General features: G+C 74.9%; 51 protein-coding genes, 2 tRNA genes and 1 pseudogene (1 of these 54 running past the window's edge). 17 read left to right on the forward strand and 37 right to left on the reverse strand.

The features are described from left to right. Positions 1–429 precede the first annotated feature (429 nt). Positions 430–633 carry a hypothetical protein gene (locus tag CLV92_RS20985; RefSeq protein ID WP_146099505.1) on the forward strand — a complete coding sequence of 68 codons (204 nt, stop codon included), beginning with the start codon at positions 430–432 and terminating at the stop codon, positions 631–633. Between the two features lie 125 nt (positions 634–758). Here CLV92_RS20985 and CLV92_RS11955 read toward each other — a convergent pair whose 3' ends face one another. From CLV92_RS11955 to dnaG, 7 genes are all read right to left on the reverse strand, one after another. Continuing rightward, positions 759–1,268 (reverse strand): DUF2199 domain-containing protein, encoded by a 510-nt coding sequence (locus CLV92_RS11955; RefSeq protein ID WP_158257219.1) that lies wholly within the window; start codon positions 1,266–1,268, stop codon positions 759–761. Positions 1,269–1,441: 173 nt separating this feature from the next. Continuing rightward, positions 1,442–1,515: transfer RNA gene (locus CLV92_RS11960), tRNA-Ile, on the reverse strand. A gap of 106 nt (positions 1,516–1,621) precedes the next feature. Then, positions 1,622–1,825: a hypothetical protein gene (locus CLV92_RS11965; RefSeq protein ID WP_104433076.1), complete on the reverse strand. Its 204-nt coding sequence runs from the start codon at positions 1,823–1,825 to the stop codon at positions 1,622–1,624. Continuing rightward, on the reverse strand, positions 1,822–3,087 hold the full coding sequence (locus CLV92_RS11970; RefSeq protein WP_104433077.1) for a glycerophosphodiester phosphodiesterase: 1,266 nt from the start codon (positions 3,085–3,087) through the stop codon (positions 1,822–1,824). Before CLV92_RS11970 ends, CLV92_RS11965 begins: the two co-directional genes overlap by 4 nt. A 128-nt stretch (positions 3,088–3,215) precedes the next feature. Then, complete coding sequence (locus CLV92_RS11975) at positions 3,216–3,920, reverse strand: HNH endonuclease family protein (RefSeq protein WP_245886746.1); 705 nt, start codon at positions 3,918–3,920, stop codon at positions 3,216–3,218. Positions 3,921–4,001: 81 nt separating this feature from the next. Further along, positions 4,002–4,074 (reverse strand) — tRNA-Asn (locus CLV92_RS11980). A 146-nt stretch (positions 4,075–4,220) separates the two neighbouring features. After that, positions 4,221–6,113 (reverse strand): DNA primase, encoded by a 1,893-nt coding sequence (gene dnaG / locus CLV92_RS11985; protein WP_104433079.1) that lies wholly within the window; start codon positions 6,111–6,113, stop codon positions 4,221–4,223. A 225-nt stretch (positions 6,114–6,338) separates the two neighbouring features. On the opposite strand from dnaG, the gene CLV92_RS22880 reads away from it, so the two are divergent. Further along, positions 6,339–6,473 carry a hypothetical protein gene (locus CLV92_RS22880; protein ID WP_281256925.1) on the forward strand — a complete coding sequence of 45 codons (135 nt, stop codon included), beginning with the start codon at positions 6,339–6,341 and terminating at the stop codon, positions 6,471–6,473. 136 nt (positions 6,474–6,609) lie between these two features. After that, the gene (locus CLV92_RS20990; RefSeq protein WP_146099506.1) at positions 6,610–7,362 is read left to right on the forward strand and encodes a DUF4190 domain-containing protein; all 753 of its coding nucleotides are present in this window, start codon (positions 6,610–6,612) and stop codon (positions 7,360–7,362) included. A 30-nt stretch (positions 7,363–7,392) separates the two neighbouring features. Here the strand turns inward: CLV92_RS20990 and CLV92_RS11995 are convergent, their stop codons facing one another. The 4 genes from CLV92_RS11995 to CLV92_RS12010 all read right to left on the reverse strand — a co-directional run bounded on the left by CLV92_RS11995 (position 7,393) and on the right by CLV92_RS12010 (position 12,705). After that, positions 7,393–8,679, reverse strand: coding sequence for a deoxyguanosinetriphosphate triphosphohydrolase (locus tag CLV92_RS11995; protein WP_104433220.1), 1,287 nt, complete (start codon positions 8,677–8,679; stop codon positions 7,393–7,395). A gap of 22 nt (positions 8,680–8,701) precedes the next feature. Continuing rightward, entirely contained in the window at positions 8,702–9,883 is a 1,182-nt protein-coding gene (dusB, locus tag CLV92_RS12000) for a tRNA dihydrouridine synthase DusB (protein ID WP_104433080.1), read from the reverse strand. 196 nt (positions 9,884–10,079) lie between these two features. Next, positions 10,080–11,204 (reverse strand): acyl-CoA dehydrogenase family protein, encoded by a 1,125-nt coding sequence (locus CLV92_RS12005; RefSeq protein ID WP_104433221.1) that lies wholly within the window; start codon positions 11,202–11,204, stop codon positions 10,080–10,082. A 100-nt stretch (positions 11,205–11,304) separates the two neighbouring features. Then, positions 11,305–12,705 carry a glycine--tRNA ligase gene (locus CLV92_RS12010; RefSeq protein ID WP_245886751.1) on the reverse strand — a complete coding sequence of 467 codons (1,401 nt, stop codon included), beginning with the start codon at positions 12,703–12,705 and terminating at the stop codon, positions 11,305–11,307. Between the two features lie 224 nt (positions 12,706–12,929). Here CLV92_RS12010 and CLV92_RS12015 point away from each other — a divergent pair, with 224 nt between their 5' ends. The 3 genes from CLV92_RS12015 (at position 12,930) to CLV92_RS12025 (ending at position 17,358) form a co-directional block, all read left to right on the forward strand. Then, positions 12,930–13,352 carry a Fur family transcriptional regulator gene (locus tag CLV92_RS12015; protein ID WP_104433082.1) on the forward strand — a complete coding sequence of 141 codons (423 nt, stop codon included), beginning with the start codon at positions 12,930–12,932 and terminating at the stop codon, positions 13,350–13,352. Positions 13,353–13,535: 183 nt separating this feature from the next. Further along, positions 13,536–16,367, forward strand: coding sequence for a phosphoenolpyruvate carboxylase (gene ppc / locus CLV92_RS12020; RefSeq protein WP_104433083.1), 2,832 nt, complete (start codon positions 13,536–13,538; stop codon positions 16,365–16,367). Between the two features lie 163 nt (positions 16,368–16,530). Further along, positions 16,531–17,358, forward strand: coding sequence for an SRPBCC family protein (locus CLV92_RS12025; protein WP_104433084.1), 828 nt, complete (start codon positions 16,531–16,533; stop codon positions 17,356–17,358). A 107-nt stretch (positions 17,359–17,465) separates the two neighbouring features. On the opposite strand, the gene CLV92_RS12030 is transcribed toward CLV92_RS12025, so the two are convergent. The 5 genes from CLV92_RS12030 to CLV92_RS12050 form a co-directional block, all read right to left on the reverse strand. Beyond that, the gene (locus CLV92_RS12030) at positions 17,466–18,320 is read right to left on the reverse strand and encodes an isoprenyl transferase (protein ID WP_170112755.1); all 855 of its coding nucleotides are present in this window, start codon (positions 18,318–18,320) and stop codon (positions 17,466–17,468) included. Positions 18,321–18,399: 79 nt separating this feature from the next. After that, positions 18,400–19,131: a DNA repair protein RecO gene (recO, locus tag CLV92_RS12035; protein WP_104433086.1), complete on the reverse strand. Its 732-nt coding sequence runs from the start codon at positions 19,129–19,131 to the stop codon at positions 18,400–18,402. Further along, positions 19,128–20,693 carry a GGDEF domain-containing protein gene (locus CLV92_RS12040; protein WP_146099507.1) on the reverse strand — a complete coding sequence of 522 codons (1,566 nt, stop codon included), beginning with the start codon at positions 20,691–20,693 and terminating at the stop codon, positions 19,128–19,130. The genes recO and CLV92_RS12040 overlap by 4 nt, the downstream gene beginning before the upstream one ends. Before the next feature lie 144 nt (positions 20,694–20,837). After that, a complete protein-coding gene (gene leuA / locus CLV92_RS12045; RefSeq protein WP_104433088.1) occupies positions 20,838–22,562 on the reverse strand; it encodes a 2-isopropylmalate synthase in 1,725 nt (574 codons plus the stop codon). 358 nt (positions 22,563–22,920) lie between these two features. Beyond that, positions 22,921–23,868, reverse strand: a complete 948-nt coding sequence (locus CLV92_RS12050) for a DUF3995 domain-containing protein (protein ID WP_146099508.1) — start codon at positions 23,866–23,868, stop codon at positions 22,921–22,923. A gap of 99 nt (positions 23,869–23,967) precedes the next feature. On the opposite strand from CLV92_RS12050, the gene CLV92_RS12055 reads away from it, so the two are divergent. Continuing rightward, positions 23,968–24,528 (forward strand): TetR/AcrR family transcriptional regulator, encoded by a 561-nt coding sequence (locus CLV92_RS12055; RefSeq protein WP_158257220.1) that lies wholly within the window; start codon positions 23,968–23,970, stop codon positions 24,526–24,528. A gap of 18 nt (positions 24,529–24,546) precedes the next feature. Here the strand turns inward: CLV92_RS12055 and era are convergent, their stop codons facing one another. From era to CLV92_RS12075, 4 genes and pseudogenes are all read right to left on the reverse strand, one after another. Further along, positions 24,547–25,497 carry a GTPase Era gene (gene era / locus CLV92_RS12060; RefSeq protein WP_104433090.1) on the reverse strand — a complete coding sequence of 317 codons (951 nt, stop codon included), beginning with the start codon at positions 25,495–25,497 and terminating at the stop codon, positions 24,547–24,549. A 214-nt stretch (positions 25,498–25,711) separates the two neighbouring features. Then, a pseudogene (locus CLV92_RS12065) lies at positions 25,712–27,040 on the reverse strand (hemolysin family protein); the annotation flags it as partial. A 40-nt stretch (positions 27,041–27,080) separates the two neighbouring features. Further along, a complete protein-coding gene (ybeY, locus tag CLV92_RS12070) occupies positions 27,081–27,614 on the reverse strand; it encodes an rRNA maturation RNase YbeY (RefSeq protein ID WP_104433091.1) in 534 nt (177 codons plus the stop codon). Then, positions 27,611–28,726, reverse strand: a complete 1,116-nt coding sequence (locus CLV92_RS12075; RefSeq protein ID WP_104433092.1) for a PhoH family protein — start codon at positions 28,724–28,726, stop codon at positions 27,611–27,613. Before CLV92_RS12075 ends, ybeY begins: the two co-directional genes overlap by 4 nt. Before the next feature lie 111 nt (positions 28,727–28,837). Between CLV92_RS12075 and CLV92_RS12080 the strand changes: the two genes are divergently transcribed. Next, the gene (locus CLV92_RS12080) at positions 28,838–29,755 is read left to right on the forward strand and encodes an aminotransferase class IV (RefSeq protein WP_211291082.1); all 918 of its coding nucleotides are present in this window, start codon (positions 28,838–28,840) and stop codon (positions 29,753–29,755) included. 47 nt (positions 29,756–29,802) lie between these two features. On the opposite strand, the gene pabB is transcribed toward CLV92_RS12080, so the two are convergent. Together pabB and CLV92_RS12090 are read right to left on the reverse strand one after the other, a co-directional pair. Continuing rightward, the gene (pabB, locus tag CLV92_RS12085) at positions 29,803–31,884 is read right to left on the reverse strand and encodes an aminodeoxychorismate synthase component I (RefSeq protein WP_104433093.1); all 2,082 of its coding nucleotides are present in this window, start codon (positions 31,882–31,884) and stop codon (positions 29,803–29,805) included. A 70-nt stretch (positions 31,885–31,954) separates the two neighbouring features. Further along, positions 31,955–32,302: a VOC family protein gene (locus CLV92_RS12090; protein WP_104433094.1), complete on the reverse strand. Its 348-nt coding sequence runs from the start codon at positions 32,300–32,302 to the stop codon at positions 31,955–31,957. A 138-nt stretch (positions 32,303–32,440) separates the two neighbouring features. Here CLV92_RS12090 and CLV92_RS12095 point away from each other — a divergent pair, with 138 nt between their 5' ends. Then, a complete protein-coding gene (locus tag CLV92_RS12095; RefSeq protein ID WP_104433095.1) occupies positions 32,441–32,926 on the forward strand; it encodes a hypothetical protein in 486 nt (161 codons plus the stop codon). A 31-nt stretch (positions 32,927–32,957) separates the two neighbouring features. Here CLV92_RS12095 and CLV92_RS12100 read toward each other — a convergent pair whose 3' ends face one another. The 5 genes from CLV92_RS12100 to CLV92_RS12120 all read right to left on the reverse strand — a co-directional run bounded on the left by CLV92_RS12100 (position 32,958) and on the right by CLV92_RS12120 (position 39,432). Next, complete coding sequence (locus tag CLV92_RS12100) at positions 32,958–33,494, reverse strand: hypothetical protein (RefSeq protein ID WP_158257221.1); 537 nt, start codon at positions 33,492–33,494, stop codon at positions 32,958–32,960. A gap of 527 nt (positions 33,495–34,021) precedes the next feature. Further along, entirely contained in the window at positions 34,022–35,257 is a 1,236-nt protein-coding gene (locus tag CLV92_RS12105; RefSeq protein WP_245886752.1) for an osmoprotectant NAGGN system M42 family peptidase, read from the reverse strand. A 132-nt stretch (positions 35,258–35,389) separates the two neighbouring features. Beyond that, positions 35,390–37,168: an N-acetylglutaminylglutamine synthetase gene (ngg, locus tag CLV92_RS12110; RefSeq protein ID WP_104433097.1), complete on the reverse strand. Its 1,779-nt coding sequence runs from the start codon at positions 37,166–37,168 to the stop codon at positions 35,390–35,392. A 30-nt stretch (positions 37,169–37,198) separates the two neighbouring features. Then, a complete protein-coding gene (locus CLV92_RS12115) occupies positions 37,199–38,983 on the reverse strand; it encodes an N-acetylglutaminylglutamine amidotransferase (protein ID WP_104433098.1) in 1,785 nt (594 codons plus the stop codon). Positions 38,984–39,078: 95 nt separating this feature from the next. Continuing rightward, positions 39,079–39,432, reverse strand: a complete 354-nt coding sequence (locus CLV92_RS12120; RefSeq protein WP_104433099.1) for an HIT domain-containing protein — start codon at positions 39,430–39,432, stop codon at positions 39,079–39,081. Between the two features lie 290 nt (positions 39,433–39,722). Here CLV92_RS12120 and CLV92_RS23065 point away from each other — a divergent pair, with 290 nt between their 5' ends. Together CLV92_RS23065 and CLV92_RS12135 are read left to right on the forward strand one after the other, a co-directional pair. Continuing rightward, positions 39,723–40,310: a SigE family RNA polymerase sigma factor gene (locus CLV92_RS23065; RefSeq protein WP_104433100.1), complete on the forward strand. Its 588-nt coding sequence runs from the start codon at positions 39,723–39,725 to the stop codon at positions 40,308–40,310. Further along, positions 40,307–41,521: a Gmad2 immunoglobulin-like domain-containing protein gene (locus tag CLV92_RS12135; protein ID WP_104433101.1), complete on the forward strand. Its 1,215-nt coding sequence runs from the start codon at positions 40,307–40,309 to the stop codon at positions 41,519–41,521. The genes CLV92_RS23065 and CLV92_RS12135 overlap by 4 nt, the downstream gene beginning before the upstream one ends. A gap of 122 nt (positions 41,522–41,643) precedes the next feature. Here the strand turns inward: CLV92_RS12135 and dnaJ are convergent, their stop codons facing one another. Together dnaJ and hrcA are read right to left on the reverse strand one after the other, a co-directional pair. Continuing rightward, positions 41,644–42,762 (reverse strand): molecular chaperone DnaJ, encoded by a 1,119-nt coding sequence (gene dnaJ, locus CLV92_RS12140; protein WP_104433102.1) that lies wholly within the window; start codon positions 42,760–42,762, stop codon positions 41,644–41,646. A 97-nt stretch (positions 42,763–42,859) separates the two neighbouring features. Continuing rightward, on the reverse strand, positions 42,860–43,900 hold the full coding sequence (gene hrcA / locus CLV92_RS12145; protein ID WP_104433103.1) for a heat-inducible transcriptional repressor HrcA: 1,041 nt from the start codon (positions 43,898–43,900) through the stop codon (positions 42,860–42,862). A 157-nt stretch (positions 43,901–44,057) separates the two neighbouring features. Here hrcA and CLV92_RS12150 point away from each other — a divergent pair, with 157 nt between their 5' ends. Further along, positions 44,058–44,906 (forward strand): DUF3097 domain-containing protein, encoded by an 849-nt coding sequence (locus CLV92_RS12150; RefSeq protein ID WP_245886755.1) that lies wholly within the window; start codon positions 44,058–44,060, stop codon positions 44,904–44,906. A gap of 182 nt (positions 44,907–45,088) precedes the next feature. Then, positions 45,089–45,652, forward strand: a complete 564-nt coding sequence (locus tag CLV92_RS22885) for a DUF4870 domain-containing protein (RefSeq protein ID WP_104433105.1) — start codon at positions 45,089–45,091, stop codon at positions 45,650–45,652. 40 nt (positions 45,653–45,692) lie between these two features. Here the strand turns inward: CLV92_RS22885 and hemW are convergent, their stop codons facing one another. Next, positions 45,693–46,919 carry a radical SAM family heme chaperone HemW gene (gene hemW / locus CLV92_RS12160; RefSeq protein WP_104433106.1) on the reverse strand — a complete coding sequence of 409 codons (1,227 nt, stop codon included), beginning with the start codon at positions 46,917–46,919 and terminating at the stop codon, positions 45,693–45,695. Positions 46,920–47,051: 132 nt separating this feature from the next. Here hemW and CLV92_RS12165 point away from each other — a divergent pair, with 132 nt between their 5' ends. Beyond that, on the forward strand, positions 47,052–47,861 hold the full coding sequence (locus tag CLV92_RS12165; RefSeq protein ID WP_104433107.1) for a DUF1206 domain-containing protein: 810 nt from the start codon (positions 47,052–47,054) through the stop codon (positions 47,859–47,861). Between the two features lie 81 nt (positions 47,862–47,942). Here CLV92_RS12165 and CLV92_RS12170 read toward each other — a convergent pair whose 3' ends face one another. The 3 genes from CLV92_RS12170 to CLV92_RS12180 all read right to left on the reverse strand — a co-directional run bounded on the left by CLV92_RS12170 (position 47,943) and on the right by CLV92_RS12180 (position 50,097). Next, the gene (locus CLV92_RS12170) at positions 47,943–49,169 is read right to left on the reverse strand and encodes an O-succinylhomoserine sulfhydrylase (RefSeq protein WP_104433225.1); all 1,227 of its coding nucleotides are present in this window, start codon (positions 49,167–49,169) and stop codon (positions 47,943–47,945) included. Then, a complete protein-coding gene (locus tag CLV92_RS12175) occupies positions 49,154–49,570 on the reverse strand; it encodes a rhodanese-like domain-containing protein (RefSeq protein WP_104433108.1) in 417 nt (138 codons plus the stop codon). Before CLV92_RS12175 ends, CLV92_RS12170 begins: the two co-directional genes overlap by 16 nt. 236 nt (positions 49,571–49,806) lie before the next feature. Further along, a complete protein-coding gene (locus CLV92_RS12180) occupies positions 49,807–50,097 on the reverse strand; it encodes a hypothetical protein (RefSeq protein WP_146099510.1) in 291 nt (96 codons plus the stop codon). Between the two features lie 166 nt (positions 50,098–50,263). Between CLV92_RS12180 and CLV92_RS12185 the strand changes: the two genes are divergently transcribed. Further along, positions 50,264–51,097: an alpha/beta fold hydrolase gene (locus tag CLV92_RS12185; RefSeq protein WP_158257222.1), complete on the forward strand. Its 834-nt coding sequence runs from the start codon at positions 50,264–50,266 to the stop codon at positions 51,095–51,097. Positions 51,098–51,115: 18 nt separating this feature from the next. On the opposite strand, the gene lepA is transcribed toward CLV92_RS12185, so the two are convergent. Then, positions 51,116–52,963 (reverse strand): translation elongation factor 4, encoded by a 1,848-nt coding sequence (gene lepA, locus CLV92_RS12190; protein WP_104433226.1) that lies wholly within the window; start codon positions 52,961–52,963, stop codon positions 51,116–51,118. A gap of 332 nt (positions 52,964–53,295) precedes the next feature. Between lepA and CLV92_RS12195 the strand changes: the two genes are divergently transcribed. Continuing rightward, positions 53,296–53,568, forward strand: coding sequence for a hypothetical protein (locus CLV92_RS12195; protein ID WP_104433111.1), 273 nt, complete (start codon positions 53,296–53,298; stop codon positions 53,566–53,568). A 165-nt stretch (positions 53,569–53,733) separates the two neighbouring features. Then, on the forward strand, positions 53,734–53,994 hold the full coding sequence (rpsT, locus tag CLV92_RS12200) for a 30S ribosomal protein S20 (RefSeq protein ID WP_104433112.1): 261 nt from the start codon (positions 53,734–53,736) through the stop codon (positions 53,992–53,994). 114 nt (positions 53,995–54,108) lie between these two features. Here the strand turns inward: rpsT and holA are convergent, their stop codons facing one another. From holA to CLV92_RS12220, 3 genes are all read right to left on the reverse strand, one after another. Then, entirely contained in the window at positions 54,109–55,134 is a 1,026-nt protein-coding gene (gene holA, locus CLV92_RS12205; RefSeq protein WP_211291084.1) for a DNA polymerase III subunit delta, read from the reverse strand. A 106-nt stretch (positions 55,135–55,240) separates the two neighbouring features. Beyond that, a complete protein-coding gene (locus CLV92_RS12210) occupies positions 55,241–56,908 on the reverse strand; it encodes a ComEC/Rec2 family competence protein (RefSeq protein ID WP_146099511.1) in 1,668 nt (555 codons plus the stop codon). After that, a protein-coding gene (locus CLV92_RS12220; protein WP_211291085.1) for a ComEA family DNA-binding protein crosses the window boundary here: on the reverse strand, positions 56,905–57,308 show its 3' end. 589 nt of this gene lie beyond the right edge of the window; only the last 404 of its 993 coding nucleotides appear in the window; the start codon falls outside the window, past its right edge; the stop codon is at positions 56,905–56,907. The genes CLV92_RS12210 and CLV92_RS12220 overlap by 4 nt, the downstream gene beginning before the upstream one ends.

Genomic DNA, 57,308 nt, shown 5'->3' on the forward strand with positions numbered 1-57,308 from the left:
GAGGTCCTTCGAAGCATCACGCGGTGGCCGCCTTCTCATGCGTCAGCCACGCCCGTCAGCCGGGCCGGTCGTACACCACTCTCATGGACGCCACTTTCGGGCGATCCGTTCACCTGAGGCGATGCCCCTCCCCCGCCTCTGAACCTGGACGATGGCGAGCGGGCACCCGCCGTTGGACGCAGCGCTCTCGCGGGGTCTCGTGCCGCATCCGCGCCACACCGGCGCCGGACGCGGTGGTCGTTGCTCGGCAGCTGTCAGGCTGGACGAGTGAGCAGCTCCGAGGAGGCGGACGAGTCGCCGGGCCCGTCAACGGAGGATGAGGCCGAGGTGCTCACGAGACAGTTGGGTGGAGCCATGAGGGACTGGCTGACGGCACGTCAGGCTCCCGAGGTCCGCCTACGGCTGGAAGGCCCGTTTCCAGCGGCCCCCATGGACCCCAGCTGGTTCCTGCGGATCGAGGCACCGTTCCGGGAGGCTGACCTGCTGGTCTTCTCCGACGGTCGACTGGACCTCTCGTGGTACGACCCGCGGGACCTGGATGCCGGCATGCGCAACGAAGGACACGGTCACCTGTCCCCCACGAGCCTCGTAGCCCTGCTGGAGCGCCTCGTGCGCCCGGAGGGCGCCGTGTAGTCCCGAGCGACGCGGAGTGGTGTCGCTCGGTCGTACCAGTGCGGTTGGCGGGTCGTCGAGCCGTCGCGGGTGTCGTGGAGCGGTGGGGTTGTTGCTGCACTTGGACCCTGTACCCGCCGGGTCGCTCAGGCGTGCAGGGCGGCGGGCGAGGTCTGGGTGATCATCCGGTTGAGCAGCGGGTGGGTGCTGGCGTGCAGGTAGGGCGTGTGATCCTCGTCGCGCACCAGCGCTGACGCTTCGGCTCCCAGGACCCCGCCCGGAGCGATGTCGTTGGCGAGGTGGCCCTCCAGGCGCAGGTCCACGTACGCCGGCTCGAGCCAGACGGTGAACGCCCGCCGCATCTCGTCCGAGCGCACGGCCAGCCAGGTTCCATAGGTCACCGACGTGCCGTCATCCAGCCGGAGCGGCAGCAGGACCCGGACGAAGGAGCCCGGGCCCGGAGCCTCCATCATCACCGAGCTCGTGGCGGTGTCGTGGCTGAGCCAGACGTTCTCGGTGCGCTCCTGCTCCGACAGGCTCAGCACGGGATCGGGCCAGGTGAAGCGGACGTGCCGGTCGCTCGGCTCGGCGGGGCTGCCGCAGGTGGCGCAGGTGGCGCAGCACTCTGGGCTGTCGTGGTCGTGAGCGTCGTGCACCTGGACATGATGACCGCTGCAGCGGCGTGCTGAGCGAGAGCGCACTCTGATGCCGTAGTCGCCGGCACGCCTGGGCCGCACGGACGCGCCTCGGCAGCCATGACGCTGGACGTCTACGCCGGTCCGTCCGGGGGCGACCTGGACGCTGTGGCCGATCGCTGCGGAAGCGCAGGTAGGGCGGGTGGGGCTCGAACCCACGACCGACGGATTATGAGTCCGCTGCTCTGACCGGCTGAGCTACCGCCCCCCGTGGACGCATCCCCGCAGACCGGAACCTGCGGAACGGCCCACGGCCCGAGCCTACCGCTCGGCTCCGGAAGCTCGCCCACCGCCGATCCGCCGACACCGCGCGGTCACGGCCGCGGACCGCGCGCCCGCTGGTCGGCCTCGGCGGACTCGACGGCCTGCGCCCGGCTGGGGTGCGGCTCGGACCTGCCCCCGTCCGCACGCCGGATCCACACGTAGCCCTCCGCGACCTCGGTGACGGAATAGCCGTCGGGATCGGCCGGCCCGTGGCCGGGGAGTTCGCGTCCGGAGACTTCGCGCGCGTCGCTCACGTGAACACCACCTCCTGGAACCGGACGGCGCCACCTCGGCGACCGATGTGCAGGAACCCGAGTTCGGGACCGGCCGCCGCGGGAGCGGACGCCGCTCCCGGAGCGTCGGTCCGGGCGAGCGACACGCCCGCCGCCGCCACGGTCACCCTCAGCGGAACCCAGTCCCCGGCGACGACGGCGGTGCTACCCGCCTCCGCGACGGGCGCCCCCACCCCGTCACCGAAGCGGCGGATCACCAGCCGTCCGTCGCGGTGCAGCAGGAACTCGTAGCCCTCGCCCCCGGAGACGGACCCGTCGAACGGCAGGTCCGTGGTGGACAGGACCAGCGAACCGGCAGCGTCCTCCCCGAGGCCGTCGACGCACATCGCGACGTCCAGGGTGAAAGCGGACGGATCAGCCGGACCGAGCGAGCCCAGCAGCACCCACGCCGCCGAACCCTCCGCGTCGAAGCCGAAGGAACCGTCGGAGTGGAAGCGGCCGCGGACGCCACCGTCCGGCTGCATGCCCGGCATCCAGTCCCCACCGGCGAACGCGTCACGCCGGTGCCTCCGCGCTCCGTCGCGCAGGTAGACGGGGTCGTCGGAGAAGCAGGCGTCGACCCCGCAGGGCTTGAGGTTCCGCCACCGCCACAGCCGGTTCACGGTGTAGCAGGCGACCTTGACGCCGAGCGTGTGCGCCGACCGGCACAGGGACGACGTCACCGCCTGCGCCTCTACCCCGATCCAGCTGATGCCGTCGGCCGCCGCGGCGGCGGGGTCGGTCGACCCGAGCCACAGCGTCTGCCAGCCGCGCTCGACGGCGACCCGGCACTCCGGCCGGGAGAAGGACTGCACCAGCACCGTCTCCCGGTCGACGCCGGAGGACTCCAGGGCGTCGAGCATCGGCGCCATCGTCCCCGGGGACTTCGCCTCGGGGCACAGCAGCGCGCGGCCCCCGAACTCCGCCAGGACCTCCTCGAACAGCGGAGGGCGCAGGTCGTCACCCCAGTTGCCGCCCAGGTACGTGCCCGCGTCGATCCTCAGCCGCTTCCAGGACGCCGCCGTGTGGTCGCAGACGTTGCCGGTGGAGGTCGTCGTGCGGTCCACGGTGCCGTCGTGCATGACGCCCAGCGCCCCGTCGGCCAGCACCTGCACGTCCTGCTCGAGGACCTGCAACCCCTGGCGCAGCGCCCAGCGGTAGGCCTCGAGGGTGTTCTCCGGGGCCTGCAGCGCACCACCGCGGTGCGCGATGAGGAACCCGGCCGGCAGGTCGGCGAAGCGCACGCGGCCACGCTAGCGGACACCCCGCAGGTGACACGGCGGGACGGCGTCGCCCCGTCGCGTCACCGAACCGTGCGCGGCAACCTCTGGAGTCCGCCGCCGGCGCAGGACGCGTGAGCAGTTTTCCGCCCCTACCGCGGCAGGGGCTGGTCCGGGCACTGCGAGAGCACGTCGACCATCGCGTCGCGCTCGGCGGGGGTCACCCACAACCCGTAGCGCACCTTCACCGCGACCTGGCGGGCGATGTACGGGCAGCGGTTGCGCGGCGGCAGCCACGTCGCGGCATCCCCGGCGCCCTTCTGCTGGTTCAGCGCGCCGTCGACGGCGACCAGCTCCAGCGGGTCGTTGGCGAACTGCTCGCGCTGCTCGTCGCTCCACTGCTGGGCGCCCTTCTGCCAGGCGTCGGCCAGGGCCACGACGTGGTCGATCTGCACGTCGTCGCTGGTGCCCCGCCCCCGCTGGAAGGGGATCTCCCGCCCGCTGTAGGGATCGCGCAGCACGCCGGCCTGCACGATGCAGCGGTCGTCGCTCCGGGCGCGGACGTCCTCCAGGTCGCGGCGGAGGATGTCGTTGCGGGTGTCGCAGCCGTTGCCGTCGGGATCCAGCCAGCCGCCGCCGAACTCGTCGCGGGAGTACCCGGTGCGCGGGGCCCGGCCCTTGACCTCGAGCTGCTCCACCGCCGCCAGCGCCGTGCCCGGAGCCGCATCGACCGGCGCCCCGTCGGGCAGCCCGACCAGGACGACGGCCGCGAGCGCCAGGAGCAGGGGCAGGAGGACGGCGGCCAGGACGCCGCGCAGGCCCATGCCGGTGCGGCGCCGGGACCGGCCTCGAGCCACCACACCTCCCCTGCCGCGCACCGCAGCGCGCCCGGACACGACGGGAGGCGCACGACGATGTCGTGCGCCTCCCGGGCGAAGCTCCCGCCATTGGACTCGAACCAATAACCTGCCGGTTAACAGCCGGCTGCTCTGCCAATTGAGCTAGGCGGGATCACTCTGTGCATTTCCTGCGTACTGCACTGCACTCTCCACATCGGGCGATGCCCGCCGCGGCTGCAGCACGTTCACCCTACCAGCCCAGCGCAGGGCCGGTGCAGCCACGGTGCGTCACGCGCCGCGCCCCGACCTCGCCCGCGATCACCCGCCGAGAGCGCGGTCGCGCCAGGCGCGGCGGTCGGCCTCCAGCCGCAGCAGCTCCGCGAACGCCCGCTGGTACTCCTCCACGTCGGCGGCCGGATCCAGCCGTCCCAGCCGCCGCCTCAGCTCCGCGACCGCCCGGGTGGCGGCCTCCGCCGCCAGTGCCGCGACCACGGACCCGGCCCAGCGCTCCAGCTCGGACTCGTCGCTGACGGGCAGGTCGGCCACTGCCAGCTCGTTGACCAGCGGGGCCACCCCCTCCCCCGAGTAGGACAGCACCCGCGCCACCCACTCCGGCCCCGGCAGGGCCTCCGCGGGACCACCCGCCGCCGCGATCGCGTCGTGCACCGCGCGGTGCACCGGCACCACGAAGGCGCCCTCGGGCAGCGCGTCGAAGTCCTCGGCGACCAGCTGCGGGTGCTGCAGGGCGCACGCCAGCACCCGCTGCTCCAGCTGCACCACCGGGTCCCGCGGGTCCGGCCGCGACACGGCGGGGGCCGGGGCCTGAGCCGCAGCGGGGGTCGGGGTGGTCGCCTCCGGACCGCGGCCACGCCCACGCGCCGCCTGGGCCACCCGCTGGAGCACGAAGCGCTCGTCCATGAACCCCAGCCAGCGGTCGAGCTGCACGGCGTAGCGCTGTCGCAGCCCGGAGTCCCGCAGCTGCGCCACCACCGGGGCCGCCGCGTCGAGCGCCGCCAGCCGGCCGGCCTCGGAGTCCAGGTCGTAGCGGCGCAGCGTCGAGCGCACCGCGAACTCGAACAGCGGCACGCGCCCGGCGACGAGCGCCACCACGGCCGCGTCACCCGCCGCCAGCCGCAGGTCGCACGGGTCCATGCCGCTCTGCTCCACGGCCACGTACGTCTCGGTGGTGAAGCGGGAGTCGAGCTCGAAGGCCCGCAGCGCCGCCTTCTGCCCGGCCTCGTCACCGTCGAAGGTGAAGATCACCTCTGCCCCGGCCTGGTCGCCCAGCAGACGCCGGGCGACACGCACGTGCTCCTCCCCGAACGCGGTGCCGCAGGTGGCGACGGCCGTGGGGACCCCCGCGAGATGGCAGGCCATCACGTCCGTGTAGCCCTCCACGACGACGAGCTGGTTGCGCTTGGCGATCTCGCGCTTGGCCAGGTCGATGCCGTAGAGGGCCTGGGACTTCTTGTAGACGGGCGTCTCGGGGCTGTTGACGTACTTGGCCTCGATGCGGTCGTCGTCGAAGAGCCGCCGCGCGCCGAACGCGATCACCGCGCCGGTCACGTCGCGGATCGGCCACACGAGCCGGCCGCGGAAGCGGTCGTAGAGGCTGCCGCGCTGGGAGCGCCCCGTCAGGCCGGCGGTCACCAGCTCGTCCTCGGTGAAGCCCCGCCCCCGCAGGTGCCGCAGCAGCGCGTCGCCGTCGCGGGGGGCGAAGCCGACCCCGAAACGGGCCGCCTCCTCCCGGCTGAACCCCCGCTCGGCGAGGAAGCGGCGCGCGGCGTCCGGGTCGCCCGGGGCCTGCAGCCGCTCGGCGAAGTGCTCCGCCGCGACCCGGTGCGCCTCCAGCAGCCGCTGCCGCTGCCCGCCGGGCACCTGGGGGCGCGCGGGACGGCCGCCGTCGTCGATGTAGCGCAGCTGCACGCCGGCCCGGCCCGCCAGTCGCTCGACGGCCTCCACGAACGACAGCGACTCGATGCGCTGCAGGAAGGAGATCGCGTCACCGCCCTCGCCGCAGCCGAAGCAGTGCCAGTAGCCCACCTGGGGCCGGACGTTGAAGCTCGGGCTGCGTTCGTCGTGGAAGGGGCACAGGCCCTTCATCGAGCCCACGCCCGCCGGCTTCAGGGCGACGTGCTCACCGACGACCTCGTCGATCCGCACGGCGTTCTTCACCGCCGCGAGATCGTCGGGGTTGATGCGGCCGGCCACCGGGCGATCCTAAGCGGGCGCACCGACGGCCGTCCGGGGGCGCGGCGGTACCGGTGGAGCGCGTGCGCGCCTATGCTCGAGGTCTGCCGTGCGAGGAGCTCCGCGCCTCGTCCCTGCGCCCCGGGCTCCGATGGAGGTCTCCCTCCCGGGCGGATGGCGTGCGGCCCGTGCACCACATCAGCCGCCCCGACAGCGTGAGCTGCGGGCGCCGGCAAGGAGCAGACCATGGACAAGTCCCCGCGACAGAGCTCCGCCAAGAAGTCCGGCAAGTCCCTGAAGGAGAAGCGGGCCGACAAGAAGGGCAAGGCGGCGGCAGCCTCCACGGCCAGCGCGACGGCCGACGCCGTCCGCAAGCACTGACCGCACTCCTGGACGGCGCGCGCTGACCGCCCGCCCGGACCGCCCCGCAGACCGCGGGGAGGGTCCGGGCGCGGGCACCGCCGGATCCCGGCGAACGCCCCACGCGCGGGACGCCGGCGCCCTACGCTCGTCCCCCGTGCATCCCGCCCCGCAGTCCGCCCCGCCCGTTCCACCCGCTCCCGCCGCTGCGCCGCGCAGCACCGACGGCATGTCCGTCGCGGCCCTCGTCACCGGCCTGCTCGGGACGGGCCTCGTCGCGGTCGTGCTGGGCATCGTGGGCCTGGGCCGGACCCGGCGCAACGGCACCGCCGGGCGGGGCATGGCCATCGCGGGCATCGTGCTCGGCGCGATCGCGACCGTCACCACCGCCGTCGCGCTCGTCGCGCTCCTCCTCAGCGGCACCCTCGCCGTCCTGCTCGCCGGCGACACGGCGACCTCCGGCGAGGAGCTGTCCGCCCCGCCCGCCGCACCCGCGCCGGTGGAGCCGGTGGAGCCGGAGGCGGCGGTCGACGACGCGCCCGCCCCCGATGCGGTCGAGGACCACCTGCTCTTCGACGCCTTCATCGGCGCCTGCTACGCCCACGACCCCCAGGCGAACCCTCCCGCCACCACCGCCACCCCGTGCTACGAGCCGCACAACGGCCAGATCCTCACCTCCTTCCACGCCGACGCCGGCCCCTTCCCCGGGGACGAGGCCCTGCACCAGCTCGCCGAGGAGCGCTGCATCGCGCAGGTCGGGGAGGAGTTCGGCGGCGAGATCCCGCTGGAGCAGTTCAGCGCGGACTGGTTCATCCCCACCCAGGAGAGCTGGGAGGCGGACGACCACCGCGAGGTCTATTGCGCCGTGCTCGGTGACGCGGAGTCGAGCACCTCGCTGCTCATCCCCTGACCCGTCCACCCGCCCGGCCGAGGGCCGGCCTCAGGCCAGGCGGGCGTGCAGGGTGACCGCCGAGGAGTCCGTCAGCGACGCCACCTGGTCCACCACGACCCGCAACCGCTGCGCGTCGTCGTCCGCCGCGGCGTAGTCCTCGGCGAACGGCGGCTCCAGCGCGTCCGGTGCCCGCCGCAGCAGCGCGGCGACCAGCTCCAGGAGCAGCTCCCGCTGCCGCGCGTAGAGCGGCTGCCGCTCCAGGGCCACCATCACGAAGACCGCGGCCACCCCCTTCAGGGCCGCCACCTCCACGGCCGTCTCGTGCGGCACGACGACGTCGGCGCCGAAGCGGGTCAGGCGTCCCGGCCCGTGCACCGCCCGCGTCGCCACCTCCGCGGCACCCGCGAAGCGGCCGATGAGCTGGCTCGTCATGTCCTTCAGCGCCGCGAGGTGGCGCCTGCCGCCGAAAGGCTCCCCGTCCGGCTCCGCAGCCCAGTAGGGCAGCGCCGCCAGCCGCAGCAGCGCCGCGTCGACCTCCTCGTCCCCGACCGCCGGCAGGTACCACTGGCGCACGAGGGCGGCCACCGTGGCCCGCGTCTCCGGCGACTGCAGCCAGCGCAGACGCACGTGCCCGGCGACGACGGCGTCCTCGACGTCGTGGACGGAGTAGGCGACGTCGTCGGCGAAGTCCATCACCTGCGCCTCGACGCAGCGCCTCCCCGGCGGCGCGCCCTCGCGCAACCACCCGAACACCGCCGCGTCGTCGTCGTAGGCGCCGAACTTGCGGGTCGGGCCACCGGGCGCCCCGCCACGCCGCCACGGGTACTTCGTCGAGGCGTCCAGGCTGGCGCGAGTGAGGTTCAGGCCGGCGCAGCGGCCGCCGGGACCCACGACCTTCGGCTCCAGCCTCGTCAGCAGCCGCAGCGTCTGGGCGTTGCCCTCGAAGCCGCCGATGTCGCGGGCCACCTCGTCGAGGGCCTGCTCGCCGTTGTGGCCGAAGGGCGGGTGCCCCAGGTCGTGGGCCAGGCAGGCGGTGTCCACGACGTCGGGGTCGCAGCCCAGCGCGGCGCCCAGCTCCCGCCCCACCTGGGCGACCTCCAGGGAGTGCGTGAGCCGGTTGCGGACGAAGTCGTCGCTGCCCGGTCCCACCACCTGCGTCTTCGCCGCCAGCCGGCGCAGCGCCGCGGAGTGCAGCAGCCGGGCGCGGTCGCGGGCGAACGGGCTCCGGGCGTGGGTCTTCGGGGGCTCGGGGACCCAGCGCTGCACGTCGGCCGGGCCGTAGCCCTCCGCCAGCGCGCGCTCCCCCGCCCCGGCGGGCGTCGGGCCCCCGTCCACCAGGTCCCCGGCCACCTGAGCCTCACCCACCCGACACCGACAGCTCCGCCTGGCGCACCACGGCCAGCGCGGGCCCCGAAAGCTCCTGGTCGTCCAGCCAGCCCTCCGGCAGCGCCACCCGCTGCGGCGAGCCCGCCCGCCCGCGCGGCCCCTCCGCGGTCTCCCCCGGGTGCGGCTGGTCGAGGTCGAGAGTGGCGAGCAGCTCGTCGAGGGCGGCGAGGGTGTCGACGAGGCCGAGGCGGGCGCGCAGGTCCCCGCCCACGACGTAGCCCTTGAAGTACCAGGCGATGTGCTTGCGGATGTCGCGGCAGCCCTTCAGCTCGTCGCCGTAGTGCTCCACGAGGAGCTCCGCGTGGCGGCGCACCGTGGCGGCGACCTGCCCCAGACCCGGGCGCACCCGCTCCGCGCGCCCCGCGAAGCCGGCCTCGAGGTCGGCGAACAGCCACGGCCGGCCCAGGCAGCCGCGGCCGACGACGACCCCGTCACAGCCGGTGCGGCGCACCATCTCCAGCGCGTCCTCGGCACTCCAGATGTCGCCGTTGCCGAGCACGGGGACGGTCGTGACAGCCTCCTTCAGCCGGGCGATGGCGTCCCAGTCGGCCTGGCCGGAGTAGTGCTGCTCCGCCGTGCGCCCGTGCAACGCGACCGCCGCCACCCCCTCCGCCTCCGCGGCACGCCCCGCCGCCAGGTACGTCAGGTGGTCCTCGTCGACGCCCTTGCGCATCTTCACGGTCACGGGGACGCCCTCGCGGGAGGCCTCCGTGACGGCGGCCCGCACGATCTGCGTGAACAGCTCGTGCTTCCACGGCAGGGCCGCACCGCCGCCCTTGCGGGTCACCTTGGGCACCGGGCAGCCGAAGTTGAGGTCGATGTGGTCCGCGAGGCCCTCGCCGACGACCATCCGCACCGCCGCCCCCACCGTGGCGGGGTCCACGCCGTAGAGCTGGACGCTGCGGGGGTGCTCGTCGGGGTCGAAGGTCACCAGCCGCATCGACTCCGGCGTCCGCTCCACCAGGGCGCGGGAGGTGGTCATCTCGCTGACGTAGAAGCCCCGCCCGTGCTCGCGGCACAGCCGCCGGAACGCCGCGTTGGTGATGCCGGCCATGGGGGCCAGCACCACGGGGGTCGGCGACTCGTGGGGGCCGATCCGCAGGGGGGCCACGGCGGGGGCGGGCGCGTCGGGGGCGGTGCTCACGCTCCCCATGATGACTGCTGCCCCCGACGCACCGGGGCGCGGTGCGGGCCCTCCCCCTCAGCCGCGGTGCGCGGAGAGGCCGACGTGCCAGCCGGCGAGCAGGCGGCGAGCGGGCAGGGGGATGACGCGAGCCACCTCCTCGTCGCCGGACGGTGCGGCGACCCCGGGCACTTCCGGGAGTGCTCCGGTCGACGCGTCGCCCGGCTCAGGAGAAGGCCCGGAGCCCCGTCACCGCGTGACCCACGACGAGGGTGTGCACCTCGTCGGTCCCCTCGTAGGTCCGCACCGACTCCAGGTTCGCCATGTGCCGCATCACGGGGTAGTCGCTGGTCACCCCGTCGCCGCCGAGGATCGTGCGGGCGGTGCGGGCGATCTCCAGCGCCTCGCGCACGTTGTTGAGCTTGCCGACGCTGACCTGGGCCGGGGTCAGCGTCCCCGCCTCCTTCAACCGCCCCAGGTGCAGGGCCAGGAGCAGGGCCTTCTGGTGCTCCACCACCATGTCGGCGACCTTCGCCTGGGTCAGCTGCAGCTCCGCCAGCGCCTTGCCGAACACCTGCCGCCGCCGCGCGTGCCGCACCGCGGCCGCGATGCACTCCCGCGCCGGGCCCAGCACCCCCCACACGATCCCGTAGCGGGCCTCCCCCAGGCAGGAGAACGGCGCGCGCAGGCCGACCGCCCCCGGCAGGGCCGCCTCCGCCGGCAGCCGCACGGAGTCCAGGTGCAGCTCGCACTGCACCGAGGCCCGCAGGGAGAGCTTGTTGTCGATGTCGTGCGCGGAGAAGCCGGGCGCCGACGTCGGCACGAGGAAGCCGCGCACGCCGTCCTCCGCCCGCGCCCACAGCACCACGACGTCGGCGACCGACCCCAGGCCGATCCAGCGCTTGCGCCCGTCGAGGACCCAGTCGCCGCCGTCGCGGCGGGCGGTGGTGGTCATCGCGGCCGGGTCGCTGCCGGCGCCGGGCTCGGTGAGGCCGAAGCAGCCGATCGCCCGGCCCGCGGCCATCGCCGGCAGCCACTGCTCCTGCTGCTCCGCGGTGCCGAACCGCGCGATCGCGGACATCGCCAGCGAACCCTGCACCGAGACGAACGTCCGCCAGGCGGAGTCACCGGCCTCCAGCTCCATGCACGCCAGGCCGTAGCTGACCGCACCGGCCCCGGCGCACCCGTGGCCGCGCAGGTGCATTCCCAGGACGCCGAGTTCCCCCAGCTCCCGCACCAGCTCCCGCCGGAAGTGCCGGTCCTCGAAGTCGGCGTCCACGACCGGCGCGATGCGCGCGGCCACGAACTCCCGGACCCGGCGCTGCCAGCCGAGCTCCTCCTCCGTGAGCAGGGCCGAGGCCCCGAGGAGGTCCGCGTCGACCTCCCCGGTGCCCGCACCCCGCGCGGTCCCGTCGTGCTGGGCCCCGTCGCCCGCCACGCGAACCGCCCTCTCAGCAGCCGATGAGGCGGGCGCCCAGCCAGGCCGTGACCTGGTCGAGGGCGACGCGCTCCTGCTGCATCGTGTCGCGCGAGCGGATCGTCACCGCCTGGTCCTGCAGGGTGTCGAAGTCGACGGTGATGCAGAACGGCGTGCCGATCTCGTCCTGGCGGCGGTAGCGGCGGCCGATGGCCTGCGCGTCGTCGAACTCCACGTTCCAGTTGCGGCGCAGCTCCGCGGCGAGGTCGCGGGCCTTCGGCGACAGCTCCTCGTTGCGCGACAGCGGGAGCACCGCGGCCTTGACGGGAGAGAGTCGGTGGTCGAGGCGCAGCACCGTGCGCTTGTCCACGCCGCCCTTGGTGTTGGGCGCCTCGTCCTCGGCGTAGGCGTCGACGAGGAACGTCATGAGGGAGCGGGTCAGGCCCGCTGCCGGCTCGATGACGTAGGGGGTGTAGCGCTCGTTCGTCGCCGGGTCCAGGTACGTCAGGTTCGCCCCGGAGTGCTTGGAGTGCGTGGACAGGTCGAAGTCCGTGCGGTTGGCGATGCCCTCCAGCTCACCCCACTCCGAGCCGGTGAACCCGAACCGGTACTCGATGTCCACCGTGCGCTTGGAGTAGTGCGACAGCTTCTCCTGCGGGTGCTCGTAGAGCCGCAGGTTCTCCCGCTCCACCCCGAGGTCCACGTACCACTGCAGGCGGGTGTCGATCCAGTACTGGTGCCACTCCTCGTCCGTGCCCGGCTGGACGAAGAACTCCATCTCCATCTGCTCGAACTCGCGGGTCCGGAAGATGAAGTTGCCCGGCGTGATCTCGTTGCGGAAGCTCTTGCCGATCTGGCCGATGCCGAAGGGCACCTTCCGCCGGGCGGTGTCCTTGACGTTGAGGAAGTTCACGAAGATGCCCTGCGCGGTCTCCGGGCGCAGGTACGCCAGGCCCGACTCGTCCTCGGTGACGCCGAGGTAGGTCTTGAGGAGGCCGTTGAACTGCTTCGGCTCCGTCCACGAGCGGTTGCCGCAGTTCGGGCAGGGCACCTCGGCCAGCTGCACGGCGTCGGGGTCGGGGCGGCCCTTGCGCTCGGCGAACTCCTCCTGCAGGTGGTCCTCGCGGTAGCGGCGGTGGCAGGACTGGCACTCCACCAGCGGGTCCACGAACGCCTCGATGTGACCGGACGCCTGCCACACCTGCCGCGGCAGGATGATGGAGGAGTCGAGGCCGACGACGTCCTCGCGCGACTGCACGACGGAGCGCCACCACTGCTTCTTGATGTTCTCCTTGAGCTCGACCCCGAGGGGGCCGTAGTCCCAGGCGGAGCGGGTGCCGCCGTAGATCTCCCCGCAGGGGAAGACGAAGCCCCGGCGCTTGGCGAGGCTGATGACGGCGTCGAGACGGCTCTCGGACGAGGACTGCTTGGCCACTTCGGGCTCCATCCGGCTGGGTGTCGGCGGGCGTTCGCTCCGGCGGCGCACCGGGCGGCGCCGGACCACCGCCCGCGAGGGCGCGCGGTGGCGAGGACCGAGGCTACGCCTTGCCGCCCTCGGGCGGCGGCACGGGCGTCCCCGGGGCGGGTTATCGTCTGGCTGGCACCGCGGCCGCCGCCGCGCGGCCGCACCCGACCGCCCCTGGAAGGACCCCGGATCCCATGGCCGTCCCGCAGCGCAGGTCGACCCGGCAGCGCTCGGCGGTCTCGGCGGTCCTCGACGAGGCCGACGGCTTCCTCTCCGCCCAGGACCTGCACGCGCGCCTGCGCGCGCGCGGTGACGCGGTGGGCCTGGCGACGGTGTACCGGACGCTGCAGGCGCTGGCGGAGGACGGCGACGTCGACGTGCTGCGCACGGACGAGGGCGAGGCCGTCTACCGCCGCTGCTCCAGCGGGCACCACCACCACCTGGTCTGCCGCCGCTGCGGGCGCACGGTCGAGATCGAGGGCCCCGCCGTGGAGACGTGGGCGCGGCGGGTGGCCACCGAGCACGGCTTCGTCGACGTCCAGCACGTCGTGGAGGTGTTCGGCGTCTGCGGCCCCTGCGCCGGGGCCGACGAGGCCGCGGTCGGCGCCGGGGCCTGACCGGCAGGCCCCGGAGAGCCCTACCAGCCCACCGGCGCAGCGACGCGACTTTGACGTGGGCGTGAGGCACGACACACTAAGCGCGCGGCCAGCCCCCGGCCGCGCGGACGAGAGGTCCGCTGAGACGACGGCACAGCGGTATCAGCGCCGATACCCGCCCAGCAGCGAGGACGGTGCGATCGCATGACCACGCCCACGCCCACCGGCACCCCCCTTCCCCCCCGGCAGGGCGGCACGCCGCACGACGTCCTCTCCCAGGCCGGCGTGCTCTCCGACGAGACCCACGCGGCCCTGCGCGCCTCGGTGCGCCGTCTCGGCGAGCTCCTCGGCGAGGCCCTCACCCGCCACGAGGGCGCCCACCTGCTCCAGCTCGTCGAGGACGTCCGCGGCCTCGCCCGCCGCCCCGACGGCGGCGAGGAGCTTGGCAGGCTGCTGTCCGAGGTGGACGACCAGACCGCGATCGTGCTGGCGCGGGCCTTCACCGTCTACTTCCAGCTCGCCAACATCTCCGAGCAGCTGCACCGCGGCCAGGAGCTGACGCTGCACCCGCGCGGCACCCTGACCGAGACCGTGGACCGCATCGGCGCGGCCATCGCGGCGGGCGAGCTGGACCCGCACCTGGCGCAGCAGGTCGTCGACCGCGTGCAGCTGCGGCCGGTCCTGACGGCCCACCCGACCGAGTCCAGCCGCCGCTCCGTGCTCGAGCTGCTGCTGCGCATCGCGGGGATCATCGAGAGCTCCGAGGACCCCCGGCAGCGCCCCGCCGACGCCGAGCGCGGGCAGCGCCGCCTCACCGAGCTCGTGGACCTGCTGTGGCAGACCGACGAGCTGCGCGTGGAGCGCCCGCAGCCCACCGACGAGGCCCGCTCGGCGCACTACTACCTCACGACGCTGGCCTCCGACGTGCTGCCGGACCTGCTGGAGGACCTCGAGCACGAGATCGCCCGCGCCGGCCTGGAGCTGCGCCCGGACGCCCGGCCCCTGCGCTTCGGCAGCTGGGTCGGCGGCGACCGCGACGGCAACCCGAACATCACCCCGCGGGTGACGCTGGAGGTGCTGCGCATGCAGCACGCGGCGGCCCTGGGGGTGCTGGAGGGGGCGGTCGACGACCTCATCCAGCAGCTCGCCCCGTCCGTGAAGATCGTGGACGTCAGCGAGGAGCTGCGCGAGAGCCTGGAGCGCGACCGGGAGCTGCTGCCCTCCGTCTACGCCGCCCGGGTGCGGCTCAACGCCCAGGAGCCGTACCGGCTGAAGCTGTCGTACGTGCGGGCGCGCCTCGGCGCCACCCGGGCCCGGCTGGCGTCCGGCTCGACGCACGTCCCGGGCCGCGACTACGCCGGCGTGGCGCAGCTGCTGGCGGAACTGGAGCTCGTGCAGGCGTCCCTGCGCGCCCACGACGGCGACCTGATCGCCGAGGGCCCGGTGGCGCGCGTGATCCGCACCGCCCGCGCCATCGGCCTCAGCCTGGCGACGCTGGACATCCGCGAGCACGCCGGGCGCCACCACGCCGCCCTCGCCGCGGCCTACGACCGCCTCGGCGAGCTGGACCGTCCCTACGCCGAGCTCGACCGCCCCGCCCGCCTCCAGCTGCTGTCGCGGGAGCTGTCCGGCAACCGGCCCCTCGTCGGCGCCGCCGCGCAGTGGCTGACGGGCACCGCGGCGGAGGTGTGGGAGCTCTTCTCCACCGTCCGGCACGTCCTCGACGTCTACGGCCCCGAGGCGGTGGAGAGCTACATCGTCTCCATGACCCAGGGCATCGACGACCTCCTCGCGGTCGTGGTGCTGGCGCGGGAGGTGGGGCTGGTCGACTTCGCCCCCGACCCCGCGCAGGACACCGCCTCGATCGGGTTCGTGCCGCTGTTCGAGACGGTCGCGGAGCTGGAGGCTGCGGAGTCGCTGCTGGAGGGGCTGCTGCGCGACCCCTCCTACCGCCGGGTGGTGGCCGCCCGCGGGAACGTGCAGGAGATCATGCTGGGGTACTCCGACTCCAGCAAGGACGCCGGCATCGCCGCCTCCCGCTGGCAGATCCACCGCGCCCAGCGCGCCCTGCGCGACGTCGCCCGCCGCCACGGCATCGTGCTGCGCCTCTTCCACGGCCGCGGCGGCTCCGTCGGGCGCGGCGGCGGCCCTACCGGCGAGGCGATCCTCGCCCAGCCGTACGGCAGCCTCGACGGGCCCATCAAGGTCACGGAGCAGGGCGAGGTCATCTCCGACAAGTACGTGCTGCCGCGGCTGGCCCGGCACAACCTGGAGGTGGCGCTGTCGGCGGTGCTGGAGGCCTCCACCCTGCACCGGCGCCAGCAGCTGCCCCGGGACGTCCTCGACGGCTGGGACCGCACGATGGACCTGGTCGCCGCCCGCGGGCAGGAGGCCTACCGGGCCCTCGTCGGCAGCGAGGACCTCATGCCGTTCTTCCTCTCGGCCACCCCGGTGGAGGAGCTGGGCCACCTCAACATCGGTTCCCGGCCGTCGCGCCGCCCCGGCGGCAGCGGCGGGCTGGGCGACCTGCGCGCCATCCCGTGGGTGTTCGGCTGGACGCAGAGCCGCATCAACGTCCCCGGCTGGTTCGGGGTGGGCAGCGGGCTCGCCGCCGCCCGCGAGGCCGGGGAGAGCGAGACCCTGGCGCGGATGTTCGCCGAGTGGCGCTTCTTCCGCAGCTTCATCTCCAACGTGCAGATGACGCTGGCGAAGACGGACCTGACGATCGCCGCCCGCTACGTCGACGCCCTCGTCGACCCGGCCGCGCGCGGCGTCTTCGACGTCATCCGCGCCGAGCACGAGCGCACGGTGACCGAGGTCCTGCACATCACGGGGCAGTCGGAACTGCTGGAGTCCGCCCCGCTGCTGCGCCGCACGCTGGAACTGCGCGACGCCTACCTCGCGCCGCTGCACGCGCTGCAGGTGTCGCTGCTGGCCCGGGCGCGCGCGGCCGGCGACTCCCCCGAGCCGGACCTGCGCCGGGCGCTGCTGCTCACCATCAACGGCATCGCGGCGGGCATGCGCAACACCGGCTGACCGCCCCCGAGCGCCGCGACGGGCCGTTCCCCCCTGTGGGGGAACGGCCCGTCGCCGTCCGGAATCTCGACGCGCGGGATCAATCGGTCGTGCCCATACTCGATCGAGGAAGCGGCGAGGTCGTAGCCCGGCCTCGTCACCGCACTCGAACGAGGGAGAGGCCATGACGAGGGTCGAGAAGTCCATCCTGGTGAACGTTCCCGTGAGCGTCGCATACAACCAGTGGACGCAGTTCGAGGAGTTCCCCAACTTCATGGGGGGCGTCCAGAGCGTCACCCAGCTCACCGAGGACCGGCTGCAGTGGGTCGCCGAGATCGGCGGCGTGAAGCGGCAGTGGGAGGCGCGCATCCTCGAGCAGGTCCCGGACCGCAAGGTCGCCTGGGCCGCCACCGAGGGCGCCACGAACGCCGGCGAGGTGTCCTTCCAGGACATGGGCGCCGGGCAGACCTCCGTGCGCCTCGTGCTGGAGTACGAGCCCGAGGGCCTCATCGAGAAGGTCGGCGACAAGCTGAACTTCATCGAGCGCCAGGTCACCTCCGACCTGGAGAAGTTCAAGTTCTTCATCGAGTCCGAGGGCTACGCCACCGGCGCCTGGCGCGGCTCGGTCAACGAGGGCGCGCAGGCCGGCGCCCCGACCGTCGAGCACGCCGCCGCCTCCCGCGGTGACTCCGGCAAGGCCGGGATCTCCGGCAAGGCCGTCGCCGCCGGTCTCGGTGTGGCCGCCGCCGTCGCCGCCGCCGCGACCAGCGCGTCGAAGCGCTCCGACGAGTCCCAGACCGAGACCACGGCGGAGACCACGACCTTCCGCGAGGTGGGCCGGACCGCTCCCGCGGCGACGACCACCACCGCCAGCACCACGGAGACCACGGTGGAGCCCGCTCCCCTGGCCGACGCCCCCACGGCGAGCATGGACGACGTGCCCGCGGTGGACCTGACCGGCGTCGAGGACCGCGCCTCCACCGGTCCCCGCAAGGACGACCGCACCATCTGAGCGGTCCCCTGAACGATGGATCCCGGAGGCGGGGTCCGGCTCACCGGCCGGGCCCCGCCTCCGGGCGTTCGTGCAGGGGTGCGTGCGGGGGCTCGTGCGGGCAGGCGCTAGGCGCGGGGCCCGGATCCCGCCTCGTCCGCACCGGCCTCGTCCTCGACGTCCTGCCCGGCCTCGTCGCCCGCCGGGGCGGGCGTGTCCATCGCCCCGCCGTAGCGTCGGTCGCGCTGTGCGTAGACGGTGATGGCGTCCCACAGCGCGCGGCGGTCCACGTCCGGCCAGAGGATGTCGGAGAACACCAGCTCGGCGTAGGCCGACTGCCACAGCAGGAAGTTCGACGTCCGCTGCTCCCCGGAGGAGCGCCAGAACATGTCCACGTCCGGCATGTCGGGCTCGTCCAGGTACCTGGCGATGGTGCGCTCGTCGATGCGCGAGGGGTCGAGCCGTCCCGCAGCGGCCTCCGCCGCGATCGCCCGGGTCGCGTCGACCAGTTCCGCCCGGCCGCCGTAGTTCACGCACATCGTCAACGTGATCACGTCGTTGTCGCGGGTCAGCTCCTCCGCGGCCTCCAGCTCGGAGATCACGCTGCGCCACAGGCGGGGACGGCGGCCGGCCCACCTCATCCGCACCCCCCACGAGTGCATGAGGTCGCGGCGGCGGCGGATCACGTCGCGGTTGAAGCCCATGAGGAAGCGGACCTCCTCCGGGCTGCGGCGCCAGTTCTCCGTGGAGAACGCGTACGCCGAGACGTGCTTCACGCCGACCTCGATGCAGCCCGCCACCACGTCGATGAGGGACGCCTCGCCCTGCTTGTGGCCCTCGTTGCGCGGCAGGCCCCGGGCGTTGGCCCAGCGGCCGTTGCCGTCCATGACGACGCCGACGTGGTTCGGGACCAGCTCCGGCGGCAGCTGCGGCGGGCGGGCACCGGAGGGGTGCGGCGGCGGGGGCTGCACCTCCCGGCGCACGGCCTGGGGGGCGCGGCGCCGGCCGAAGAGGGTGCGTCCACCGCGCTGCTCGGGAGCGTTCTGCGTCACGGGGACAGCCTCACACGCGCTCCACGTGCCGCAGCGACCGGATGCCCCGCTCCAGGTGCCACTGCAGGTAGGCCGCCACCAGGCCGCTGCCCTCCCGCCGGCAGCGCGGGTCGCTGGTGTCCGCGGCTCCCCAGTCCCCCGACAGCAGCGCCGCGAGCAGCTGCATCGTCTGCGGGTCCGGCGCCGCCGAACCCGGCGGGCGGCAGGACGGGCACACTGCCCCGCCGTGGGCGACCGCGAACGCCCGGTGCGGGCCGGCCGCCCCGCACCGGGCGCAGTCGACGAAGCTCGCCGCGTACCCGGCCACGGCCAGGGAGCGCAGCAGGAACGCGTCGAGCACCAGCGCGGGGTCGTGCCCGCCCGCGGCGAGCGTGCGCAGCGCCCCCACCAGCAGCAGGTACTGCTGGGTGGCCGCCTCGCCCTCCGCCTCGGTGAAGCGCTCCGCGGTCTCCAGCATGGCGCTGCCCGCGGTGTAGAGGCCGTAGTCGGCCACCAGCACCTGTCCGTACGGGGCGAGCACCTCCACCTGCGTGACGATGTCCAGGTTGCGCCCGCGGTGCAGCTGGGCGTCGACCACCGTGAACGGCTCCACGCGCGCACCGAAGCGGGAGGAGGTGCGGCGCACGCCCTTCGCCACCGCCCGCACCCGCCCGTGGTGCCGCGTCAGCAGCGTGATGATGCGGTCGGCCTCGCCCAGCTTCTGCGCGCGCAGCACGACGGCCTCGTCGCGGTAGTAGCTCACGGCGCCCCCTCGGCCGCGGGAGCGCCGGCCACCCGGTCGCGGCCGCCCCGCTTCGCCGCCGCGCAGGCCGCGTCCGCCTGGGACAGGGCCTCCGCTGCCGGCGCCCTGCGGGCCACCCCGAGGGAGACCGTCACGCGCAGGCCCGGAGCCAGCGCCTCCCAGTCCTCCGCCCGAACCCCCGCCAGGACCCGCTCGGCGACGGAGCGCGCGTCGGCGTCCTCCCCGGCCAGCAGCAGCACGAACTCGTCCCCGCCGTAGCGGATCACGACGTCCTCGTCCCGGCAGCGCGAGCGCAGCACCTCGGCGACGCGGCGCAGCACCGCGTCGCCGACCTCGTGGGAGAAGTCGTCGTTGACGAACTTGAAGGAGTCGACGTCGACGAAGATCGCGCCGAAGAGGCGGTCGGCCCGCTCCAGCACCTGCTGCAGCAGCCGCCGGTTGCCCAGCCGCGTCAGCGGGTCTTCCAGCGCCGCCCGCCCCATCCGGTCCGTCTGCTCGGCCATCTCGCGCACGCGCATGCGGTCCTGCAGGGCCTCGAAGCGCCCCTCCCGGTCGGCCCAGAGCCGGCTCAGCGAGGACCGGACCAGGGCGGACAGCGGGGCCGCCACCGGGTGGTCGCCGTGCTCCTCGACCGCGACCCGCGCGATGGCCGACAGCGCCGCGGAGGCCCACACGTCGACGTGGCTGCGCCGGATCGTGCGGGTGACCTCCTCCAGGAGCGCGCGGGCCTCGGTGTGCAGTCCGCGCTCGCTCAGCGCCAGGGCCAGGCCGATGCGCGCGATGTGCGTCTCCGCCAGGACCTCCCGCTGGCGGAAGCCGGCCATCGCCTGCCGCAGCCGCGCCTCCGCCAGACCCCCCGCACCGGTGCGCTGCAGGACGAAGCCCTCGATGGCCTCCCCCCGGGCCAGCATCTCCGGGTAGCCGACCTCCCACGCCAGCTGCTGCATCCACAGCGCCCGCGCGTGCGCCTCCCCGTAGTGCTCCCGGGCGTCGCCGGGACGACCCACCAGCTCCAGCATCGCCCCCCAGGAGGCGCGCAGCACCGCGGCCTCCTGGACGACGGTCAGCTGCAGCCGGCGGCTGTAGCGGGTGACGGACGAGATCGACACGAGCAGCTCGTCGGCGGGCTCGAAGAGCACCAGGGCGCGCAGCGCCAGCGCCACCGACATCGTCGCCGCGAGGCGGTTGTAGCCACCGCCCTTGGCGGCGGCGACGAGCATCCGCCCCTCCGCGAGGTGGTCCATCGCCAGGGTGGTCATGCCCAGGTCCACCCGCGCCTCGGCCAGCAGGGCCAGCGCCTTCGCCCGCCACAGCGGGTCGCCGCTGCTCTCCAGCCGCCGCAGCAGGTGCCCGGCCTCCACGCTCGCCTCGGAGTGGCGACCCAGCTGGTGCAGGGCCACGCCGCAGATGAACTGCAGGAAGCGGGCCGTGCGCTCGTCCCCCGCCGCCTCGCAGAAGGCCAGCCCCTCACGGGCGGCCTGCACGGCCGACTCGCTGAAGCCGTCGAGGTAGAAGCCGTGCGCGCGCTCGGCCAGGACGTCGAAGGGACCGAAGGAGCTCACCGGTTCCAGCGCACCGGGTGCGTCGGCCAAGGCGCTCCGCCCCCTCTCCTCCGGCCGGGCCCGCGGCCGGTCGATGCCTGCGATCGTAACCGCCGACCCCGACACCCCGGCCCGTCGTACGGACCGGGGTGTCGGGTGGGCGCGTCAGCGCAGGGCGCGGTTGACGGCCGAGACGATCGCCTTCAGGGAGGCTGTGGTGATGTTCGGGTCGATACCCACGCCCCATAGCACCCGGCCCTCGACCGCGCACTCCACGTACGCCGCCGCACGGGCGTCGCCACCGGCGCTCATGGCGTGCTCGGCGTAGTCGAGGACTCGCACGTCCACGCCGTGCTCGCCCAGCGCCGCGCAGAACGCCGCGATGGGGCCGTTGCCGCGCGCCTGCAGCGTCACCGGTGCGCCGGCGTCGAGGAGGTCCACCTCCAGCGAGTCGCCGCCCTCACCGCTGCTGGTGCGGATGCCGGCCAGCGCCAGCCGCCCCCAGGACGTGCCGGCACCGTCGGTGGGCAGGTACTCGTCGCAGAAGGCCTCGTGGATCTGCCCCGGGCTGACCTCGCCACCACCGGCGTCGGTGCGCTCCTGCACGACCCGGCTGAACTCGATCTGCAGCCGACGCGGCAGGTCCAGCTGGTACTCCGACTTCATCAGGTACGCCACGCCGCCCTTGCCGGACTGGCTGTTCACCCGGATCACGGCCTCGTAGCTGCGGCCGACGTCCTTCGGGTCGATGGGCAGGTACGGCACCGCCCACTCGTGTTCGTCGACGTGGTGGCCCGCGGCCGCCGCGTCGCGCTCCATCGCCTCGAAGCCCTTCTTGATGGCGTCCTGGTGGGAGCCGGAGAAGGCCGTGTAGACGAGGTCCCCGCCGTAGGGGTGGCGCTCCGGGACGGCGAGCTGGTTGCAGTGCTCCACCGTGCGGCGGATCTCGTCGATGTCCGAGAAGTCGATCTGCGGGTCGATGCCCTGGCTGAACAGGTTCAGTCCCAGGGTGACCAGGCAGACGTTGCCGGTCCGCTCCCCGTTTCCGAACAGGCAGCCCTCGATGCGGTCGGCGCCCGCCATGTAGCCGAGCTCCGCGGCGGCCACGGCCGTGCCGCGGTCGTTGTGCGGGTGCAGCGACAGCAGCACGTCCTGCCGGTGCGCCAGGTTCCGCGACATCCACTCGATGGAGTCCGCGTACACGTTCGGGGTGGCCATCTCCACCGTCGCCGGCAGGTTGACGATGACCTTGCGGTCCGGGGCCGGCTCGAAGACGCCGAGGACCTCGTTGGAGATCCGCGCCGCGAACTCCAGCTCCGTGCCCGTGTAGGACTCCGGGGAGTACTCGTAGTAGATCGCGGTCCCCGGCACGGACTCCTCGAACTTCCGGCACAGCCGCGCCCCCTGCAGCGCGATGTCCACGATGCCGTCCTCGTCGGCGCCGAAGACCACCCGCCGCTGCAGCACCGAGGTCGAGTTGTACAGGTGGACGATCGCCTGCTTCGCCCCTCGCAGCGACTCGTACGTGCGCTCGATGAGGTGCTCCCGCGCCTGGGTCAGCACCTGGATCGTCACGTCGTCGGGGATCAGGTCCTGCTCGATCAGCAGGCGGACGAAGTCGAAGTCGGTCTGGCTGGCCGAGGGGAAGCCGACCTCGATCTCCTTGTAGCCCATGCGCACGAGCAGCTGGAACATCCGCAGCTTGCGCTCGGCGTTCATGGGGTCGATCAGCGCCTGGTTGCCGTCGCGCAGGTCCACCGCGCACCAGCGCGGCGCCTCCACGATGCGCTTGTCCGGCCAGGTGCGGTCGGGCAGATCGACCCTGATCTGCTCGTGGAACGGCCGGTAGCGGTGGACCGGCATCGGCGAGGACTGCTGGGTGTTGCGCACTTCGACTCCTCCTGGGACCACCCGCCCGGTCAGGGTGGGCGCTGGTGCGGGCACGGCCGGCGCACGTCGAGGTCCCGCGACGGGGAGACCGACCTAGCTGGCCCCGCCGCGGCAGCGAAGGAGGAGGAGCGCCCGGCCGACCACACCGCCACAGTACGCGGGGCTGTCGCGGGCGTCCACGTGGGGGTGGGCCGGGTCACACCGCCCCGGCCGGGCGCGGAGCCACCCCTCACCACCCCGGAAAAGACCCTTTCCGGGGTGGTGAGGGCGCCTCCAGCCCCGGAAAGGGTCCTTTCCGGGGAGCGAGGTTCCGGGGCCCGGGGCCCGGGGAGTGAGGTTCCGGGGCGCCGCGGCGGGGTCAGTGCGGACGGCGCGCGCCGCGGGCCACGGCGGCGAAGGTGCCGGCGGCGATCGCCAGGCAGAGCGGGGAGTACAGCGCCACGTCCAGGCGCCGGTAGGGCGAGTCCAGGCCGCGGGCCAGGGAGTCGACCGGTCCGGCCGCACCGCGCGCCGCGAACGCTGCGGCCACCAGCCGGCCCGCGAGCCGCGCCGGGCGCCCGCCCCGGCCGCTCGCCGCCGAGGCCACGGCGCCGGCCGCCGCCGTCAGCCCCGCGGCGACCGTCCAGCACGCGGCGGCGGAGGGCGGGGGCACGTCCGCGCCGATGACGCGGTCGGCCCAGCTGCGGTCGTCGGTGCCGGGCCAGCGCCAGCCGAGGGCCCAGCCGGCGTGCACGCCCGCCAGCGCGAGGAGCACCGCGGGCGCCCCGACGGCGCCCGCACGCCCGAGCCCCTCGCCGTGGCCGTCCACGCCGCCGCCGAGGAGCAGCTCGGCGCCGGTGAGCGCGCGCAGCCAGGCGGGGGCCCGACGCGGACGGGCCACCGAACCGGTCGCCGCGCGCTCGGCGTTGTCGAGCAGGTCCTCCACGACGGCGTGGTGGACGACGCGCACCAGCGGCGCGATGGGGCGCAGACGGGGCGCCACCTCCACGGCCATGGGGACGCTGACGGTGCTCGGGCCCCCGGGCGGACCGTCCACGGCGACGGAGAAGGTGCCGTGCAGGCCGTTGCCGGGCTCGGAGGCGAAGTCGAGGCGACGCCCCGGCTCGTAGCCCGTGACGGAGTACGTGAGACCGCCGTGGGAGCCGCGGCTGCCGGGGCGCAGGGGCCGCTGGAGGCTCATGATCGCCTTCGGCCACTGCCGCACGGGCCAGAGCCGGTCCCCCGGGGCGCCGAGGCCGTCGAGGAGGGGGGCGAGCCGCTCCGGCGGAGCGTCCACGACCCGGCTGTTCAGCACGTCGATCCTCACGGTGGCCTCCTGGCCTCGAAGTGGCGAGGACCCAGACCATACAGAGGTGTACGGGCTCCGTACATGTGTGTTGGGTCACCGTGCAGTACCGTCGGGTGCGTGGTCCGCACCCCGCCCCGCCCCACCCTGACGCCTCGGGACTGGATCGACGCCGCACTCGCGGCCATGGCCGCGGCCGGGCCCGACGCCGTGGCCGTCGACCGCCTGGCCAAGCAGCTGGGCGCCTCCCGCGGCAGCTTCTACTGGCACTTCACCGACCGCGCCGACCTGCTGCGGGCCGCGCTGGAGCAGTGGGAGCGGCGCGACACCGAGGACGTCATCGCGCACCTGCGGGACCTGCCCGACGCCCGCGCACGGCTGGCGCTCCTGCTGGAGCACACGCTCACCGCCGCCGTGGACCCGCTCGAGGTCGCGCTCGTGGCCGCCGCACAGCACCCCGTGGTCGCACCCGTGCTGCGCCGGGTCGTCATCCGGCGGCTGGACGCCCTGCAGCGGATCTTCAGTGACCTCGGACTCGGACCCGAGGAGGCGCGGGAACGCAGCTGGACCGCGTACACGTCCTACGTCGGGCACCACCAGCTGCTGCGCGGAGGACTCGCCGAACCCCCGCCGGGCCTGGACCGGATGCTCGCGCTGCTGCTGTCCCCACCGCTGGGGTGAGCCGCCGGGGCCGGCCGCTCAGAACCCCAGGCGGGACAGCTGCTTCGGGTCGCGCTGCCAGTCCGGGGCGACCTTCACCCGCAGGTCCAGGTGGACGCGGTTGCCCAGCAGCGCCTCGATCGCCTGCCGCGAGCGGATGCCGACGTCCTTCAGGCGGGCGCCGCCGCGGCCGATGACGATGCCCTTCTGGCTCTCGCGCTCCACGTAGAGGAAGACCCGCACGTCCAGCATCGCGTCTTCGGGCCGCTGCCCGGGCAGTGGCTCGCGGGCCTCCACGTCCTCCACGACCACGGCGAGGGAGTGCGGCAGCTCGTCGCGCACGCCCTCCAGCGCCGCCTCGCGCACCAGTTCGGCGATCATCACGCGCTCGGGCTCGTCGGTCAGCTCGCCCTCGGGGTACAGCCGCGGCCCCGCCGGCAGGTGGGAGGCCAGCACGTCGGCGACCACGTCGACCTGCTCCCCCGTCACCGCGGAGGCGGGCACCACGTCGGCGAAGCCGCCGAGCACCTCCTCGCCGAGGCGGGCGACCGCCAGGAGCTGCTCGGCGACGGCCTGGCGCGACACCTTGTCCGTCTTGGTGACCAGCGCGACCTTCGCCGAGCGCGGCGCCCTGGCCAGCACGTCGGCGATGAAGCGGTCGCCGGGGCCGATGCGCTCGTCGGCGGGGATGCACAGGCCGACGACGTCCACCTCGGACAGCGTCTCCATGACCAGGTCGTTGAGTCGCTGTCCCAGCAGCGTGCGGGGGCGGTGCACGCCGGGGGTGTCGACCAGCACGAGCTGGGCGTCGGGGCGGTGCACGATCCCGCGGATGGTGTGCCGGGTGGTCTGCGGGCGGCTCGACGTGATCGCCACCTTCTGCCCCACCAGCGCGTTCGTCAGGGTGGACTTGCCGGCGTTGGGCCGGCCCACCAGGCAGGCGAAGCCCGACCGGTGCTCCCCGGCCGCGTCCGGTCGCTGCTCAGCCACGGTGCACCTCCTCCTGGTCCCCGGCCTCCGCCGGGTTCGTGACCTTCTCGGACTTCCTGATCTTGTCGGGGTTGCGCGGCTTGTCGGGGTTGCGCGGCTTGTCCGGGTTGCGGGCCTTCTCCGGGTTGCGGGGCTTGTCCGCCTTCCGGGGCTTCTCCGGGTTGCGCGGGCGCTCCGGGTTCTGGGCCCGGCGCGACCCGCGCCGGGTGGGCTCCCCACCGGCCGGTTCCCGGTCCTCGCCGTGCTCCGCCGCCGCGGCGCCGTCCTGCTCGACGTCGGCCTGCTCGGGTGGCGCGTCGGGGCCGTCCGCGTCCGGGGAGCGGTGCACGAGGATCGTCTGCACCTGGTTGCGCCGGCCGCCGCGACGCTCTGCGACGAGCTCCAGCTCGCCCACCTGCGCCGTCGACCCCTGGATCGGCACCTCGCCGAGGGCCTTGGCGAGCAGGCCACCGACGGTGTCGACCTCCTCGTCCTCCAGCTCCAGGCCGAAGAGCTCGCCCAGCTCCTCCACGTTGAGCCGGGCGCTGACGCGGTAGCCGCCGTCCTCCAGCTCCTCCACCTCGGGGGCGTTGCGGTCGTACTCGTCGGCGATGTCGCCCACGATCTCCTCGAGCGCGTCCTCCATCGTCACCAGCCCCGCCGTGCCGCCGTACTCGTCGACGACGACCGCGACGTGGGTGGAGCCGCGCTGCATCTGCTTCATCAGGGTGTCCACGGGCAGGCTGTCCGGTACGAACACCGCCGGGCGCGCGACGTGCTCCGCGGGGGTGGCCGGGTCCGCCGGCGGGTTGCCGTGCAGGGCGCGCACGACGTCCTTGAGGTAGACGATCCCGAGGATGTCGTCCGTGCCGCCCTCCCCCACGACGGGCACGCGGGAGAAGCCGGAGCGCAGCAGCAGTGACAGGACGTCCTCCAGGCCGGTGTCCCGGCGCACCGCCACCAGGTCGGTGCGGGGCACCATGACCTCGCGGGCCAGGGTGTCGCCCAGCTCGAAGACCGAGTGGATCATCTCGCGCTCGTCGGCCTCGATGAGCCGGCTCTCGCCCGCGAGGTCCACCAGCTCGCGCAGCTCCGCCTCCGTGCCGAACGGGCCGTGCTGCATGGTGCCGCCCGGGGTGACCGCGCCGCCGATGCGGACCATCACGCCGGCCACGGGGGCCAGCCCGCGGCTGACCGGCCTGAGCAGCGGCGCGGTGAGCAGCGCCACCCGCTCCGAGTGCACCCGCCCCAGGGTGCGGGGGCCCACGCCGACGAGGATGAAGTCCAGGATCCCCATGCCGACCGCCGCCAGCAGCAGCACCAGCCACCAGGGCGAGGCGAGGCTGGCGACGACGACCGTGACGAGCACCGCAGCGCCGGTCTCGGCGACGACGCGCAGCAGCGTGGAGACCGTCAGGACCGTGGCCGGGGACTCCAGGACCTCCACGAGGGCCTGGGCCCCGCGCCGGCCGTCGGCGACGAGCTCGCGCGCGCGGCGGCGGGTCGTGGTGGCGACGGCGGCCTCCGCCGCGGAGAGCACCCCGGCGAGCAGGACGAGCAGCATCGCCAGCAGCAGCAGGGGGACGACGGGTGCGTCCACGCCCTCACCGCCCCCCGGAGCCGCCGCGATCGCCGGCCGCGTGCCCCTCGGTGGGCGTCGGATCGCCCGGGCGTCCCACGGTGGCCAGGAACGTCAGCACGAGGTGCCGCTGCAGGGCGAACATCTCCGCCTTCTCCTCCGGCTCGGCGTGGTCGTAGCCGAGCAGGTGGAGGATGCCGTGCGTCGCCAGCAGCAGGATCTCGTCGGCGGTGGCGTGCCCGGCGGCCGCGGCCTGGCGCGCCGCGACCTGCGGGCAGATCACCACGTCGCCGAGCAGGCCGGGGTCGGAGGTCTCGCCCTCCCGGCCCGGGCGCAGCTGGTCCATCGGGAAGGACATGACGTCGGTGGGGCCCGGCTCGTCCATCCACTGCACGTGGAGGCGCTCCATGGCGTCCTCGTCGATGAGCAGGACGGAGAGCTCCGCCTGCGGGTGCACGCGCATGGCGTCGAGGACGTGGCGCGCCAGGGCGGCAAGCTCGACCTGGTCGACGCCGCGCTCCTCGGCGAACCCGCTCTCGTCGGCGACCTCGATGCTCACCGGCTGCGGGTCCCGGTGCGGGGACCCTCGTGCGAGGAGCCGCCTCGGCCGCCCTGCGCCGGCCGGGACTCCTCCCAGCGGCTGTAGGCGTCGACGATGTCGCTGACGAGGCGGTGCCGGACGACGTCGCTGCTGGTGAGGACGTTGAAGCTGACGTCCTCCACGCCGTCGAGGATGCGCTGCACCACCCGCAGCCCCGACTCGGTGCCGCCGGGCAGGTCGACCTGCGTGACGTCACCGGTGACGACCATCTTCGAGCCGAAGCCCAGGCGGGTCAGGAACATCTTCATCTGCTCGGCGGAGGTGTTCTGCGCCTCGTCGAGGATGATGAACGCGTCGTTGAGGGTGCGCCCGCGCATGTACGCCAGCGGCGCGACCTCGATCGTGCCCGCCGCCATCAACCGCGGGATCGACTCCGGGTCGACCATGTCGTGCAGGGCGTCGTAGAGCGGCCGCAGGTACGGGTCGATCTTGTCGGTGAGCGTGCCCGGCAGGAAGCCGAGCCTCTCGCCGGCCTCCACCGCGGGGCGCGTCAGCACGATGCGGTTGACCTTCTTCGACTGCAGCGCCTGCACGGCCTTGGCCATCGCGAGGTACGTCTTGCCGGTGCCGGCCGGGCCGATGCCGAAGACGATGGTGTGCGCGTCGATCGCCTCGACGTAGTGCTTCTGGTTGACCGTCTTGGGGCGGATCGTCCGGCCGCGGCTGGACAGGATGTTGAGGGTCAGGACCTCGGCGGGGCGGTCGTTGCCCACACCGGAGGCCTGCGCGCGCAGCATCCCGACCGCGCGCTCCACCGCGTCCGGCGACAGGGCGCTGCCGGAGGCGAGCACGGCCGTCATCTCGTCGAGCAGCCGCTCGACGAGGGCGATCTCCGCCGAGGCGCCGACCAGGTTGATCTCGTTGCCGCGCACGTGCACGTCCACCCGCGGGAAGGAGTGCTCCAGGACGCGCAGCAGCTCGTCGCGGGCGCCCAGGAGCGCCAGCATGCTGACCTCCGGCGGCACCACGATGGTGTGGCGGGCGGGCGTGGGGTGGACGGTCCCGGCGGCGGCGTCCGCGCCGAGGCGCGCGCCGGGGTCGGGACTGGTGTTCTGCTCTTGACTGGCCATGGTCGCCCGGGTGGGGCCTTCGCCTCCGTCGACGCCGCTGCTGGGACCCTCCGATGGTACCGAGGGCCTCCCACATCGGCTCGCGCGCGGGCGGTGGGGGACAGTGTCGGGGTGACGACCCCACCCGTCGAGAGCCCCGGGGCGCTGCCGCGCCCCACCGTCGCGATCCCGGCCGGCCGCGCCGCCGGCGTCCTCGGGCGGGGGCTCGTCGACCCCGCCGATCCGGTGCTGGCGGCCGAGGACCTCGGCCTCGGCCGTGGCGACGGCTGCTTCGAGACGCTGCGGGTGCTCGCCGGGGAGGACCCGGGCGAGCAGCGCCGGGTGCAGGGCTGGGACGCGCACCTGGACCGGCTGGAGCGCTCCTGCGCCGCCCTCGAGCTGCCCCGGCCCGACCGCGCGGCGTGGGCGGCGCTCGCCGCGGAGCTGGTGGCCTCGGCCGGCTCCGGCGAGTCCGCGCTGAAGCTCATGGTCACCCGGGGGCTGCCCGGCTCCGGTGTCCCCACCGGCGTGGCGACGCTCGCGCCCCTGCCGGCGAGCGCGCTGCGCCAGCGCGAGGCCGGGATCGCGGTGGTCTCCCTCTCCCGCGGCACGCCCGCCGACGCCCACGCGGACGCCCCCTGGCTGCTCGGGGGCGTGAAGACCCTCTCCTACGCGGTGCACACCGCGGCCGTGCGGGAGGCGGAGCGGCGCGGGGCGGACGACGCACTGCTCGTCTCCACCGACGGCTTCGCCCTGGAGGGACCGACCTCGTCGCTGCTGTGGTGGGCGGACGGTGCGCTGCGCACCACCCCGGCGGGACCCACCGGCATCCTCACCGGCACCACGCAGGAGGCGCTGTTCGCCGCGGCGGCCGACGAGGGCGTGCGCGTGGAGGCGGCGCTGGTGCCGGTGGTGGACCTGACGGCCGCGGACGCCGCCTGGTTCGCCTCCAGCGTGCGCGGCATCGTGGAGGTCATCTCCCTCGACGGGGTGCCGCTGCCCCGGCTGCCGGAGCTCACCGCGCGCTGGCGGCGGCTGGCCGGCTTCTGACCGGGCACCGCTGACCCCGCCGCGCCGGGTCCCGGTGCCCGCGGGGCTCACTCCCGCCGCTCGGCCCCCAGGACCGCCCGCAGCGGCGCGGCGGCCTTCAGCAGCATCTCGGCGAACTCCTCCTCCGGGTCGGAGTCGAGCACGATCGCCCCGCCCGCCCCCACCCGCCACGAGGCGCCGTCGCGGACCAGCGTGCGGATCACCACGTTGAGGTCGGCCGCGCCCGTGCAGGACAGGTAACCCAGCGCTCCCGAGTACGGCCCGCGCGCGCGGCCCTCCAGCGCGTCGATGATCTCCATCGTGCGCTCCTTGGGAGCCCCCGTCATCGACCCCGGCGGGAAGCTGGCGGCCACCGCGTCCAAGGCCGTGGCGCCGGGACGCAGCCGCCCGCGGACGGTGGAGACCAGCTGGTGGACGGTGGCGTAGGACTCCGTGGTCATCAGCCGCGGCACGGTGACGCTGCCCACCTCGCAGACGCGGCCCAGGTCGTTGCGCACCAGGTCGACGATCATGAGGCTCTCGGCGCGGGTCTTGGGTGCGGTGGCCAGCTCCGCACGCAGCCGCTCGTCCTCCTCCGGGTGCGCCGAGCGCGGCGCCGTGCCCTTGATCGGGGAGCTCTCCACCACGCCCGAGGCGTCGACGGTGAGGAAGCGCTCCGGGGAGGAGCAGGCGATCTCCACCTCGTCGCAGCGCAGGTAGGCGGAGTAGGGGGCGGGGTTGGTGCGGCGCAGCCGGCGGTAGACCCCCAGGCCGTCGCCGGGGCCGCCCTCCGCGGGGACGACGGCCTCGTCGGTGAGGCACACCTCGTAGCTCTCCCCCGCCAGCAGCGCCTCCCGGGCCGCGGCCACGTCGGCGAGGTATCCCGCCCGCTCGCGCCGCAGCCACGGCTCGCAGTCGACGTCCGGCAGCTCCAGGGGCGTCGGGGCGACGGCCTCGGGCAGGCCCTCCAGCACGGCGCAGGTGTCCGCCAGCCACCGCTGCGCCGCCGCGCGCGCGGGGGCCCCGGCCGCGCGCTCGACCAGCGCCACCGCCCAGGTGCGTCCCCCGGCGTGGTCGACGACCACCAGGCGGTCGGCGAACATCCACAGCGCATCGGGCGGACCCGCCCGCCGGGACGTGGGCGAGCCCAGCTCGGCGCGCAGCTCGTAGCCGAAGTAGCCGACGTAGCCGCCGACGAGGCCGAACGGCAGCTCCGCCGGCAGGTCGGCCGGATCCAGGCGGCGCCGGGCCAGGCGGCCGCCCAGGTGCCGGAGGAACCCGGCCCCCGGCTCCTCGCCGACCCGGTGGCGCAGGACCTCTGCGAGCGGGCCGTCCGGCGCCCCGAGGAAGGAGAAGCGCCCCCGGCCGCCGGCCGCGGAGGCGCTGTCGAGCCAGAACGCGCGCGCGGCACCGGCGTGCAGCCGGAGGAACGCCGCCTCGGTGTCGACCTCCCGCTCGAGCACCCGCGTCAGCACCTCCAGCACCGGCGGGTCCACCCGCACCGGGGGCGCCTGCACCCCGGACGCCCGGCCCGGTGCGCGCGCGGGAGCCGGGCGCACCGGCACGCCCGCCAGCTCCGCGAAGGCCCGCAGGAGGTCGCGGCCGTGGGCGGAGGCGACGGACTCCGGGTGGAACTGCACCCCCCACAGCGGCCGGTGCCGGTGCCGCAGGCCCATCACGACCCCGTCGGAGGCCCACGCCACCGCCTCCAGCGACTCCGGCAGCGGCTCCGGCACGCAGAGGGAGTGGTAGCGCACGGCCTCGAAGTCCTGCGGCAGCCCCGCGAACGGCCCGGCGCCGGTGTGCCGGATGCGGTCGACGAACCCGTGCCGCGCCGCCGGGGCCCGCACCACCGGGGCCCCCTCCCCCAGCGCGATGCCCTGGTGCCCCAGGCAGACGCCCAGCACGGGCACCTCCGCGGCGCGCAGCACCTCCGCGGAGACGCCGAAGTCGCGGGCCACGCCCGGGTGGCCCGGGCCCGGGGAGACGACGACGGCCGCGAAGCCCGCCAGGTCCCGCCGGTCGAACGCGGGGTCGTCGTTGCGCACGACGACCGGCTCGTCGCCGGTGACCTCCGCCAGCAACTGGAACAGGTTGTACGTGTACGAGTCGTGGTTGTCGACGAGGAGGATCCGCTGCTGCCCGCTCATGTCCTCCCCACTGTCGCAGCCGCCCGGCGCAGGTCCGGACGCGGTCGGGGGCGCCGCGCGGTGCGGGCGCTCAGGCCGGGCGCACGAGGCACCACTCGTTGCCCTCCGGGTCGAGCAGCACCTGGAACGAGCCGGCGGCGTCGGTGTGCACGCCGCCCGTGCGCCGCGCCCCGAGGGCCTCGGCCCGCTCCGCGGCAGCGGCGATGTCGTCCACCCGCACGTCGACGTGGAGGCGGTTCTTGACGGCCTTGGGCTCCGGCACCCGCTGGAAGGCCAGCCGGGTCCACCCCGGCGGGTCGACGTACCACCAGGCCCCGTCGCGACCGGTCGGCTCGCCGCCGAGGACGCCCGCCCAGAACACGGCCAGCGCCCGCGGGTCGGCGCAGTCCACCACGACCTCGTCCACGGCCCCGATCACGCCCCGACCCTAGGACACGCCTCTCGCGGATCCCCGCCAGCGGCCCGCCGCTCAGGTCCGGCCGCGGGCTGCCGATGGGCATCCCAGACCGCAGCAGCGGCAGAGCGATCGGCTCGGGCACCGGAGGAGGAACGCGCTGTGGAGGTTCCGTCCACGTCCGGCAACGGGTCCACCTCCGGGTCCGCCCTGGGTGCGGCGTCCTCCGCGTCGGGCCAGCAGCTCGCCGCGCAGGGCTCCGGGGTGCGGGTGGCCGGGGTCGGCCGTCCGGTGGGGGTCCGCGAGTCCAAGCGCGCCGGCACCGTCACCAAGACGATGTTCGACCACCTCACCCAGGCCGACCGCGAGCTCATCGAGTACGCCACCGGCGAGCACATCGAGCCGGGCTACGAGGACACCCCCGAGCAGCACGTCAGCCCCTTCGCGCGCCAGATCGCCACCGACCGCCAGAGCGCCGTCCGCCTCCCCCCGGGGCAGGCCGTCACCGCGGAGTACCTCCACGACGTCTCCCGCCAGTACGTCATGGCGAACATGGAGGAGTGGAACCCGTTCGCCGGCGAGCCGATGGAACGGGCGCTGGCCTACCTGCTGCTGAACACCGAGGGCCGCGTCGACGTCACCGTGTGACGTCGCCTGGCCGAGCGGTGCGGGCGGTCCGTCACAGGTAGCCGGTCGGGCGCCTGGCGTCGTCGTCGGCGGCGTCCCGCACATCGACGACCACGGCGGAGCGTGCCGCGCGGCGTGTGCGCCAGCGCACGACGAGCCACCCGAGGGCGGCCACCACGACGGGGGCGGTGATGCCTGCGGGGATCAGCCAGTCCCTGACGAAGCCCTTGGTGTCCTCCTCGCGGTTCGCCTCCACGACGATCGTCTTCCGGAAGGACTCCAGCTCGATCGGAGCGACGTCGGGCTCCGAGACGTAGAGGGTGAGGACGAGCTGGAGGTCCTCCCCGGCGCGCAGGGGCGTCACCGCCCACGACCACTCCACGGCTCCTTCCGACCCGACGCCACGCCTCCCCGTCGGCTCGCCCGTGCGCTCGACGTCGAAGTCCGCGCCGTCCAGGTCGGCCCTCACCTGACTGCACAGGCGCACTGCGCTGCTGTCGACCGGCCCGTCGCCGGGTAGGGCGTTGCCGGGGTCCACGCTGCTGGTGTCGGGAGCTGCGCGGACGACGATCTCGCGCGTCTCTCCCACGGTCATGGGAGACGGCAGGCGATGAGCGAGGGTGCCTCCGAAGCACCTCGCGCGGATCGCGTCGATGTCCTCGCGGCTGAGGCCGGGAGGACCACCCGTGCCGGTCGGGGCGATGCCCTCCCCCGGACCGGGCTCGCCCGGTGCAGGCTCGCCCGGTGCAGGCTCGCCCGGTGCAGGCTCGCCCGGTGCAGGCTCCGCCGGGTGGGGCGGTGCCGCCCCGTCACCGCCGACGCCCGCAGAGAGGGCCGAGAACAGGAGCACGGCCACGAGCGAGACGACGCCCGCCAGGACGCCTGCCCACCGCCGGCGACTGCGACGGTTGACGTCCGGTCGACCAGGGGGCGCAGGCTCGCGCCGCTGACCGTCACGCGATGGTTCCCCGGAGGTGTCCACGCGGCGCCCCTCGTCGATGGGAGCCCTGCTCGCCGTTGCGCTGCGCTACCAGGCTAGTCCGCACCCGTTGCCCAGCACAGTCCTTCCCCGCAGCCCGCGGACTCGGCACGCGGGCCGGGGCGGGCGGGCCCCGCTCACTCCTCCGCGCCGGCCTCCGCCCACACCGTGCGGTCCACCGGCTCCAGGTCCACCGGCTGCACGCTCGTGCTGGGGAAGTCGTCGAGGGTGCCGGAGGCGTGGCGGTCCCAGTCGTGGAACGTCAGGTCGCTCTGCAGGTACACCGACAGCAGCCGCGTCAGCGCCACCAGGCCGTCGACGTGGGTGCGCTCGTGGCCGTGGCTGGACTCCACCCCGAAGCCGAGCAGGGCGGCGCGCGCCTCCACCCCCGCCTCCAGGGCCGGGGCGACGTCGGAGCGGTAGTGCCGGTATACGTCGCGGCGCACCGGGATGGCGTGCTCGTCCGCGAGGGCGTGGATGCGGCGGGACAGGTGGTAGTCGAACGGCCCCGTCATGTCCATCATCCCGATGTTCGCGGTCTCCTCCCGCGACTGCTGCCCCGGCGCCACCACCGCGTTGTCGATGGCCACCATCTCCGCCAGGTGAGCGGACAGCCCGTGCGTCGCGCCGAAGCCGACCTCCTCGCCGATGGTGACGAGCAGCTGCGCGGTCACCTCCAGGCCCACACCGGCGTCCACGAGCGCCTTCAGCGTCGTCAGGCAGACGGCGAGGCCGGCCTTGTCGTCGAGGTGGCGGGACTTCACGTACCCGCCGCGGGTGATCTGCGGGTTGGCGTCGAGGGCCACGAAGTCGCCGACCTGGATGCCGAGCGCGGTGAGGTCCCGGGCGGTCTCCACCGGCTCGTCGATGCGGACCTCCACCTGGTCCCAGCCCACCCCCTGGGTGTCGACCTCGTCGCCGTAGGTGTGCCCGCTGCTCTTCAGCGGGAGGACCGTGCCGGTGAAGGTGCGCTCGAACTCGTCTGTGAAGACGGTGACGTGGGCGCCCTCGGAGAAGCGGGCGCTGTGGCTGCCCACGGGCACCACCTCCAGGCGCCCGTTGTCCTGCAGCCGCTTCACCATGCACCCGATGGTGTCCGCGTGGACCATCAGGGCCCGGCGCACCACCGGGGACCGGCCCCGCAGGGTGGCGCGCAGGATCCCCCGCCGGGTCAGGTCGAAGGGGATGCCCAGCTCGGCGATGCGCTCGCCGACGTACTGCATGACGGCGTCGGTGCGTCCCGACGGGCTGGGGGTCCGCAGCAGCTCCAGCAGGACCGTCTGCAGGTACTCCCGGTCCACCGGCACGTCGACAGGGCGCCCCTCCTCGACCTCGCCGGTCGCCGCCCCGCCCACCGTCCGCTGCTGCGCCACCGTGCCGCTCCTCCCCGTCGCCGGCACCCCGGCGTTCCGCCGACGACCGCTGCCCGCCGTTGCCCGTCACCTGATCGTCGCGCACCCGGGCACCCGGCGGCGCGCTGGGGTGGCACCGGCGTCGCCTCCCGCTCAGCGCACCGGCACGCCCCGCGTCTCGGGGAAGAGCAGGTCGACGAACCGCTGCGCCGTCGGCTGCGGCTCGTGGTTGGCCAGCCCGGGGCGCTCGTTGGCCTCGATGATCACGTGGTCCCCGCCGCGCAGGTCCGGCACGAGGAAGTCCAGCCCCGTCACCGGGATCCCCAGGGTTCGGCTCGCCGCCACGGCGGCCTCCGCGATGTCGGGGTGCAGGGTGTCGGTGACGTCCTCGATGGTGCCGCCGGTGTGCAGGTTCGCGGTGCGGCGCACCTGCAGCCGCTCCCCGCGCGGCAGGACGTCGACCAGGGCGTAGCCGGCCTCGCGGACCACCGCCTCCGTCGCGGCGTCCAGGGGGATGCTCGACTCCCCGCCCGTGGCGGCCTGCCGCCGCCTGCTCTGCTTCTCGATGAGGGCGCGGACGGTGTCCGCGCCCGTGCCCACGACGGCCGCGGGACGGCGCACCGCCGCGGCGACCACCTCGTGGTCGATGACGACGACGCGGAGGTCCTCACCCGCCACGAGCTCCTCCACCAGCACGTCGGGGCAGTGCCGCGCCGCCTCCGCCACCGCCGCGGCCAGGTCCTCCACGCCCACCCCGACGGTGATGCCCTTGCCCTGCTCGCCCCGGGCGGGCTTCACGACCACGGGCCCCGTCTCCTCCGCCAGCCGCCGCGCCTGCCGCAGCCCCTCGGGGTCCACCCCGGTCAGCTCCACGCCGCGGGGCACGCGCAGCCCCGCGCGCGCCAGGAAGCGGCGGGTGACGCGCTTGTCGTCGCAGCGGCTCATCGCCACCGCGCTCGTCAGCTCCGACAGCGACTCCCGGGTCAGCACCCGGCGCCCGGCGTAGGACAGGCGCAGCTCCCCCGACGGCGCGTCGGTGACCTGCACCCGGATCCCGCGGCGCAGCGCCTCGTCGGCGACGATGCGGGCGTAGGGGTTGAGCGCCTCCAGGCCCTCGGGGCTCGGCGCGTACAGCCGCTGGTTGATGGGGTTCTTCCGCTTGACCACGACCGTCGGCGTGGGCACGAAGCCGAGGCGCTGGTACAGGGCGATCGCCCCGGAGTTGTCGTGCAGCACCGACAGGTCCAGGTGCGCGCGCCCGCGCCCGATGTAGCGCTCGGCCAGCACCCGCACCAGCGCCTCGCCCACACCCGGCGGGGCGGCCTGCGGGTCGGCGGCCAGGCACCACAGGCTCGCGCCGTTGTCCGGGTCGTCGAAGGCGAGGACGTGGTCCACGCCCGTGACGGTGCCGACGATGGCGCGGGTGCGGGTGTCCTCCGCCACGAGGTACGTGAAGGTGCGCGTGCGGTGGTTGGCCCACATCACGTCCGCGTCGGAACGCACCATGCCGCAGGCGGCGTAGATGCGGTTGACCTCTTCCAGTTCCTCGCGCGAGCGCACCATCCGCACGAACACGTCGTGGTTGGGGTCGCGGGGCGGGCGGTACTGGCTCAGGTCCAGGCGGAACGTGTACGAGGGGTCCACGAACAGCTCGTGCGGCGCGAGGCCCACCAGGACCTGCGGGTCGCGCACGTAGATGGCGATGTCCCGCTCGCCGGTCTCCTCCGCGCGCAGCGCGTCCACGATGCAGCCCTGGTCGTCGAACGTCTGCCCGAACACCAGCCTGCCCCAGCCCATGTCCAGCACCACGTCGCGGCCCATGCCCCGCACGAGGTGCCGCGGGGGTCGCTCCCACGAGCGGATGGCGATCTCCCCCGACTCCTGGGGGCGGCGGCGCAGGCCCGCCACCGCCGCCCGGCGCCTCCTGGTCATCGTCCGTACCCGCTGCTCATCGCGACCGCCTCAGTCGATCCCGTGCTGCTGCAGCCACAGCTCGAGCAGGCCGAGCTGCCACAGCTTGTTCCCGCGCAGCGGCGTCAGCTCCGAGTTCGGGTCGCGCAGCAGCTGGGAGACGTACTCCGGCCGGAACAACCCGCGCCGGCGGGCGGCGTCGCTGGAGAGGGCGTCGCGAACCACGTCGAGCACCTTGCCCTGCAGGTGGGTGATCGCCGGGACGGGGAAGTAGCCCTTGGGGCGGTCGATGACCTCGGCGGGGATGACACGGCGCCCGACCCGCTTGAGGACGCCCTTGCCGCCCTCGGCGAGCTTCAGCTCCGGCGGCACCGCGGCGGCCAGCTCCACGAGGTCGTGGTCCAGGAACGGCACCCGCGCCTCCAGGCCCCAGCCCATCGTGGTGTTGTCCACCCGCTTCACGGGGTCGTCGACGAGCATCACCTGCGAGTCCAGGCGCAGCGCGGCGTCCACGGCCGTCTCCGCGCCGGGGCGGGCGAAGTGCTCCGCGACGAAACGGCGCGAGGGGTCCTCGGGGAGCATCCACTCCGGGGAGAGCACTTCGGCCATCTGCGCGTGGTCGCGGTCGAAGAAGGCGCGCGCGTACGCGTCCACCGCCTCCTCGCGGCCGATCCCGGCCAGCGGCGGGTACCAGTGGTAGCCGGCGAACACCTCGTCGGCGCCCTGGCCGGACTGCACGACGGAGATGCTGCGGGAGACGTGCTGCGACAGCAGGTCGAAGGCGACGACGTCGTGGCTGACCATCGGCTCGGCCATGATCTCGACCGCGTGCCCGAGCGCGCCGACGAGCTCGTCGGAGGTCACCCGGATGCGGTGGTGGTCGGTGCCGTAGCGCTCGGCGATGACGTCGGAGTAGGCGAACTCGTCGCCCTCGCGCCCGCCGACGGACTCGAACCCGATGCTGAACGTGGCCAGCCCGCTCTGCCCGGCCTCGGCGAGCAGGCCGACGATGAGGCTGGAGTCCAGCCCGCCCGACAGCAGCACCCCCACGGGCACGTCGGCCACGGTGCGCCGGCGGACCGCGGTGCGCAGGGACTCCAGGACGGCGTCCTCCCAGTCCCGGTCGGAGAAGCCCGCGAACTCCTCGCGTCGGGTGTGGGGCGGGTCCCAGTAGCGGTGCTCCCGGCTGGTGCCGTCCGCCTCGACCACCCGCATCGTCGCGGGCGGCAGCTTCCGCACGCCCCGCAGGATGGTCAGCGGGGCGGGCACCACGGCGTGCCAGGTCAGGTAGTGGTGCAGCGCGACCGGGTCGATGGTGGTGTCGGCACCGCCCGCGGCGAGGATCGCGGGCAGGCTGGAGGCGAAGCGCAGCCGGCCGGGGGTCTCCGCGAGGTACAGCGGCTTGATGCCGAGGCGGTCGCGGACCATGAGGACGCGGCCGGAATCGCGGTGGTGGATCACCACGGCGAACATGCCCACGAGGCGGTGGACGAAGTCCTCGCCCCAGCGGTGGTACGCCTTGAGGATCACCTCGGTGTCGCTGTGGCCGGCGAAGCGGTAGCCGTGCCCCAGGAGCTCCTCACGCAGCTCGCGGTAGTTGTAGATGCAGCCGTTGAAGACCGCCGTGAGCCCCAGTTCGAGGTCGTGCATCGGCTGGGCGCCGCACTCGGACAGGTCGATGATGGACAGCCGCCGGTGCCCGAGGGCGATGCGGCCCTGCGCCCAGGTCCCCTGCCCGTCGGGACCGCGCGGTGCGAGGACCTCGGACATCCGCTGCACCGCCGAGACGTCGGCCGCGCTCCCGTCGAAGGTGATCTCGCCGCACAGTCCGCACATGGGAAGTCATCCAACACGGGCCCGGAGCGGGATGCACCCCTGGGTGCCCGCCGCCCGGGCGGCGTCGCCCCGGCGAGCGCGGGGTGAACCGGCCGTCACAGGTCGGTGAACGCCAGGCCCTTGCCACCCAGGACGTGTGCGTGGACGTGGAAGACCGTCTGCCCGGCCGAGGCGCCGGTGTTGAAGACGAGCCGGAACTCGCCGCCGCACTCGGCGTCGGCGATCCGCTTCGCCACCGCCACCACGTGCGCCAGCGTCTGCGGGGCGGCCGCCGCCAGCGCCGGCACGTCCGGGTAGCGCTCCCGGGGCACGACCAGGACGTGGGTGTCGGCCTTGGGTGCGATGTCGCGGAAGGCGACGACGAGGTCGTCGCTGTGCACCACGTCGGCCGGGATCTCCCCGGCGATGATGCGCAGGAACAGGTCCTCCTCGCGGGCTGCGTCGCTCATGGCGCCACGCTACCCGCGCTCCCGCCACGGCGGTCCCCGGCGCCCCTGGGCGCGGGGCGGGCACCCGGCGTGCGATTGCATGTCAACCGTGAGCGGGTCTGGGACGTGGAACAGGTGTGAGAAGCACGAGAGCGCCCTGGGGCGCCGGGGCGGAGCCCGCGCGCGGCGTCACCGCGGGGGTCGCCGCCGTGGCTGAGCGCCGCCCCGCCGCGTGGTGGCGCCGCGGCGGCGACCCCGCCCCGGCCCGCCCCGCGGACGCCGCACCCCCGGCCGGACCGCCCGAGGCACCCGTGGACGACCCCCGCACCTGGGACGCCGAGGACGCCGTCACCGTCCTGTACGCGACCCACTGGCGCCGGCTGGTGGGGTTGGCGTCGCTGCTGCTGCACGACCGCGGCAGCGCGGAGGAGGTCGTGCAGGACGCCTTCGTCGCCCTGCACGGGCGCTGGCGGCGCCTGGAGGACCCCGATGCGGCGCTCGCCTACCTCCGGCAGATCGTCGTCAACCGCGCCCGCGACGTGCTGCGGCACCGCGAGGTGGTGGACCGGCGCCGGCCGCTGCCGGACCCGGAGCCCGAGGGCCCGGAGGAGCTGGCCGTGCGCTCCTCCCAGCACCGGGAGGTCCTCGCAGCGCTGGCGGAGCTGCCGCTGCGGCAGCGGGAGGTGCTGGTGCTGCGCTACTCCGGGGACCTGTCCGAGGCCGGCATCGCCGCGGCGCTCGGCATCAGCCGCGGTGCCGTCAAGACGCACGCCCACCGGGGGCTCGCCGCGCTGCGCAGCGCGCTGGCCCCGACGGGCGGCCTCCCCCTCCCCCACGACCCGACCACCTCCCTCCGCGGGCACGCAGCCCGGGAGCGACGCGACGAGGAGCAGCCGTGAGCCAGGACCGTTCCCCCCACTCCGGAGGCCCCGGCCGCTACGACGGCCCGGCCGACGCCGGCCCCGTGCCCGTGGGCGGGCTGCCCTCCCCGGCGGAGGACCCCACGGCGGCGCTGCTGCACGACGCGTTCGCCGCGCACACCGCCGGCCTGCGCCCCGCCGACCGGCTCGCCGCCATCCACGCCGAGGCGGCCCGCCGCCGTCACCGCCGCCGGACGGGTGCGGTGGCCGGCGTGGCCGCCGCCGCGCTCGCCGTGGCGGGGGGCGCCTACGCCGTGACGGGGCTCGACCGGGACACCCGCCAGGTGGTGAGCGCACCCGCGCAGCCGGGCGAGTCCGCGCCGGCGTGGCAGCCGCCCGCGGCGGAACCCGCCCCGCAGCCGACCGTGAGTGCGAGCGCGCCGACCGGCCGGAGCAGCGAGGGCGGCGGCGCCACCCCCGGCGCCACCGGCACGAAGGGCGGCGCGACGCAGAGCGCGAGCCCGGCACCGAAGACCGTCCCGGTGTACTGGCTGGGCGGCGGGGACCACCCCACCGGCCCGAAGCTGTACCGCGAGTACCTGCCCACCTCCGGCACCGCCGACGGGCCCACGCAGGCGCTGCGGCTGATGCTCGCCGGTCAACCGAAGGACCCCGACTACACCTCCCCGTGGCAGCCGGACCCGCAGGCGAGCGTGGAGGTCGGTGCCGACGTCATCACCGTCACCGTCTCCCGCGAGGCGGTCTCCGGCCCCGGCGTCGGCTCCGCGACCGCCGCGATGGCGGTGCAGCAGCTCGTGCACACCGTGACCGCCGCGGCCGGGGAGGAGCTCCCCGTGCGGATCATCGTCGGCGACCACGAGGGCGCGGAGCTGTGGGGCGCCGTCAAGCTGCCCGACACCGTCAGCCGGGCACCCAAGGAGGAGGTCCACGCCCCGGTCTGGATCACCAGCCTGTCCGACGGCGCCCTCGTGGAGCCTGGCGTCCTGCAGGTGGAGGGCCTCGGCACCGGCTTCGAGGCGAACCTCAACTACGTCCTCACCGACCACGAGGGCGAGGAGGTCGCGCGCGGCTACACCACCGCGGGCGCCAACGGCGAGATCGGGCCGTTCGCGTTCGAGCTGGAGCTGACGACGGGCGTGTACACGCTGTCCGTCTTCGACCCGGGCGAGGCCTCCGAGGGCGAGGGCCACCCGCCCTTCCCGGACACGAAGACGCTCGACGTCCGCTGACCCGCCGCCGCCCGGCGGGAGCGGGCGGCGGCGGGCGCGGGGACCGCTCGGGGTCGGTCTCCGCGCCCGCCGCCGGACCAGCCGTGACGGACCGGCCGCGACGGCCGGTCCGTCACGGCCGCTCAGCGCCCGGCGAAGAGGTCCCGCAGCTTGGAGAACACGCCCTGGGTGGAGGGGGAGAGCCGGCCGGCGGGGCGGACCTCGCCCCGCAGCTCGGCGAGCCGGCGCAGCAGCTCCTCCTGCTCGGAGTCGAGGTTGCGCGGCGTGACGACGTCGAGGTGCACGTGCAGGTCACCGCGACCGGTGGAGCGCAGGTGCTCCGTGCCGCGGGCGCGCAGGGTGACGGTCTCCCCCGACTGCGAGCCGGCGCGGACCTCGATGTCGACGTCGTCGCCCTCCAGCGTCTCCAGCGGGATGACCGTGCCCAGGGCGGCGGCGGTCATCGGCACCTCCAGGGTGCAGTGCAGGTCGTCGCCGCGGCGCTGGAACGTCGGGTGCGGGCGCTCGGCGATCTCCACGTAGAGGTCCCCGGCCGGGCCCCCGGCGGTGCCGACCTCGCCCTGCCCGGCGAGCTGGATGCGGGTGCCCGTGCTCACCCCGGCGGGGATGCGGATGGTCAGCGGCCGGCGCGCCCGCACCCGGCCCTCGCCGGAGCACTCCAGGCACGGCGCCGGCAGCACGGTGCCGAAGCCGCGGCACGTCGGGCACGGCTGCGCGGTCATCACCTGCCCCAGCAGGGAGCGCACGACCCGCTGCACCTGGCCGCGGCCGCCGCAGATGTCGCACGTGACCGGCTCGGTACCGGGCTGGCAGCAGCTCCCCTTGCAGGTGGGGCAGATCGCCGCGGTGTCCACGGCGATCTCCTTGGTACCGCCGAAGGCGGCCTCCGCGAGGTCGACGTCGACGCGGATGAGGGCGTCCTGGCCGCGCTGGGTGCGGCTGACGGGACCCCGGCCGGCGGTCGCGCCGCCACCGAAGAAGGCGTCCATGATGTCGCTGAAGCCGAAGCCCGCGCCGAAGCCGGCACCGCCCGGCTGGGTGCCGCCGCGGTCGTAGAGGTCCCGCTTCTCCGGGTTGGAGAGGGTCTCGTAGGCCTGGGAGACCTCCTTGAACCGCTCCCCCGCGTCCGGGTCGTCGGTGACGTCCGGGTGCAGCTTCCGCGCGAGCTTCCGGTACGCCCGCTTGATCTCCTCGGGGGAGGCGTCGCGCGAGACACCGAGCACCTCGTAGTAGTCGCTCACGGGCGGCACCGTCTCCTCATCGGGTGGTCCTGCATCGGGTCCTCGGGTCCAGGTCGTCGGGCGGCACGTCGCTCGGGCGGCACGTCGCGGGGCTGCGTCACTGCGCGAGGATGCGGGAGACGTAGCGGGCGACGGACCGCACGGCGGCCATCGTCGTGGGGTAGTCCATCCTCGTGGGTCCCAGCACCCCCAGGCGCGCCAGGGCCTGCCCCTCGCCGTAGCCGCTGGTCACCACCGACGTCTCCGCGAGCCCCAGGTCGAGGTTCTCGGCGCCGATGCGGACGCTCAGGCCGCCCGGGCCGGACTGCTGGTCCTCGGCCATCTCCTGCATGAGGCGCAGCAGGACGACGTGCTCCTCCAGCGCCTCGAGCACCGAGCCCAGCGAGGCGGGGAAGTCGGTCCCGCTGCGCACGAGGTTCGCCGTGCCCGCGATCACCACCCGCTCCTCCAGGGCCGCGGTCAGCCCGTCGCGCAGCGCGGCCAGCACCTCGTCGGCCGCCGCGCGCTGCGGCGCGGGGACCTCGTCGGCCACGCCGGGCAGGAGGTCGCGGGCCTCCGCCACCCGCCGCGAGACCAGCGCCGCGTTGAGCCGCGTGCGCAGGTCGGCCAGCAGCGGGGGCAGCTCGGCGTCGGCCACGCGCGAGTGCAGCGTGACGACCCGCTGCTCCACCCGGCCGGTGTCGGTGATGAGCACCAGCAGCGCCGAGCGGCCGCCGACGTGGATGACCTCCACGTGGCGCACCGCCGCCCGCGACAGCGAGGGGTACTGCACGACCGCCGCCTGCCGGGTGATCGAGGCGAGCAGCCGCACCGTGCGGTCGACGATGTCGTCGAGGTCGGCGGCGCCGTCGAGGAACGCCTGGATGGCCCGCTTCTCCGCGGCCGACATGGGCTTGACGGTGGCGAGGCGGTCGACGAAGAGGCGGTAGCCCTTGTCCGTGGGCACCCGGCCGGCGCTGGTGTGCGGCTGGGCGATGTAGCCCTCCTCCTCCAGCACGGCCATGTCGTTGCGGATCGTCGCCGGGGACACGCCGAGCTGGTACCGCTCGACGAGGTTCTTGGACCCGACGGGCTCCCGCGTGCTGACGTAGTCCTCGACGATGGCGCGCAGCACGGCCATCCGTCGCTCGTCGCTCATGCCCCACCTCCGGTCCCGCCCGCACGCCCTGTCCTGCCGGCTCCTCCTGGCACTCCAGGCGCCGGAGTGCCAAGTCTAGGCCGTCGCGGCCCCGGCCACCGCTCCGCCGCCGCGAGCCTGCCCGGCTCCGGGCGCGGAGGTGGCTAGCGTGCCGCCCGTGACGCCACCCGACCGCTACGGCAGCGACGTCCTCGCCCGCGACCCGCACCCGCGCCGCCCCACGAGCCGGGAGCAGCCGGCCGAGCCCGGCCTCGTCGTGGAGGACGTGGACACCGGCTGGGTGGGTGCCGTCGTCCGGGTGGAGAAGAGCGGCGGCATGCACGTCGTCGTGCTGGAGGACGCCCGCGGGCGCACCCGCACCTTCCCGCTGGGGCCGGGCTTCTGGATCGACGGGGAGCCGGTGCGGCTCGTCGCCCCCCGCGGCCCCGCCCAGCCCGCCGCGCCGACCCGCACCGCCAGCGGCTCCCTCGCCGTGCGGACGGCCGCCCGCACGGCGCGCGCCTCCCGCATCCTCGTCGAGGGGCGCCACGACGCCGAGCTGGTGGAGAAGGTGTGGGGTGACGACCTGCGCGTGGAGGGCGTCGTCGTGGAGATGCTCGACGGCGTCGACGACCTCGCCGCGGCGGTGCGCGACTTCCGCCCCGGGCCCGGCCGGCGCCTGGGCGTGCTCGTGGACCACCTCGTCCCCGGCAGCAAGGAGTCGCGCATCGTCGCGCAGGTGCGCCACCCCCACGTGCTGGTGGTGGGGCACCCGTTCGTCGACGTCTGGCAGGCGGTGCGGCCGCAGCGCCTCGGCTGGGAGCGCTGGCCGGTGATCCCGCGGGGCACGTCGTGGAAGCACGGGATCCTCGCCGAGCTCGGCTGGGCGCACGCCACCCAGGCCGACGTCGCGCACGGCTGGAAGCGCATCCTCGGCACCGTCCGCGACTACACCGACCTGGAGCCGGCGCTGCTGGGCCGGGTGGAGGAGCTGGTGGACTTCGTCACGGCGGACGGGGAGCCCTGATCCGGCGCCCGGGCGGGTGCCCGGACCGGGCGCACCCGGCGGGCGCACCGTTCGGGCGCACCCGGCCCACCGGGCACCGGCACCTGTCAGCATGGCGGTGCGAGCAGCCCGCGAACCACCCCTGGACGGCAGAGCCGGCCGGGGGTGACCCAGACGACCGACCGCAGCAGGCAGGAGGACCCGTGTCCGACAGCTCCCCCACCCCGGGGCCGAACTTCGACAAGCCGGGGCGGCCCCCGGAGCACGGCGGGCAGCCGCCGTACGGGCAGCCGCCGCAGTACGGGCAGCCGCCCCACGGCCAGGCGCCGCAGGGCCAGTACGGGCAGCCGGCGCAGCACGGTCAGCCCCAGTACGGCCAGGCCCCGCAGGGCCAGTACGGCCAGCCGGCGCAGTACGGGGCCGGACCCTACGGGCAGCCGCCGGTCAGCCCCGCCGACGAGCGCACCTGGGCGACGCTGACGCACATCGGCGGGATCTTCTTCTCGTTCATCCCCGCGCTGGTGGTCTACCTGGTCTTCAAGGACCGCAGCGGTTTCCTGCGCGGGCACGCCGCGACCGCCCTGAACTTCCAGATCATCATCCTGATCGCGTGGATCGTGTCGGCCAGCCTCACGACGGTCCTCATCGGGTTCCTCCTGATGCCCCTGGTGGGCATCGCGTACCTCGTCTTCCCGATCCTCGCCGCGGTCGCCGCCAACCGCGGTGCCGCCTACCGCTACCCGGCGACCCCGCAGATGGTCAGCTGAGACGCGCCGGGCCGCCGGGAGCGATCCCGGCGGCCCGGCCTCAGGCGCCCAGCAGGCGATGCACCACCGCGTCCGCCAGCAGCCGCCCCCGGCGGGTCAGCACCGCCGCCCCTCCCGGCCCCTGCGCGGCACCCGCCGCGAGCAGCCCGTCGGCCACCAGCGACGGCACCGCCTCCAGCCCCTGCGGCCGCAGCCGTCGCAGCGCGACGCCCTCCGCGAGCCGGCTGCGCAGCAGCACGTCCTCCACGTAGCGGTCCTCCTCCGTGAGCACCTCCCGGGCGTGGGCGGGGCTGTGGCCGGCCCCCAGCCGCTGCGCGTAGGCGGTCGGGTGCTTCACGTTCCACCACCGCACTCCCCCGACGTGGCTGTGCGCGCCCGGGCCCACGCCCCACCAGTCCCCACCGCGCCAGTAGGCGAGGTTGTGCAGGCAGGCGTGCTGCGCCCCGCGGGCCCAGTTGCTCACCTCGTACCAGCCGTAGCCGGCGGCGCCGAGGACGTCGTCGGCGAGCTCGTACTTGGCGGCCTGGTCGTCGTCGTCGGGGGCGGGCAGCGTCCCGCGCCGCACCTGCCCGGCGAGCCGGGTGCCCTCCTCCACGATGAGGGCGTAGGCGGAGACGTGGTCCGGTGCGCACGCCAGCGCGGCGTCGAGGCTGCGCCGCCAGTCGTCGAGGCTCTCCCCCGGGGCGCCGTAGATCAGGTCCAGGCTCACGTCGAGCCCCGCCTGCCGCGCCCACGCCACGGCCCGCGGCACCCGGTCCGGGTCGTGGGTGCGCTCCAGCACCGCCAGCACCGTCGGCACGGCGGACTGCATGCCGAACGACACCCGGGTGAAGCCCGCGGCGGCGAGGGCGGCGAGGCCCTCCGGCGTCACCGAGTCGGGGTTGGCCTCCGTGGTGACCTCCGCGCCCGGTTCCAGACCGAACGTGGCGCGCACCGCGTCCAGCAGGGCGGCGAGGTCCCCGGGCGGCAGGAGGGTCGGGGTGCCGCCGCCGACGAACACCGTGGCGGCCGGGCGCGCCGCGGCGCCGAGGACCTTCCCGGCCAGCTCCACCTCGAGCGCGGCGGTGGCGGCGAAGGCGGCCTGCGAGCCCCCGCCGCCGAGCTCCGTCGCGGTGTAGGTGTTGAAGTCGCAGTAGCCGCAGCGCACCGCGCAGAACGGCACGTGCAGGTAGACGCCGAAGGAGCGCTCCCGCGCACCGGCGAGCGCGGAGTCCGGGAGGGAGCCGTCCGCGGGGGCCGGGTCGCCGTCGGGCAGGGTGCTGGGCACGTCGTCCAGTGTCGCCTGACCCGTGGAGTGGCCGGAACCGGCACCTGGCGCCACCCTTCTGAGTGCCGGGCAGCAGCCCGGCGCGCGGCAGGTCGCCTCCGGACCGGGGCGCGACCCGGACGAGGAGGAAGCATGCCCGGCTCAGACCCCCGGAACATGGCCCGCAACGCGGGGGGCCAGGCCACCGCCACGGCGCAGCGGCACCAGGGCACCATCAAGAAGGTCGGCCGGGTCGGCGTGGCCGCCGAGGGCGTCGTCTACCTCCTGATCGGCTGGCTCGCCCTGCAGATCGCGCTCGGGACCGCCGGGACGAGCGCGGACTCCACGGGTGCGCTGCGGCAGGTGGCGCAGTCCTCGATCGGACCGGTCCTGCTGGTCCTGCTGGCGGTGGGCTTCGCGGCGCTGGCGCTGTGGCAGGTGCTGGAGGTGGCCTTCGGCCACGACACGAAGCAGCGCGTCAAGGCCGCGTTCAAGGGCATCGTTGCGGTGACGCTGGGCATCTCGTGCGTGCAGCTGCTGACGGGCTCCGGGGGCTCCGCGGGGCAGCAGCAGCAGACCTGGACCCAGCGGCTGCTGGAGGCCCCGGGCGGTCAGATCCTCGTCGTCCTGGTGGGCCTGGCGGTCGCCGCCGTCGGGATCGCCACCGCGGTGCGCGGGCTGAAGCACAAGTTCGAGGAGAAGGTCGAGGGCAGCCTGAGCCCGGGCGTGCGCGCCCTCGGCGTCGCGGGGTACGTGGCGCGCGGCGTGGCGTTCACGGTCCTGGGCGGCCTGGTCGTGCTGGCCGCCACCGGTGACGTCGCCAAGTCCCGCGGCCTCGATGCGGCGTTCCACGAGATCGCCTCCCAGCCCTTCGGGAAGATCATGCTGATCGTGGTGGCGCTGGGCATCGCCGCGTTCGGGGCGTTCCAGATCGTGACGGCGCCGCGGCGGCGCAAGGCCTGAGACGGGGGCCCCGCAGCGACGGCCCCGCAGCGACGTGGAGGAGCCCTCCCGCACACCACGTGCGGGAGGGCTCTTCGCGCGTCAGGAGCGGGTGCGCAGGGCCTGGTCGAGGTCGGCGAGCAGGTCCTCGACGTCCTCCAGGCCCACCGACATCCGCACCACCCCGTCGGAGAGGCCGATCGCGGCGCGGCCCTCCTCACCGAGGCGGCGGTGGGTGGTGGTCGCGGGGTGGGTGATGAGCGTCTTGGCGTCGCCGAGGTTGTTGGAGATGTCGACCACGCGCAGCGCGTCGAGGACCTCGAACGCCCGCTCCTTCGCCCGGCCCTGCGGCGCGTCCAGCTCGAACGTGACGATCGTGCCGCCGTTGCTCATCTGCCGCTTCGCCAGGTCGAACTGCGGGTGCGACGGGAGCAGCGGGAACCGCACCCAACGCACACCGGGCTGCTGCTCCAGCCACTCCGCCAGGCGCAGCGCCGAGGCGCTGGAGTGCCGCACGCGCAGGCCCATTGTCTCCAGGCCCTTGGTGAGCGTCCACGCGTTGAAGGGGCTCAGGGCGGGGCCGGTGTGGCGCATCAGCTCCCGCACGGGCCCGTCGATGAACTCCGAGCGCCCGAGGATCGCGCCGCCGAGGACGCGGCCCTGCCCGTCGATGTGCTTGGTGGCGGAGTAGACGACCACGTCCGCCCCCAGGGGCAGCGGCGCCTGCGCGATCGGGCTGCAGAAGGCGTTGTCCACGACGACCTGGGCGCCGGCGGCGTGCGCCAGCTCCGAGACGGCCTCGATGTCGACGAGGGTCTGCATCGGGTTCGCCGGGGTCTCGAAGAACACCGCCTGCGCGGGCCGGGACAGGGCCCGCTCCCACTGGGCGAGGTCCTCCCCGTCGACGAACTCCGTCTCGACGCCCCAGCGCGGGAGGATCTCGTCGCAGATGACGTAGCAGGACCCGAACAGGCTGCGGGCGGCGACGAGGCGGTCGCCCGCGCCGAGCAGACCGGCGAGGGCGTTGAACACCGCCGCCATGCCGCTGGCGGTGCCGAAGCACGCCTCGGCGCCCTCGAGCTGGCGCAGCCGCTCCTCGAACACCGACACGGTCGGGTTGCCGTAGCGGGAGTAGATGTAGTGGTCGAGCTCGCCGGTGAACGCGGCCTCGGCAGAGGCGGCGGAGGGGTAGACGAACCCCGAGGTCAGGAACATCGCCTCGGACGTCTCCTCGAACTGCGAGCGGTTCAGGCCGCCGCGCACCCCGATGGTGTCCGGCCGCAGCGCCGGGACGCCCGACTCCCGCCCGCCGCTCACGACTGCCGCCAGGGCAGGCCGGCCGCGCGCCAGCCGGCACCGCCGCGGTGGCCGTGCTCGTCGAGGGCACCCTCGAACCCGTCGAGGACGTTGAACGCCCGGTGTGCGCCGGCGGCCGCCAGCGCCTCGGCCGCGGCGACCGAGCGCACGCCGGAGCGGCACAGCAGCACCACGGCCACGTCGTCGCCGGGGGCGAGGCCTGCGGCGGACAGCTCCGCCACGAAGGTGCCGGCGGGGTCGGGGCCACCACCGCGCCACGGCACGAAGAGGGGCTCCTTGCCCAGGTCGGAGACGTCGGGCACTCCGACGAACTGCCACTCCGGCTCCGAGCGCACGTCCACCAGGACGGCACCGGGCTCGGAGCGCAGCAGCTCGTAGGCGGCCTCGGGCGTCAGGTCACCGGCGTAGCTCACCTGCTGTCCTCCATCTCGTCCTGGGTGGAGCACCCGCTCCCGCGCTGGGCGGGGGGTTGCTGCGGCGTCGTGGAGCCAGGTCTCTCGGCCGCTCTGGATGGGTGGACGCAGCGTAGCGGGCGTCCGGGAGCCCGAGTGTCGCACGACGGGGACCCGCTGCGGGCCCACCCCTCCCCTCGCCCCGCCCGCGGGAGGAGGCTCCTCGCAGGGCGGGCGGTGGACGGACGGGTCGGGCCTCAGAAGCGGGGGTCGTGGACGGCGTGGAAGCCGTCGCCGTCCTGGGTGATGCGCCACACCCGCGTGTCCTTGCCGACGGCGGCGTCCTTCTCGAAGAAGTGGACGCCCTCGCCGTCGCGCACGGCGCTGCCGTGGGCGAGGTAGGGGTGGTCGCCGCCGGCGAGGGTGATGGTGACGAGGGCGGCGGAGCCGGTGACGAAGTCGTCGAGGGAGGTCGGCGCGGTGCCGCCGATGTCGGTGATCTCGTAGCTGCGGCCCGACACGATGGGCTCGTGGGCGGGAGAGGACATGGGGGTCTCCTCGGGCGTAGGGGGTTCCGGCTGCGGCTTCCTCGCTGAACCACCGGACGGGGACCCGGTCCAGCATGGCCCAGGCGGGAGCCGGACGAAAGCGCAGACTCCCCGCCCGCACCCTCCCGGGATGCCCCGGCGGCCCGGCCTCAGAAGGATGGCCCGCATGGACGTTCCCCTCGGACGCACGGAACTGGTCGAGACCGCGAACCACCGGCTGAACGTGTGGCGGGCCGGGGACGCCGGCCCCGCCCTGCTGCTGATCCACGGGATCCCGACCAACCACCGGCTGTGGTGGGACGTGGTCCCGCGCCTGCAGGAGCACGCCCGCGTGTTCGCCGTCGACATGCTCGGCTACGGGGACTCGCCGGCTCCGGAGGGCCAGGGCGTGGACCTCGCCTCGCAGGCCGCGGCGCTGGTCGAGCTGCTGGACGCGCTGGGGCTGGACCGGGTCGGCGTCGTGGGCCACGACCTCGGCGGGGGCGTGGCGCAGATCCTCGCCACCGCGGCCTCCGACCGGGTCGCGGGGATGGTCGTCAGCAACGGCGTCTGCTTCGACGGCTGGCCCGTCCCCGTCGTGAAGGCGATGAAGGCGAGCTGGCCGGTCCTCCAGCGCCTGCCGTCGACGGCCGTGGAGAAGATGCTGCGCGCGGGGCTGCGCCCCCTGTTCGGCCACCAGGAGAGGGCGCCGCAGGCGATCGACCGCTTCGTCGCGCCGTGGTCGCGGCCGGAGGGCCCCTCCCTGCTGGCCCGGCACCTGCGCGCGGCGGACTCCGTCTACACCCAGACCGTCGCCCCGTTCCTGGGTCGCCTCGACATCCCCGTGGAGGTCTGCTGGGGCCGGCTCGACCACCAGATGAAGCCCCGCTACGGCGAGCGCCTCGCCCGCAGCATCCCCGGCGCGAACCTGACGTGGGTGGAGGACGCCAGCCACTTCGTGCCGGTGGACCGGCCGGACGCCGTGGCCGCGGCCGTGCGGCGGATGCTCGGCAGGCTCTGAGGCCGGTCCCCGCGGGGGCTACTTCTTCGCGGCCTTGTCCCCGGCGGCCTCGGCGTCGGAGGAGAGGGCGGCGATGAAGGCCTCCTGCGGGACCTCCACCCGGCCGACCATCTTCATCCGCTTCTTGCCCTCCTTCTGCTTCTCCAGCAGCTTCCGCTTGCGGGTGATGTCACCGCCGTAGCACTTGGCGAGGACGTCCTTGCGGATGGCGCGGACGTTCTCGCGGGCGATGATCCGGGCGCCGATGGCGGCCTGGATGGGCACCTCGAACTGCTGGCGCGGGATGAGGTCCTTGAGCTTGCCGGCCATCATCACGCCGTAGGCGTACGCCTTGTCCTTGTGGACGATCGCGGAGAACGCGTCGACCTGCTCGCCCTGGAGCAGGATGTCGACCTTCACGAGGTCGGCGGCCTGCTCGCCGTCGACGTCGTAGTCGAGGGAGGCGTAGCCGCGGGTGCGGGACTTCAGGTTGTCGAAGAAGTCGAAGACGATCTCGGCCAGCGGCAGGCGGTAGCGCAGCTCGACGCGGTTCTCGGAGAGGTAGTCCATGCCCTGCAGGTCGCCGCGGCGTTCCTGGCAGAGGTCCATGATCGTCCCGATGTAGTCCTTCGGCGCGAGGACGGTGGCCCGCACGACCGGCTCGCGCACCTCGGCGACCTTGCCGACGGGGTACTCCGAGGGGTTGGTGACGGTGACGACCTTGCGGTCCTCCATCGTCACCTCGTAGACGACGCTGGGGGCGGTGGAGATGAGGTCCAGGTTGAACTCGCGCTCCAGCCGCTCGCGCACGATCTCCAGGTGCAGCAGGCCGAGGAAGCCGATCCGGAACCCGAAGCCGAGCGCCGCTGACGTCTCGGGCTCGTAGACGAGGGCGGCGTCGTTGAGCTTCAGCTTGTCGAGCGCGTCGCGCAGCAGCGGGTAGTCGGAGCCGTCGATGGGGTACAGGCCGGAGAACACCATCGGCTTGGGGTCGCGGTAGCCGCCGAGCGCCTGGGCGGCGGGCTTGGCGGAGTTGGTGACCGTGTCGCCCACCTTCGACTGGCGGACGTCCTTCACGCCGGTGATGAGGTAGCCGACCTCCCCCACTCCGAGGCCGTCGGACGGGGTGGGCTCCGGGGAGCTGACCCCGATCTCCAGCAGTTCGTGGGTGGCCTTCGTCGACATCATCGCGATCCGCTCGCGCGGGGAGAGCTTGCCGTCGATGACCCGCACGTAGGTGACCACGCCGCGGTAGGTGTCGTACACCGAGTCGAAGATCATGGCGCGCGCGGGGGCGTTCGGGTCCCCGACGGGCGGCGGCATCTGCCGGACGATCTCGTCGAGCAGGTGCTCCACGCCCTCACCGGTCTTGCCCGAGACCCGCAGGCAGTCCTCCGGCTGGCAGCCGATGAGCCCGGCGAGCTCCTCGGCGAAGAGGTCCGGCTGCGCGGCGGGCAGGTCGATCTTGTTGAGGACCGGGATGATGGTGAGCTCGTTCTCCATCGCCAGGTACAGGTTGGCCAGCGTCTGGGCCTCGATGCCCTGCGCCGCGTCGACGAGGAGGACCGCGCCCTCGCAGGCGGCCAGCGACCGCGACACCTCGTAGGTGAAGTCGACGTGGCCTGGGGTGTCGATCATGTTGAGCGCGTAGGTGGTGCCGGCGGACTCCCAGGGCATGCGCACCGCCTGGGACTTGATGGTGATGCCGCGCTCGCGCTCGATGTCCATCCGGTCGAGGTACTGCGCCCGCATGGCCCGCTCGTCGACGATGCCCGTCAGCTGCAGCATGCGGTCCGCCAGCGTCGACTTGCCGTGGTCGATGTGGGCGATGATGCAGAAGTTGCGGATGAGCTCGGGCGGGGTCGCCGCCGGAGCCAGGGCGTTCATCGCCTTCGGGGACACGCTTCTCCGGACCTCTCATCGGGCTCGCCCGCACGGGCCCACCGGCCGGCGGGTCCTCGCGCGGGCGTCCACGGGCTGCCTCGGGCCTCGTCGCGGGCCCCGTCGGGAACGGGGCGCAGGACGCGGTCGCGGACATCCTCGTGGACGTCGTCGTGAACGGGCCTCCATCGTCGCACGCGGGCGCCCCGGCGCGTTGAGCACCACCGGCGCACCCCCGGTGACCTGCGGTGACGCCGCTGGGCCGACCGCATCGCCGGGTTGGGCCAACCGCATCGCAGTGTGCGGGAGGACGCCGAACCCGGCCCTACCGTTGTGCCATGCAGGACGACCGGGGGACCGCTGCCCTCATCGAGGCGACCGCGGAGATCGCCCGTCACCTCATCCGCGGCGGCGCCTCCCCCACCGAGGCCCTGAGCCTGGTCGGGCCCGCCCTGCTGGCCTCGCAGTACGGCGAGGAGGGCCTGCTGCTGCTCGGGGTCGGGGAGCGCACCGCGCGCCAGCGCACCGCACGCATCAAGGAGCTCGTCACCGCCGCCAACGCGGCCGAGGACCTCCTCGACGCCGAGGAGGACCTCGGCGTCCGCGCCTGAGCGTCCGCGGTTCGGGCGGACCTGGACACTGCTGGTAGTGTTGACCTGCTCCTTCGCCGGTCGTGCGGAGGTTCCGGTTCCCGCCGCCACCCGGTGCCCCACGCCGGAGGTCCCCGGTGGGCCGACCGCCCTCTTCGACCCGTCCCTCACAGAGAAAGACGTCTCGTGGCGAACATCAAGTCCCAGATCAAGCGCATCGCGACCGCCGAGAAGGCGCGCGTGCGCAACAAGTCGGTGCGCTCCGAGCTGCGCACCGCCGTGCGCGGCTTCCTGGAGGCCGCCAAGAGCGGGGACGCCGAGGCCGCGCAGGTCGCCCTGCGCCACGCCAGCCGCAAGCTGGACAAGGCCGTCAGCAAGGGCGTCATCCACAAGAACCAGGCCGCCAACCGCAAGTCGTCGCTGTGGAAGCAGGCCTCCGCTCTCTGAGCAGCCCTTCCGCACCTCAGGAGAGGCCGGTCCCCGCGGGGACCGGCCTCTCCTGCGTCCGGGGGCGCCCCGCCGCCGCCCGCCCCGGCGAACGGGCTTCAGCGGTGAGGGGCTTCAGCGGCCCCGCGCGGTCGCGACCGTCACCACGGCGCGCTCGAGGGCGAAGTCGCCGTCCGGGCCCGCACCCTTGACGGCTGCGTCCGCCTGCGCGACCGCCCGGATCGCCTCCCCCAGCGCCTCGGCCGACCAGTGCTGCAGGTCCCGGCGCGCCCGGTCCACCTGCCACGGCGCCATCCCCAGGTCGCGCGCGAGGTCGGCGGAGCGGCCCCGCTCCGCCCCCACCTTCGCCAGGGTCCGCAGCCGCGACGCCAGCGCGGCCACCACCAGCACCGGCACGACGCCCGTCGCCGAGGCGTGCCGCAGCAGCGCCAGCGCCCGCCCCGCGTGCCCCTCCACGGCGGCGTCGGCGACGTCGAAGCCCGTCGCCTCGACACGCCCCCCGTGGTAGCGGCGCACGTCCTCGGCGGTGATGGTCCCCTCCGTGTCCGCGCAGAGCTGGTCGCACGCCGCGGCGAGCTCCCCCAGCTCGTTGCCGAGCGCGTCGACCAGCGCCCGGGCGGCGTCCGCGTCCATGCGCCGGCGGGCCCGCCGCATCGATCCCAGGACGAACTCGATCTTGTCCTGGTCGCGCTTGAGCGGCTGGCAGGCCACCTCCACCGCGCCCGGCACCGCCCTGGCCGTCTCGAGGACCTTCCTGGCCCGGTTGCCACCCCGGTGGCGCACCACGAGCACGGTGCTCGGCGAGGGGTCGGCGAGGTAGGCGGTGACGTCGCCGACGAAGGCGTCGCCGGCTGCCTCGGCGCCGTCGACGACGACGACCGACCGCTCGTCGAAGAGCGAGGGGCTGGCCCACGTCGCGAGCTGCCCCGCGAGGTAGCCGGCTGCGGCGACGTCGGTCCGCTCCAACTGCGCGTCCTGCGCACGCAGGCGTGCCAGCAGCGAGCTGAGGGCGATGTCGGCGAGGTGGTCCTCCGGGCCGGTGAGCAGCACGACCGGCGCGGCGGGCACGTCGTGCGGGTCGGCGGCGGTCGCGGCGACCGGCCGGGTCGGGGCGGTGCGGGGGGCGGTCGCGCGGGGCACGGCCCAAGGGTGCCACCCTCCCCCCACACGACCGCGTCCCCGGCCCGCATCTGCGCCTACGTCCACTGCCCGCGGTCCCGGCGTCGGCAGCGGTCCCGGTGCGCCCTCACCACCCGGCGCCCCGGAATCCGCTCCGCCGCCGTGGACCGGCGGGCTCCGGCCGTCGGCCGGCGCGCAGCAGGTGCGGCGCCGCAGCGAGGACCGCGACCAGCAGCAGCGTCACGAGGGCGAGCAGCACCGCCCCGCGCGCCCCCGCGGGCAGCGGCAGCGCCGTCGGTGCCGCCGCCGCCGCACGGGCCAGCAGTGCGATCCAGCCGGTCGCCACGGCGGCCAGCTGCGCCAGCGCCGCGGCCACCGCCGGCGAGCACGGAGCCGCCAGGGCCGCCGCCAGCCCGAGGACGGTCGCGGGCGCCACCGCCGGGGCGGCGAGCGCGTTGACGGGGACGGACAGGAGATTCACCTCCGGGTTCAGCAGCACCACGACCGGCCCGCACGCCGCCTGCGCCACCGCCGGCACCGCCAGCGCCGCCGCCAGCCACCGCGGCAGCCCCCGGGCCTGCAGCCAGCGCGTCCACGAGGAGGCGAGGAGGAGCAGCGCGGCCGTGGCCAGGACGGACAGGGCGAAGCCGTGCTCCCGCGCCAGCCACGGGTCCAGCGCCAGCAGGACGAGGACCGCAGCCAGCAGCACGGGCAACCCCCGGCCCGGCCGCCCCGCCACCAGGCCCAGCAGGCCGATGCCGCCCATCACGGCGGCGCGCAGGACGCTCGGCTCGGGGCGGGCGAGGAGCACGAAGCCGGCGAGGACGCCGCCCGCCACCACCAGCCGCAGCCGCCGGCCCGCGCCGGCCGCGCCGGCGAGCAGCAGCGCGGCCCCGCACACCAGGGTCGTGTTGGCGCCGCTGACGGCCGTCAGGTGCGCGAGCCCGACCGAGCGCATGTCCGCCTCGAGCTCCGGCGGCAGCATGCTGGTGTCCCCGACGACGAGGGCCGGCACCAGCCCGGCGGCGTCCGGCGGCAGCCCCTCGCAGGCCCGTCGCAGCCCCGCGCGCAGCCGCTCCGCCGCGCGGTGGGCCGGTGGGGCGGGAGCCACCCGGGCGGGTTCCGGCGCGGCCAGCAGAACGGCCACCGGACGCCCCGGCCGGTCCGGGGGGCGCAGCCGGCCGCGCGCGGCGTAGCGCTCCCCCGGGCGCACCGCGCTCCAGGAGTCACCGCCCAGGACGAGGACCGGGGCGGCGGCCGCGACCCGCACCCCACCGGACTCCGCCTCCAGCACCCTGGCCCGCAGCAGGACCCGCGGGGGCGCCCCGTCGGGGCGGGCGGCGAGGCGGCGGGGATCGGTCGAGACCTCCAGCAGGACCTCCGCCGCGGCCTCCTCCGCCGCCCACTGCGGCAGGGGACCGTCGCGGGCCACGGCCACCTGGGCCGCCGCCGAGAGCGCGACGACACCCGAAGCCGCCAGGACCAGCACCGCACCCGCGACGAGCCCCACCTCCCGCTCCCCGCGACGGCCGCGCGCGGGGCCGCGGCCGCGCCGCTGCAGCAGCGCCACGACGGAGCCGAGGAGCAGGAGGAGCACGGCTGCGGCGAGGGCGCCGTCCGCGGCGGGTGCCGAGACCGCCCAGACCGCACCCGCCCAGGCCGCCACGGCCGCCGGGAGCAGCCGCAGGTCCAGCCGCCGTGGGCCGCGACCCGTGCTGTCACCGCCCGGCGCCCGACCGGCGGGGGCTGCCCGCTCGCCGAGGGCCGCCGGGCCGCCTGCCGCTCCCCGGCTCACGTCCGCACCAGGTCGCGCAGACCCGCGAGCAGCTTCGGCCCGATGCCCTCGACTTCCCCGAGCTGCTCCACCTGGGAGAACCGCCCGTGCTCACCGCGCCAGGCCACGATGCGCTCCGCCAGCACGGGCCCGACCCCCGGCAGCGCGTCGAGGTCGTGGACCGTGGCGGTGTTGAGGTCGAGCACCTGCCCCGGACCGCCTGCCGCGGCCGGGACCCCGGGGGCGGCGGAGCCACCCGGGGGCGGGCCCGGCGCCGGCTCGCCAGGGGCCGGCACGTGGAGCTGCTCGCCGTCGACGAGGACGCGGGCCAGGTTCAGCCGCCCCAGGTCCGCGTCCGGCGCGGCGCCGCCCGCCGCGTCGAGCGCCTGCGCCACGCGGCTGCCGCCCGGCAGCTCCACCA

Origin of the sequence: Kineococcus xinjiangensis, from assembly GCF_002934625.1 — a bacterium.
In the GTDB taxonomy this organism is placed as follows: Bacteria; Actinomycetota; Actinomycetes; order Actinomycetales; family Kineococcaceae; genus Kineococcus_A; species Kineococcus_A xinjiangensis.

Excerpts from the sequence above, each read along its gene's own strand:
- CLV92_RS20985 (WP_146099505.1), top strand. The coding sequence starts at position 430 with ATGGACCCCAGCTGGTTCCTGCGGATCGAGGCACCGTTCCGGGAGGCT.
- CLV92_RS22880 (WP_281256925.1), top strand. The coding sequence starts at position 6,339 with ATGGACAAGTCCCCGCGACAGAGCTCCGCCAAGAAGTCCGGCAAGTCC.
- dusB (WP_104433080.1), bottom strand. The coding sequence starts at position 9,883 with ATGGGGAGCGTGAGCACCGCCCCCGACGCGCCCGCCCCCGCCGTGGCC.
- CLV92_RS12015 (WP_104433082.1), top strand. The coding sequence starts at position 12,930 with ATGGCCGTCCCGCAGCGCAGGTCGACCCGGCAGCGCTCGGCGGTCTCG.
- ppc (WP_104433083.1), top strand. The coding sequence starts at position 13,536 with ATGACCACGCCCACGCCCACCGGCACCCCCCTTCCCCCCCGGCAGGGC.
- CLV92_RS12025 (WP_104433084.1), top strand. The coding sequence starts at position 16,531 with ATGACGAGGGTCGAGAAGTCCATCCTGGTGAACGTTCCCGTGAGCGTC.
- CLV92_RS12075 (WP_104433092.1), bottom strand. The coding sequence starts at position 28,726 with ATGGCCAGTCAAGAGCAGAACACCAGTCCCGACCCCGGCGCGCGCCTC.
- pabB (WP_104433093.1), bottom strand. The coding sequence starts at position 31,884 with ATGAGCGGGCAGCAGCGGATCCTCCTCGTCGACAACCACGACTCGTAC.
- ngg (WP_104433097.1), bottom strand. The coding sequence starts at position 37,168 with ATGACCAGGAGGCGCCGGGCGGCGGTGGCGGGCCTGCGCCGCCGCCCC.
- CLV92_RS12115 (WP_104433098.1), bottom strand. The coding sequence starts at position 38,983 with ATGTGCGGACTGTGCGGCGAGATCACCTTCGACGGGAGCGCGGCCGAC.
- CLV92_RS12120 (WP_104433099.1), bottom strand. The coding sequence starts at position 39,432 with ATGAGCGACGCAGCCCGCGAGGAGGACCTGTTCCTGCGCATCATCGCC.
- hrcA (WP_104433103.1), bottom strand. The coding sequence starts at position 43,900 with ATGAGCGACGAGCGACGGATGGCCGTGCTGCGCGCCATCGTCGAGGAC.
- CLV92_RS12165 (WP_104433107.1), top strand. The coding sequence starts at position 47,052 with ATGCCCGGCTCAGACCCCCGGAACATGGCCCGCAACGCGGGGGGCCAG.
- CLV92_RS12180 (WP_146099510.1), bottom strand. The coding sequence starts at position 50,097 with ATGTCCTCTCCCGCCCACGAGCCCATCGTGTCGGGCCGCAGCTACGAG.
- CLV92_RS12185 (WP_158257222.1), top strand. The coding sequence starts at position 50,264 with ATGGACGTTCCCCTCGGACGCACGGAACTGGTCGAGACCGCGAACCAC.
- lepA (WP_104433226.1), bottom strand. The coding sequence starts at position 52,963 with ATGAACGCCCTGGCTCCGGCGGCGACCCCGCCCGAGCTCATCCGCAAC.
- CLV92_RS12195 (WP_104433111.1), top strand. The coding sequence starts at position 53,296 with ATGCAGGACGACCGGGGGACCGCTGCCCTCATCGAGGCGACCGCGGAG.